Genomic DNA, 44,584 nt, shown 5'->3' with positions numbered 1-44,584 from the left:
AGAAATTTGAGTGGATCTGACTTTAGTACGAGAGGACCGAGTTGGACTGACCTCTAGTGTATCTGTTGTCTCGCCAGGGGCACTGCAGAGTAGCTACGTCGGGAAGGGATAAGCGCTGAAAGCATATAAGCGCGAAACCCACCACAAGATGAGATTTCTTTAAAGGGTCGTGGAAGATCACCACGTTGATAGGCTATAGGTGTAAGTGCAGTAATGTATGTAGCCGAGTAGTACTAATAACCCATAGGCTTATGTACGTACTTCCCCTCCTTGTGAGGGGAAGCAAACTCTTTACTAAACAATATCTAATTCTATAAAACGAATCAATCATTTTACCATATGTTAACTTATACAGTTGAAATAAACTGAAACGATTTAAGGTGATTATTGCAATGGGGCTCACCTCTTACCATTCCGAACAGAGAAGTTAAGCCCATTAGCGCCGATGGTACTGCCAATGGTGGGAGAGTAGGTCGTTGCCTTTCTTTTTTAAAAGCTCTTAGTTGAAAAACTAAGAGCTTTTTTTATACACTAAAGTTTCTATAAATTAATAAAGCTTACTTTATTTATTCTTTTAATTATTCATCAAATTTAAATTCATAAATGCAATATGTATTTTTGTTTAGTAGTTTTTAAAGGAGAATATACTGTCTAATTATTCATACCTTATAAGACTAAGTTTATGTCTTTTTAAAAGCTTCTATAATGGCTTTAATCGCTAGAAATTATAGCATGTTTTATTATTTAGGTGGCTACTATTACTATGTTTGCTTACTTTGTTATCATTTTTGTGTAGAATCTTTACATAATTGTAATAGTGTTTTCTATTATTGTAAATAAATTTCACTTTTTTGTATACTTTTTTAACTTAATTGTAGTGATATTTACTGTTTTTGTAAATGTGTTATACATTTTTGTATTCATAGTTAACTTAATTGTAATTGAACTTACTGTTTTTGTATCATTTGGTACTAGATGTATTTTGCCTTTTTATTGATAGAAGAGTGATGATGTTTGTTAGTACGAATTAAAAATGCAGGATATAAATTCTTTTTTAGCTTATTTATCATTTTAAAAAACAATTCAATTTATTTGTTAGGGCACTTCAAAATTTAGTTGTTATAAAAACGTTTTTTGACTAAAAGAACTTGTAAATACTTAATTTTTATGAAGGTTTCAAAGAATAAAATAGCATTCAAAGTTTTATTTGGGTATACAATTTTAGGAGTTTTAGCTATTATTTCTGGCTTATTAATATTTGCTGAAGTTAAAAGATTTGTTAAGGTTCATGAAGAAAGAGTTTTAGATGATGAAAGAATAATACATACAGGAAGTTTAATAGCTAGTATTTATGAAAATGAGAATTTAGGGAGAGCCGCTATTCAATTAAATTCGAGAAGAAAGTTTAATGAATATGTTGTAGAGAATAAGAAAATATTGTTGAATATTGATTCTTTAAGTCTCTCTATAAAAGATAGCTTGCAAAAAAATATTTTGGATACTATAAGATTAGTGCTAATAAATAAGAGAAAAAATATAAAGAGTTTAAAAAAATTGACACGTTGGAATGCATCTGAAAAATCTATTAACGAAGCAATTAATAAGTTAAGTTCAATTAACTCACTTTTTGATAAAATTTCGATAAAAAATCTTGTTGAAAATTCACAGTTTTTAGATTACAAAACAAGAAATGAATTAGAAGAGTACTTTCGTTTAGTTAATAAATTTAATGACGTTGAGAAGTCAACAAGGAGTAAAGATGAAAAGCAAATAGATTCATTGGTATCCGTTTCAAAAAATATACTTCAAAAAGCTAAAATAGATAATACTAATAAAAAGAGATCTTTGCTATTAAAGGAAAGAGAATTAATAGAAAATGATCTAACAATTTCTAAAAAGTTGAGGGAGATAATAAGTGTTTTAGAAAATAATGTTGTTACTTATACTAATAGAATGCACTTACAACGTAGAAGAATATTGAATAGGAGTAAGAATATTATTTTTTTAGGAAGTGGGTTTAGCTTTATAATTGTTGTTTTCTTTTCATTTATAATACTCAACGATTTTTGGAAGAGTCAGCACTTTCGTGTTGAATTAGAAAATGCAAATGAGAAGACATCATCGCTTTTAAAAAGTAGAGAACAACTAATTTCTATGGTAGGTCATGATTTAAGAACGCCTTTGAGTACTGTTATTGGATATAGTGAATTATTACAAAATGCTACTGTAAATACTAAAGAGAAAAATTATATAACACATATACAAAATGCTTCTGTATATATGAGGAGACTAGTAGGAGATTTATTAGAGCTTTCTAAATTAGAAAATGGAGAAATAAGCATTGAATCTGTACCTTTTGATTTAGAAAAACTTTTAAATGAAGTTGTAGTTAAAGCAAAAGATTTAATAAGTAATAAGCCTATTACTATAGTATTTATACATGATAAAACTATTAATACTAATATTATAAGTGATCCATTTAGGCTAAAACAAATCCTTTATAATTTGGTTACAAATGCTTGTAAGTTTACAGAAAAGGGGACAGTTACATTAAAAAGTAATTTAGTGAATACTAAAGAAGGAAAAAAATTAAAAATAGAGGTAATTGATACAGGTGTTGGTATTAGTGAAAGTGAGCAAAAAAGAGTTTTTAAAGCATTTACACAAGTAGGAACTAATATAGATGGAGAAAAAGGGTTTGGTTTAGGACTAACTATTTCTAACATATTAGCAAGGTTGTTAGGTGGGGCTTTAACTTTAAAAAGTAGTTTAGGAAAAGGGAGTAGTTTTATTTTAAGTATTCCAGTAAATTTATCTAATAGATCTTTGAAAGAAAAGAGAAGATCGAATGTTGAAAGTGTTGCTTATAATTTAAGGGCTATTGTAGTAGAAGATGATATAGTTATGGGAAAGCTTTTAAAACAACTTTTAAATAGCTTAGGAATAGAAGTTTTTCTTTTTAGTAATGCACAAGCTGCTTTAGAAAGTATTAGTGGTATTTTATACGATTTTGTTTTAACAGATATACAACTTCCAAGAATGAACGGAGTACATTTTATGGAAGTTTTAAAAAAAGAAGACTTTTATAATGGACAGCCAGTTATAGCAATGACGGGAAGAGCTAGTTTAGTAAAGAGTGAGTATATTAAAAATGGATTTTCTGAAGTGTTGTTTAAACCATTTCATCCTGATGAATTGGAGCAAATTATTCAGCATTTTTTTTATGAAATAATAAAAATGAAAGGAGAAAAATTAAATGGGTATAAAGCAAAAGGTTTTGATATTTCTTCTTTAGAAACGTTTTTAAACTATGATGAATTAGCTGTGAAAAATACATTGACTTTGTTTTTAAAAGATTCGAAAAATAATTTTTTAAAGTTAGAAAAGGCAAAGAATAATAATGACTTATCTAATTTTAAAGCTATAAATCATAAAATGTTACCTATGTTTAGGCAACTAAATGTAATTAAAATTGTGTTGTTTATGGAGAAGTTTGAAATAGCTAAAAAGGTAAATGACTCTCTTTTTTTAGATTTTAAAAAAGAATTAGACATTTTTATTTTTGAGTTAGAAAGTTATCTTAGTTAAGATTGTATTCTTTTATTTTGTTATATAATGTTTTTCTTGTAATACTTAATAGTTTAGCAGCTTTAGTTTTGTTGTGTCCTACTTCTTGTAAGGCTTTTATAATAAGTGTTTTTTCATTTTCTTTAGTTGAAAACTTATGCGAAGTAGCATTTTGATTAACTGTTCTTTCTAGTTCTTCAGGTAATGTTTTTTTTTCTATAATTTTAGTTTGTGATAGTAAAGCTGCTCTTTTAATGACATTTGATAATTCTCTTAAATTACCAGGCCAGTGGTAAGATTGAAATAAAGCAAGGACTTCTTTTGAAAAACCAATGATAGATTTATTGAGTTGTTGATTGGCTTTATTTAGGAAAAAGTCTGCATATAAGATTAAATCATCAGTTCTTTCTCTTAAGCTAGGTGTTTTTATTGAAAATTCATTTAGTCTATGGAATAAATCTTCTCGGAATTTACCTTTTTCAACAGCTGTTAATAAATTTTCATTGGTAGCAGTGATTAAACGAATGTCTACTATAACTTCTTCACTGCTACCTATAGGTTTTATTTTTCGTTCTTGTAAAGCACGTAAAAGCTGTATTTGATTTTCATAATTTAAATTTCCAATTTCATCCAAAAAAAGTGTGCCACCGTTGGCATTTTCAAAATACCCTATTTTATTATTTGAGGCTCCAGTAAAAGCTCCTTTTTTATGTCCGAAAAATTCACTTGAGGCAATTTCTTTAGGTATAGCACCGCAATCTACCGCTATAAAAGGGTGATTTTTTCTTGTACTTTGTGAATGAATAGTTTGAGCTATAACTTCTTTGCCTGTGCCACTTTCTCCTGTAATAAGTACTGACATATTAGTAGGTGCTACTAAATCAATATATTCGTATAAAGATTTAGATACATCGCTTATACCTTTTACAAAACTAAATCTGTTTTTAAGGTCTTTACTTTTAGAATTCTTTGCAATTTGGGGATTCTTTTTTTCATCTAAAGCATTTTTTATTACTTCTATAACCTCATCAGGGTTAAAAGGTTTAGAAATATAATCAAAAGCACCTTGTTTCATGGCTTTAACAGCTGTTGTTACTTCAGCATAACCTGTCATTAAAACCACAGGGGTATTATTTGTTTTTTTTATTTGTTTTAGAAAGTCTATTCCATTACCGTCTGGTAATCGCAAGTCTGTAAATACTAAACTATAGGTGCTTTTATTAAGTAAATTTGAGGCGCTTTTTATGGTGTAGCCTATATCTACATTATATTGATGGCGTTCAAGAAAATGTTTTAGCATTTCTGAAAAGGTTATATCATCTTCCACTAATAGGATTTTTTTCATGAAGTAATGAGTTTACGTTTTTTATAAGACAAAAGAGCGTTTTTAATCAAAACGCTCTTTTGGGGATAAAATTGAAGGGAAAACTATTTTATTACTTTTTACTTATTTATTTCTTCTTCATTTAACCATTTTCCATTTTTATCAGCATATACAACTTTTAGCTCTTTTTTTATAATAAGTTCAAGTTTGTATTGTTCTTTTTTATTAATAAAAGCTTTACTTATTGATGCTTGAGGATATTCTTTTTGCAAAGCACTTATTACGGCTTCTGGTAATTTATCAAGGGAGATTTCAATGAAATTTTGACTCTGATTAACGTGAACAATTTTATGTATAGGTAATTTGTTAATATTAGTAGCATAATTAGAAACGGTTCCTGCTAAAATTACAGTAGCTAAAATTACTTTTTTCATGATTTATATTATTTATAGTTATTATTCATTGAAGTATTGAAATAAGTATGCCATTGATAATTATATAAATCGACATTGCTTTAATGTATTGGTATTTAGTTGTTTGTGTTTTTGTTGAAGAAATGAGTAGTGTGTAAAAGGCGTGTAAATAAAGAAAGCGAGTGTGTAAATATTACTCATATAGTATCTAGACTTATTAACTTTTTAGCATATTAAAAAATCTAGGTCTATTATTATAAAGTAAAAGTGTAGGTGTATTTTTGAAGTTAGTAACCTAATTTATATAAAGAGTAGTTAAATACATTAGTAGTTGTAAACTTTATGTTATTCTATTTATACTTCAGTATAAACTTCTTCAAAAGGAATTCTAAAACGCTCACCATATACGCCTTCGGGTTTTCTAATACCACAAGAAACAATCATATTTATTTCAGCAGAGAAAGGTAAACCTAAAACACGCTTTACTCGCCATGTGTCAGAGCCTTCCATAGGACAGGTGTCATAACCTTCAGCAGCCATGGATAACATAAAAGTTTGAGCTGCTAATCCACAAGTTTTATGTGCTACTAAGCGCATGTCGCTATTTTTTACCTCTCGGTAAATTGGTTTGAATAAGCCAATAATAAGAATCATTAAATACTTTAGCCAGCCGAAAATTCCTAATACATCAAAGTAAGTAAAGGGGATTAGTTTTCCATAATAGTTTCTGGCTACTTTTTCTCTTGAAGATTGTTTAGATTTTGGATTGTTTTTACCAAAAACTTTATCCATAAAAGCTAAATTAGCTTTAGCTCTTTTTCTCCATAAATCTTTTCGTACTACAAATACTACTAACTGTTGAGCTGTTTTAGCAGCATTTTGATTGAAACACAAAGGAGTTATCTTTTCAATAGTTTTTTTAGAGGTGATATGGTAAAACTCCCATAGTTGCATATTACTACTAGTAGGTGCTAAGCTAGCTTGTTGAATACATTTTTTTACTATAGAAGAATCTATAGGTTTATCAGCATCGTATATTCTTATAGAACGGCGATAGTTTATAGCATCTGAGACTGTTTTTTCTGACATTGTTTTAATCCTTTAGATAAAGTTTTAAGGGAAAAATTACCCGAATTTCATTAAGGTTTTAAGCTGTTTTAATTTTCCTTTATAAGGAGCATACCTTGTAGGTATATCAAGCCAAGTACCTCTATTTACTACTCCTTTTTTATGTGAAAAAGTATCAAAGGTTTGTTTACCATGATAACCACCTATACCACTTTCTCCTACGCCTCCAAAAGGCAATCTATGATTTGCAAAATGAACAGTAGTATCATTTATAGTACCGCCACCAAAAGAATAACGACTGATTATTTTTTTAGCAAAATTATTTTTTTTGGTAAAAACATAAAGAGCAAGCGGTTTATCATATTTAGATAAAATAGTTTCAATATCAGATTCTTGATTGTAAGTAAGTAAAGGAAAGATAGGCCCAAATATTTCTCCTTTCATTACTTCACTATTCAAACTAGGTTCATCAATTAAAGTAGGAGCTATGTAATTATCTTCTTTGTTTGTTTCGCCACCAATAATACAGTTCTCATTAATTAACATTTGTGCTAACCTGTCAAAGTTTTTGGAGTTAACAATACGAGGGAAATCAGTAGATTCTTGTGGGTTTTCACCATAAGCTCTAAAAATTTCCTCTTTAAAGTATGTAATAAACTTGTTTTTAATAGATTTATGAACTACTAAGTAATCTGGAGCTATACAAGTTTGTCCTCCATTTATAAATTTCCCCCATACTAATCGTCTAGCAGCTAATTTGAGGTTTGCTGTTTCTTCAATAATACAAGGACTTTTTCCTCCGAGTTCTAAAGTAACAGGTGTTAAATGTTCAGCAGCAGCTTTGGCAACTATTTTTCCTACAGGAACACTTCCAGTAAAAAAGATATAGTCCCAACGTTGAGCAAGAAGTTCTTGAGCAACAGGAACCCCACCTTCAATAACAGCTATATGTTTGCTATCAAAAACGGTTTCAATTATTTCTTTGATAACAGTACTCGTATTTGGTGTTAGTTCAGAAGGTTTTAAGACAACTGTGTTACCTGCAGCTATGGCACCAATTAGAGGTGATAAAGCTAACTGATATGGATAGTTCCAAGGAGCTATGATTAATACAGTACCATAAGGCTCTTTGTAAATTTTTGCTGATGAAGGAAAATTTAAAATAGAAGGTAAAACACGCTTAGGTTTACTCCAAGAATCAATATTACTAATAGCTAATTTTAATTCAGATAATACAATTGCTGTTTCTGTCATTACAGCCTCATATTCTGATTTTCTAAAATCTTTATATAGCGCATTAATAATATCCTGCTCTCTTTTTATAAGTTCTTTTTGTAGGTGTTTTAAGTTTTTTTTTCTGAATGAAATATCTTTTGTTTGTTGTGTGTTAAAGTAGTTTTTTTGACTTTGAATAAGTTGTGAAATTTGCATTCTATTTATAGTTCTTGTAGTTTTTTATTCATTATTGAAAACCATAGAGGTGGAAGTAATGCAATTAACATCATTCCAGGGTAACCAGTGGGCATTTGTGGACTTTCTGGTAATGATTTTAGTAGTTGATAATGTTTGCTTCCATTGTAATGGTGATCTGAGTGTCTTGATAAGTTAAATAGCATTATTTTTCCAATAACATGATCTGAGTTCCATGAATGTGTTCTTTTTACTCTTTCATATCTACCACGTTCGTTTTTTTTACGTAAGAGTCCGTAATGTTCTATATAATTTACAGTTTCTAGTAATAATATTCCTATAACAGAGGAAATGATAAAAGAAACAAATGAAGAAAACCCGAAAAAGTATAAGATACTACCTAGTAATACTAAATTACATAAGGTGTATATAACCATTCTGTTTTGGTAATGTAGCCAAGTTCTGTTTGTGTTTTTTAATCGTTTATTTTCTAATTGCCAAGCTTGATAGTAGCTTTGGAAATGTGAACGAAACCAAAATAGATAGACAATTTCATTTTTTCTAGCTGTAGCTGCGTCATTTGGGGTTGCAACATTAAAATGGTGTCCTGCATTATGGTAAGGTAAAAAATGAGTGTTCAAGGAGGTAAGCAATAATAGTTCGCCTAAAAATTCATCCAATCTATTGTTACGATGACCTAATTCATGACCAACATTAATTCCTATAACGCCGCACATTAACCCCATGGCAAAAATTTTTCCTAAAGTATTTATAGAGAAAATCTCAGTGTTTTGCATCAAAAATATAAACCAAATTAAAAAAAATAGCTGAATTGGAACAGTAGAATATAAGATATAGGAATATAGCTTATTTCCTTTTTCCTTTATTTCTTCTTCTTTACTAAAATTTCTTTTGTCAGGTTTAAAAAGAAACTCAAATAATGGAACAAAACCAAAAAAAGTTATTAAAGGTAAAAATGTAAGCCACCCTGAATGTGTAAATGATACACACACGGTAATAGGTAAGATTAAAATAGATACGTATTTAAGGGCTTTCATTGGAAGAAATTTCCCTAAATATACGAATTACAGACAAGCATCCCAAATAGGGTCAATAGGAGGTGGTGAGGTGATAGAAATTAACTCCTTACTAACTGGGTGTGTAAATTTAATTTTTCTTGCATGTAAATGAATACTACCATCTTTATTACTTCTATTAAAACCATATTTTAAATCTCCTTTAATAATACAACCAATATGAGATAATTGTGTGCGTATTTGATGGTGCCTTCCTGTTTCTAAATCAATTTCTAATAAGGTGTAATTGTCTAATTTTTTTATGGTTTTATAGTGAAGAACGGCTTGTTTACTACCTTGAATTTCTTTTTTGTGAACAAATGATTTGTTGTTTTTAGGATTCTTTTTCAAGAAATTTATCAAAGTGTCTTGTTTTTTAGGGGGAGTATTTTTTACTATTGCCCAATATGTTTTTTTTATGGTTTTATCTCTAAGCATTTTATTTAAACGTTCTAATGCTTTTGAGGTTCGGGCATAAATCACAATACCAGAAGTAGGACGATCTAAACGATGAACCGTTCCTAAAAATACATTGCCAGGCTTATTATATTTATCTTTAATGTACTCTTTTACAATATCACTTAATGGTTTATCTCCAGTTTTATCACCTTGGGTAATATCGCCTGCTCTTTTATTAATAATTATTAAGTGATTATCTTCATGTAAAACTTGAAGATTTTCTTTTGTTGAGTGCATACCGTTATTTTGAGCAAATAGTAACTTTATTTAAAATTTTCAGCAACATCTTGATTTATTTGCTGAACAAAACTTAAAAACTCATCTCTACCAAAACCTGTTGAAGAAGACGTAATAAAAGAGGTAGGTAATGTTTCCCAAGTATTTAAAAGTTTCTTCTTGTAAGAGGTAATTTGTTTGTTAAGTTTAGAACTACCCAACTTATCAGCTTTCGTGAAAACAATACAAAAAGGAATTTGATTTTCACCCAAGAAGCGCATAAAGTCCAAATCAATTTTTTGAGGATCATGACGGCTGTCAATTAAAACAAAAGTACACACCAATTGTTCGCGCTCTCTAAAGTAGTTTTCAATAAAGTATTGAAAAATAGTTCGTTTCTTTTTGGAAACCTTAGCATATCCATATCCTGGTAAATCTACTAAAAACCATTCATTATTGATTTTAAAGTGGTTAATAAGCTGAGTCTTTCCCGGTTTTCCTGATGTTTTAGCTAAATCTTTACGCTCCATCAACATATTAATTAATGATGATTTCCCAACGTTTGAGCGTCCAATAAATGCATACTCAGGAATCCTGTCTTTTGGACATTTAGTAACATTTGTGTTACTCATCACAAATTCAGCTGATTTAATTTTCATGGAATGAAAGTTTATAAATTACGGTTAGTTAACCATTGTTCTAAAACATTATTAAATTCCTCTGGTGTTTCCATCATCGCAGCATGTCCACATTTATCAATCCAGTATAAATCTGAATCTGGTAACAACTTATGGAAATCTTCAGCAACTTCAGGTGGAGTAACGGTATCCTGTTTTCCCCATATCAAACATGTAGGTTGTTGCATGTTAGGCAAGTCTTTAGCCATATTATGACGTACAGCACTTTTAGCAATAGCTAAAGTTCTTACAAGAGAATTTCTGTCATTAATTACGTCATAAACTTGATCTACAAGTTCATCAGTAGCAATCTCAGGATCATAGAAAACATCACGAGTTTTTGTTCTTACAAACTCTTTATCGCCTCTTCTAGGGTAGTTATTTCCCATAGAGTTTTCATATAAACCAGAGCTACCTGTCAATACTAATGCTGAAATATCTTGAGGATAATGTTTGATATAATATAAAGCTATATGTCCGCCAAGAGAATTACCTAATAATACAACATCTTTTAAACCCTTAAGTTCAATAAACTCATGTAGAAATTTAGCTAGGTTCTTAACGTTTGTTTTTATTAAAGGTAGTGTGTATAAAGGAAGTTCAGGGATAAAAACTTGATATCCTTTTTTTGAGAAATAATCAAAAGTCGCGTCAAAATTACTCAATGCCCCCATGAGCCCGTGTAAAACAATAATTGGTCTGCCTTCTCCAGCTTCTGCGTATGTAAATTTGCCTTCTTTTTTTAAAAATTCAGTCATAAAAAAGTTTGATTTGACTCAACGACAAATGTAGTTTTTTTTTAGCACATTTTCATTTTTATTATTTGCTATATGCTGTTGTAGGTCAATGTGTTTTTAGTCAGTAAGTTAAGTAGAGCGGTAAAACTTATTAACAAAGTGGGGGAAAGTGGTAAAAAGTGGTATTTTTTTTATATTTTTGGTGCAAACTATTAATTTGTTGTGTGATTAACCTAATTGGGACATATGAATGTAAGATGGATGCCAAGGGTAGGCTTATGGTTTCTTCAGCCTACAAGAAGCAGTTGTCTGCTGTTCTTCAAGAGGGGTTTGTGTTGAAAAGGTCTGTTTTTCAGTCTTGCTTAGAGTTATATCCTATGCAGGAATGGAATTTGGTGATGGCGAAAATAAATAAATTGAACCGGTTTGTTAAGAAGAATAATGATTTTATAAGAAGGTTTACTGCTGGGGTGAAGTTGGTAGAGGTTGATGCATCAGGGAGGATATTGGTACCTAAAGACTTATGCCAGTTTGCTGGGTTGAAAAAAGAGATTGTGTTATCGTCTGCAGTAAATATAATAGAGATTTGGGATAAAGAAGAATACGAGAAAATTATTGATGATGCTGTTGTTGATTTTGCGGATTTAGCAGAAGAGGTGATGGGAAATATAGAAGAAGATGAATTATCATAATCCAGTGTTGTTGGAAGAAAGTGTAGATGCGCTTAATATAAAAGAGGATGGAGTGTATGTAGATGTGACCTTTGGTGGTGGCGGACATTCGAGAGAGATTCTCAGTAGGTTGGGAGAGAAAGGGAGATTGTTTGCTTTTGATCAGGATCCTGATGCGCATAGTAATAAGATTGATGATGAAAGGTTTGTGTTGATAGGTGAGAATTTTAGGTTTATATCTAGGTTTTTACGCTTTTATGGTGTGAAGAAGGTGGATGGTGTTTTGGCAGACTTAGGTGTTTCTTCTCATCAATTTGACGCAGCTGAAAGAGGGTTTTCTACAAGGTTTGATGCGGATTTGGATATGAGGATGGATCAAAAGTCTAAGTTAACTGCTTGGGAGGTTGTAAATAAATATGAGGAAAGTCGTTTGGCGGATGTGTTGTATTTATATGGTGAGCTTAGAAATGCAAGAGTGTTGGCAAAAACAATTGTAGCATCAAGAGAAGAAGCAGAGATAAAAACTAGTTTTCAGTTGAAAGAAGTGTTGAGTCGTTTTTTGCCAAAAGCAAAAGAACATAAGATTTTAGCACAAATATTTCAAGCGGTACGCATAGAGGTGAATCAAGAGTTGGAGGTGTTGAAAGAGTTTTTGGAGCAGATGCCAAGTTTGTTAAGTGAAGAAGGTAGGTTAAGTGTGATTTCATATCATTCATTAGAGGATAGATTAGTGAAAAGGTTTATTAGAACAGGTTTGTTTAGTGGTGAGCCAGAAAAGGATTTTTTTGGGAATACCAATGAGCCATTAAAAAAAGTAGGGAAGTTAATAATACCTACAGCTAAAGAGATAAAAGAAAATAATAGGGCTAGAAGTGCTAAATTAAGAGTAGCAACTTTAAAGTAATAAAAGTATGTCAAAGGTTAAGAAAAGTGTATATGATGTTTTACGTGGTAGTTTTCTTACAGATGAGAGTGCTTTTAAAAACTGGAGGATTTTAATATTTGTAGTTGCGCTATTACTTATTATGATTTCTAGTGCTCATCAGGTAGATGCTAAAGTAGTTAAAATAGCAGAGCTTAATAAAGAGAAAAGACGGCTAAGGGCAGAATATGTTGATACGAGTACTACGTTAATGCGGATGAAGTTGGAGAGTAGTATTCGGAAAAAAGTAAAAATAAAAGGGCTTAAACCAGCAAAAAAGCCGCCTAAAAAAATAAAAGTAACCGTTAAATAAAGAATAGAGTAAAAGATGGTAGTAAAAAAAGGCATATTAAATAAACTATATATAGTAGTGATTTTAATGACGCTTTTTTTTGTGGTTATTATTTTTAGAATCTTTAAACTTCAATATATAGAAGGAGAAAAATACAGAAAGTTATCTCTGGAAAAAACGGTTAGAAATGATACTATTTTTGCTAATAGAGGTAATGTTTATGCTTCGGATGGAAATTTATTAGCTACATCAATGTCTAAGTTTACTATTAGGATGGATGTGATGTCAGTAGAATCAGGTGTTTTTGAAAGAGAGATTAGAGCGTTGTCAGAATCATTGTCAGATTTGTTTGGAAAATCGGTTGATTATTATCAAAAAAAATTAAGAAATGCAAGAAAGAGAAAAAACAGGTACTTGTTAATTGCTAGAAGTGTTGGTTATAATGATTATGCCAAAATGAAAACATTTCCAATATTTAATCTAGGTGTTTATAAAGGTGGATTTATAGCAGAACAGCAAACAGTTAGAGTACATCCTATAGGTAAAATAGCAGAAAGAACAATTGGGTATGATGATTATAGAGGAGGAGCTGGTATAGAAGGGGCTTTCGCAAAATATATGCAAGGAGAAAATGGATGGAGATTAAAACAAAAAATAGCGAAAGGGCAATGGAAGCCAATAAATGATGTGAATGAAAAAGAACCAATTGATGGTCATGATATTATAACAACAATTGATGTGAATATTCAAGATATTACACATCATGCTTTATTGAAACAATTAGAATATTTTGAAGCAGATCACGGTTGTGCTGTAGTAATGGAAGTAGAAACCGGTAAAATTAAGGCGATCTCAAATTTAGGAAGAACCTCAAAAGGGAGGTATTATGAGAAGAGGAATTATGCGGTTTGGGAGAGTCATGAGCCAGGCTCAACATTTAAGTTGGCTAGTCTTATGGCGGCTTTAGATGATAAAATGGCAGATACATCTACGGTGGTTGATTGTGAAAGAGGAAAGATATTTATTAATAATAGAAAGGTAGAGGATAGTAGAGCGGGAGGTTATGGGAAAGTGTCTTTGGGAAGAGTCTTTGAGGTGTCGTCTAATGTTGGAATTGTTAAAGTAATAAGAAAGCATTATGACAAAAAACCTCAGAAATTTATAAAGAAATTAAAATCATTTGGATTAGATAAGCAAACAGGGGTTAAAATAAAAGGAGAAGGAAGGCCTTATATTCCTAATCCATCAGAAAAATCATGGAGTCCAATTTCGTTAGAATGGATGGCTTGGGGTTATGGAGTTTCATTAACACCTTTGCAAACTTTAGCTTTTTACAATGCGGTAGCAAATGATGGTAAATTGGTGAGACCATATTTTGTAAAAGAATTAAGAGTAGGTAGTGAAGTGGATAAGAGCTTTGGTACTGAGGTTTTAAAAGAAAGGATAGCTTCACAAACTACCTTGAATAAAGTTCGTAAAGTAATGGAAAATGTGGTGAAAAAAGGAACTGCAAAAAATATTTATTCATCTAATTTTTCAATGGCAGGTAAAACGGGTACTGCTAAAAAATGGATACCTAAGCATAAGGATAGTAAAGGGAAAACTGTTTATGGACATTATTCAAATAAAAAATACGTAGCCTCTTTCGCGGGTTTTTTTCCTGCAGATGAACCAAAATATTCTTGTATTGTGGTAGTTCATGAGCCTAAAAAAGAAAAGGGCTATTATGGAGCGCAGGTAGCAGCACCTATATTTAAAGAAATTGCTCAGAAAATATATACAACTACTCCAATTAATAAGCAGCAAGTTTTAGATACAATTTCTTATGCTAAAATTGATAAGCAATATCAGAACTATTATGAGAAATTAAGGAAATATAAAACGATTATGCCTAAAGTGATAGGGATGAGTGGGATGGATGCGATTGCCTTACTTGAGAATATGGGGTTGAAAGTTGAGTTTATTGGAAAAGGTAAAGTAGTGGAACAATCAGTAGAAAAAGGAATTAAAGTTTCTAAAGGAGCAAAAGTGTATTTAAAACTATCGTAATTGAAAGTATTAAAAGACATATTATATAAGGTTAGTGTAAATTCAATATTAGGAGATACGAATGCTTCTGTAAGTGAAATACATTATGATAGTAGGTTGGTTATTAAAAATAGTCTTTTTGTAGCGCAAAAAGGAGTAACTGTTGATGGACATAATTATATAGAAAAAGCTATTGCTCTAGGTGCTACCGCAATTATTTGTGAAGTATTGCCTGAAGTTAAGCAAGATAATGTGGTTTATATAGAGGTTGATGATTCAGATAAGGCTTTAGCTATTGTAGCAGCAAACTACTATGACAATCCAGCTAATAATTTGAAATTAGTTGGAGTAACCGGTACTAATGGAAAAACCACAATAACCACTTTATTATATAAACTTTTTAAGAATGCAGGTTATAAAGTTGGGTTACTGTCAACTGTAAAAGTAATGGTTGATGAAGATGAATACAAAGCTACACATACAACACCAAACTCATTAGTGATTAATAAGTACTTGTCAAAGATGGTAGCTGTTGGGGTAGAATTTTGTTTTATGGAGGTTAGCTCGCATGGAGTACACCAAAAGAGAACGGAAGGGTTAAACTTTGTAGGAGGTGTGTTTACAAATTTGTCTCATGATCATTTAGATTATCATAACACGTTTGCTGAGTATAGAGATGTGAAAAAAACATTTTTTGACTCTTTGCCTAAAACAGCTTTTGCTTTGGTGAATATAGATGATAAAAATGGACAAATGATGCTTCAGAATACCAAAGCGTCAAAATATACCTATGCATTAAAAACAATAGCAGACTATAAAGCGAAGCTTTTAGAAAAAAGTTTTTCTGGTAGTTTATTAACGGTAAACGGAGTAGAGGTTTGGACAAAACTAATAGGAGGATTTAATGCTTATAATGTATTGGCAATTTATGGAGTTGCTAGTTTGTTGGGGGTTGAAAATATTGAAGTTTTGAGATTGCTTAGTCAATTAGAAAGTGTAAGTGGAAGGTTTCAGTATGAAGTATCAGAAGATGCAGTAACAGCAATTGTAGATTATGCGCATACGCCAGATGCATTGAAAAATGTATTACAGACGATTAATGATATTAGAACAGGAAATGAAAATGTAATAACAGTAGTAGGTTGTGGTGGAGATAGAGATAAAACAAAGCGACCTAAAATGGCACATATAGCCTCACAATTAAGTTCGCAAGCAATTTTTACTTCAGATAACCCAAGAACAGAAAATCCACAACAGATAATAGATGAAATGGAGAAGGGAGTTTCAGGAGAAAACTATAAAAAAACACTGTCTATTTTAGATAGGAGGCAAGCAATAAAAACGGCTTATAAGTTGGCGCAGAAAGGAGATATTATTTTGGTTGCAGGAAAAGGGCATGAAAATTATCAAGAAATAAATGGAGAGCGGATTCATTTTGATGATTTAGAGGAAGTTAAAAGATGTTTTAATCAACTAAAAAAATCATAACGAATGTTGTATTATATTTTTCAATACTTAGAAAGTGAGTTTAATTTAACTGGAGCTAGTGTATTTCAGTTTATAACATTCAGGTCTGGTGCAGCCTTTATATTGTCTTTGTTGATTACCATGATTTTTGGGAAACGAATAATTAATTTTCTTAGAAAACAACAGGTAGGAGAAACGATTAGAGATTTAGGTTTAGAAGGACAAAGTCAAAAGGCAGGAACACCAACAATGGGGGGTGTAATTATAATATTAGGAACGTTGGTTCCGGTATTGTTACTAGCAAAACTGGAGAATATTTACATCATTATTCTTTTAATAACCACTCTTTGGATGGGAGTTATTGGTTTTACAGATGATTATATAAAGGTTTTTAAGAAAGATAAGCAGGGTTTAAAAGGAAAATTCAAGGTTTTGGGTCAAGTTGGTTTAGGGGTAATTGTTGGGGCGATGTTGTATTTTCATCCTGATGTTACCATAAAAGAACAACTTCCTTTAGAAGAACAGGTAGTTTCTGAAAACGGCAGAAGAAAAGTTTTTGGAGAGGCTCATAAATCAACAAAAACAACAGTGCCTTTTTTGAAAGATAACGAGTTGGATTATGCAAAAGCATTGAGTTTTCTTGGCGAAAACTATAGAGACTATGGATGGATAATCTTCATATTTGTAACGGTATTTTTGGTTACGGGAATTTCTAATGGAGCAAATTTAACAGATGGAATAGATGGGTTGGCAGCAGGAACTTCAGCTATAATGGTCGTGGCTTTGGCAATATTTGCATGGGTGTCTGGAAATATAATTTTTGCAGATTATTTAGATGTTATGTATATCCCAAATTCTGGTGAAATGACAGTGTTTATTTTCGCATTTGCAGGAGCGTTAATGGGATTCTTATGGTATAATACGTATCCAGCTCAGGTGTTTATGGGAGATACGGGGAGTTTAACTATAGGAGGAATAATTGCAGTAATTGCTATAGCGATAAGAAAAGAATTGTTATTACCTATTCTAGCAGGAATCTTTGTGGCTGAAAACTTATCAGTAATGATACAGGTATCTTACTTTAAGTATACTAAAAAGAAGTATGGAGAAGGGAGGCGAGTTTTTAAAATGTCTCCATTACATCATCATTATCAAAAAAGTGGTTACCATGAAAGTAAGATAGTGAATAGGTTTTGGATTGTAGGTGTTTTGTTAGCAGTATTGGCTATTGTTACCCTAAAATTGAGGTAAATGAAAAAATTGGTTGTGTTAGGTGGTGGTGAAAGCGGTGTAGGAACAGCGCTTTTAGGAAAGCAAAAAGGATGGCGAGTTTTTGTTTCTGATAAAGGAACAATTACAGAAAAATATAAAAAAGTTCTATTACATAATGAAATAGATTTTGAAGAAAATCAGCATACTGAACAAAAGATTTACAATGCAGATGTAGTGATGAAGAGCCCAGGTATTCCTGATAAAGTAGCTTTAATCCAAAAGTTAAAAGAAAAAGGAGTTCCTGTTATTTCAGAAATTGAGTTTGCTAAATCATATACAAAAGCTAGTGTTGTTGGTATAACAGGTTCAAACGGAAAAACTACCACTACTTTGCTTACGCATCATTTGCTTAATAATGCTGGGATAAATGTAGGGGTAGCAGGAAATATTGGAGATAGTTTTGCGCAGCAAGTAGCGGAGCAAGAGTATACTAATTATGTGTTGGAATTAAGCAGTTTTCAATTAGATGGAATTGAGTCGTTTAATTCTCACATAGCTATAATAACTAACATTACGCCTGATCATTTAGATAGGTATGATTACGATTTTGAGAAATACATTGCGTCAAAATTTCGTATAACAAAAAATCAAACTGATAAAGATTATTTGATATATGATGAAGATGATGAGGTTATATGTAATTGGTTAAATAATAATGATGTAAAAGCTCAATTAATGCCTTTTTCAATAGAGAAAGAGCTGAGAAAAGGAGCTTTTCTAAGAGATGACAAAATAATATTAAAAATAAATACAGAGGAAGTTATAATGAGTGTTGCAGACTTAAAGTTACAGGGAAAACATAACACAAAAAATGCAATGGCTGCTGCAATGGCAGCAAGGTTGTTGAAAGTAAGAAAACAAACAATAGCAGAAAGTTTGTCAGACTTTGAAGGTGTAGAACATCGTTTGGAAAATGTATTGAAAATAAATGGAGTTCAATATATAAATGATAGTAAAGCAACTAATGTTAATGCAGCTTATTATGCATTAGAATGTATGGATAGCCCAACAGTTTGGATTGTTGGTGGAGTGGATAAAGGAAATGATTATGAAGATTTATTGCCGTTAGTTAGAGAAAAGGTAAAAGGTATCGTTTGTTTAGGGTTAGATAATCATAAAATTATAAATACATTTCAGAATGTAGTAGATATTCTAGTAGAAACAGCGGGTGCAGAAGAAGCAGTAAAAGTAGCACATAAAATAGCTAAAAAAGGAGATGCGGTATTGTTATCTCCAGCTTGTGCAAGCTTTGATTTGTTTGAGAGTTATGAAGATAGAGGTGTTAAGTTTAAAGAAGCTGTAAGAAATTTGTAATATAAATGAAATCCATTTTCAAACATATAAAAGGAGATAGGGCAATATGGGCAATAGTAACTGTATTGGCAATATTTTCATTTATGCCAGTATACAGTGCAAGTACAAATTTAGTATATGTAGTTGGGAATGGTTCTACAATAGGACACTTAATAAAACATATTGTATTATTAATAACTGGGTTTGCTATAATTTACGCGGTGCATAAGGTTCCTTATAGGTATTTTAGTGGAGGTTCGGTGTTGATGCTGCCTGTTGTTATTTTACTTTTAATATTTACCATAGCTCAAGGAACTGTTATTGAGGGAGCAAATGCTAGTAGATGGATTAGAATTCCATTTGTAGGGATAGGTTTTCAAACGTCTACATTGGCAGGGTTGGTTTTAATGGTATATGTAGCTAGGTATTTAGCTAAAAATAAAGAAAAAGCGATACAATTTAGAGAAAGTTTATTGCAGTTATGGTTACCGGTAGGTATGGTTTTGGTTTTAATACTACCAGCAAACTTTTCTACCACAGCCATATTTTTTAGCATGATTTTATTGTTAGCTTATATTGGAGGATACCCTCTTAAATATATAGGTTATATTTTGGCAATTGGGTTGTTTTCGTTGCTGTTTTTTATTTTGGTAGCAAAAGCTTTTCCAGACGCAATGCCAAATCGTATTAATACTTGGCAAAATAGATTAGAGAATTTTTCAAAGTCAGATGGAGCAGAGGGTTACCAAGTAGAAAAGGCAAAAATAGCCATAGCTACTGGTGGACCAATAGGTAAAGGGCCAGGAAAGAGTGTGCAAAAAAGTTTTTTACCACAATCTTCTTCTGATTTTATTTATGCAATAATTGTAGAAGAGTATGGTTTAGTTGGAGCTTTTTTAGTGGTTTTTATTTATTTTTTACTATTGTTTAGGATTTTAATAACAGTAAAAAAAGCAAATACCATTTTTGGTACACTTATGGTAATAGGAGTAGGGATTCCTATAGTTTTTCAAGCTATGATTAATATGGCTGTTGCAGTAAATATTTTACCAGTTACAGGGCAAACCTTGCCTTTGATAAGTAGTGGAGGTACCTCTATTTGGATGACTTGTTTTGCAATGGGAATGATTTTAAGTGTAAGTGCATCAAAAGATGAAACTGAAGAAACAATATTAGATGATAATCCTTTAGATATTTTACATGAAACAATCGATTAATGTTATCATAAGCGGAGGAGGAACTGGAGGTCATATTTATCCAGCAATAGCTATAGCAAATGAAATAAAACTTCGTTATCCAGAAGCCACTATTTTATTTGTTGGTGCTAAAGATAAAATGGAAATGGAAAAAGTACCTCAGGCAGGTTATGATATTAAAGGGTTGTGGATTTCTGGAATACAAAGGAAGATTACAGTAAAAAATTTAATGTTTCCGTTTAAGTTATTATCAAGCTTATGGAAAGCAAATTCAATAATTAGAAAATTTAAACCAGATGTAGCTGTAGGGACTGGAGGCTTTGCTAGTGGGCCTACATTAATGATGGCTAATAAAAAAGGAATACCAACACTTATTCAAGAACAAAATTCATATCCAGGGATTACTAATAAATTACTAGCAAAAAAAGCACAAAAGATATGTGTTGCTTATGATAATTTGGAACGATTTTTTCCATTAGAAAAGATAGTTAAAACAGGAAATCCTGTAAGGCAAGATTTATTGTTTATTCATACCAAAGAAGAAGAAGGAAAGCAGTTTTTTAAGTTGGATACTAAAAAGAAAACGATACTTGTTTTAGGAGGAAGTTTAGGAGCAAGAAGAGTCAATCAATTAATAGAAGCTGAACTAGAATTTTTTAAAGAGCAAAATATTCAATTGATATGGCAATGTGGAAAGTTATATGTTGATGAGTATAAGAAGTACTCAGAAGTTGAAAATGTGCAAGTACATCAGTTCTTGAATAGAATGGATTTAGCGTATGCAGCGGCGGACTTTATTGTGTCTAGAGCAGGGGCAAGTTCAGTGTCTGAATTGTGTATAGTTGGTAAACCAACCATTTTTATTCCTTCACCCAATGTAGCTGAAGATCATCAAACAAAAAATGCAAAAGCAATTGTAGATAAGCACGGAGCAATACTAATAAAAGAAAATGAGTTAGATACGTTTTCAGTTGTACTAGAGTCGCTTTTAAAAGATAAAGGTAAACAGGAAAGTTTAAGCGAGAATATAAAAGTGTTAGCATTACCAAATGCAACCAATGATATTGTAAATCAAATAGTAAAGATAGTAGCTAATTAAGTATTATTAAAGATGCTAATTTAGGAATGGAATTAAGGAAAATCGAAAATATTTACTTTGTAGGGATAGGAGGAATAGGAATGAGTGCTATTGCTAGATATTTTGCAGTACATGGAAAAAATGTCGCGGGATATGATAAAGTAGCAACACCTATCACAGATGCGTTGTTGCAAATAGATGTGGCAATTCATTTTGAAGATGCAGTTAAAAATATTCCATTATCATTTTTGAATAAGGAAGTTACGGTTGTTGTTTATACACCAGCAATACCTTCTAGTCATCAAGAACTTTCTTATTTTAAGAGTAATGACTATTTGATTTTAAAAAGATCAGAAATTTTAGGAGAGATAACTAAAGATACTTTTTGTTTAGCAGTAGCTGGAACACATGGAAAAACAACTACATCCTCTATTTTAGGACATATAATGCAATCTCAAGGAGGAACTTCATTTCTAGGAGGGATTGCAGAAAATTATAACTCTAATTTGATTCTAGGAGAAAGTGAGGTTTCAGTAGTTGAAGCAGATGAATTTGATCGATCTTTTTTGAAATTATCGCCGGACATAGCTTGTATTACCTCTATGGATGCAGATCATCTTGATATATATGGCGAAGAAGCTTTTTTAGAAGAATCTTTTAGAGATTTTTCGGCAAAGGTTAATGATGTTTTAATTGTAGCAAAAGGGTTGCCGCTTGATGGAATTACATATGCAATAGAAGAAGATGCGGGGTATGAAGCGTATGATGTGCAAATAGTAAATGGAAGCTATTTGTTTAACGTAAAAACACCAACCAAGAAAATTGAAAATTTAACATTTTCATTACCAGGGAGACATAATCTTATGAATGCTTTAGCGGCCCTAGCAATGGCAGATGTATATGGTGTTTCAGAAGAAACAATAAAAGAACAATTAAAAACATTTAAGGGGGTTAAAAGAAGATTTTCTTATAAAATAAAAACAGAGGATGTTGTGTTAATTGATGACTATGCACATCATCCAACAGAAATTAAAGCGGTTGAAGCTTCTGTTAGAGAATTATATCCAGAAGAAGAGGTATTGGCAGTATTTCAGCCACATTTATTTAGTAGAACTCGTGATTTTATTGACGATTTCGCGAAAGAATTATCAAAGTTTGATGAAGTTGTACTATTGGATATTTATCCAGCAAGAGAGTTGCCTATTGAAGGAGTTACTTCTTCATGGTTATTAAATAAAATGACTATAGAAAACAAGCAGCTGGTTAGTAAGGAAAAGATGCTGGAAAAAATTTTAAAAACAGATAAAAAAATAATAGTGATGCTTGGAGCTGGAGATATAGGTTTAATGATAGAGGAAGCAAAAGAAAAGTTAGTTAGAAAATTTAAAGCGAAGGTGTGAAAAAAGTAATAGTTTACATATCATTTATTGTGTTAATGGCGTTTTTGTTCTTTTTATATGGGTTTGCTTCTAAAAGAAACGGACATAAAAAAGTGAAAAACACAGTAGTGGAGTTTAGAGCTGGTGATAATAACTTTCTGACACACAACGCGGTTGATAAATTGTTAATACAAAATGAGGAATTTGTTAAAAACCAAGCAAAAAGAGTAGTAGATTTACACTCTCTAGAAGCCAATGTTTCAGCAAACCCCTATGTTGAAGAAGCAACCGTTTTTTTAACGATTAACGGAGAGTTGAAAACGCTAATAAAGCAGCGTAAAGCTATAGCCCGAATTGTTGATAAAGGTACCTCTTATTATGTTGATAAGTATGGAGTTAAAATGCCTTTGTCTAGCAATTTTTCAGCTCGAGTGCCATTAGTTTTTGGGGTAGAGGGTACTGAAGAAATCAAAGAACTAACTCAGTTAATAGAAATTATTTTAAGTGATGATTTTTTTACAAAAGAAATTATCGCAATTGAAAGAAATGCTCAAAACGAATATGTTTTTACAGTTCGTACAGGCAGCTATAAGGTGGTTTTTGGAAATTTAGAAAAAGCAAAAATCAAGTTTAAAAAGCTAAAAGCTTTTTATAATAAAGCATTATTAGATGGTTCTATAAAAAAGTATAAAACAATAAATGTAAAGTATCACAATCAAGTTGTGTGCACAAAACAAAATCAAGATGGAAAACAATAAAATAGCAGTTGGATTAGATATTGGTACAACCAAGATTGTTGCCATGATTGGACGCAAAAACGAATATGGAAAACTCGAAGTTTTAGGTATAGGAAAAGCGAAAAGTTTAGGTGTAAAACGAGGCGTGGTAAATAACATTACACAAACTATCCAATCCATTCAACAAGCAGTAGATGAAGCACAGAGTGTTTCGGGACAGCAAATAGAAGATGTTGTAGTTGGGATTGCGGGTCAACATATACGAAGTTTACATCACAGTGATTACATCACAAGAGATAAGGCAGATGAGGTAATTGATGATGAGGATATAGAAAGTTTAATAAGTCAGGTTCATAAATTAGTGATGCTGCCTGGAGAAGAAATTATACATGTATTACCACAAGAATATAAAGTAGACAGTCAACCAGAAATAAAGGAGCCAATAGGAATGTATGGAGGAAGACTTGAAGCTAATTTTCACGTTGTGGTTGGGCAAGTATCTTCTATAAGAAATATTGGTAGGTGTGTGAAAAGTGCAGGTTTAGGACTAGCAGATATAACACTGGAGCCTTTAGCATCAGCATCAGCGGTATTAAGTCAGGAAGAAAAAGAAGCAGGGGTTGCGCTAATTGATATAGGTGGAGGTACCACTGATTTGGCCATTTTTAAAGATGGAATCATAAGGCATACCGCTGTAATTCCTTTTGGAGGAAATGTAATTACAGAGGATATAAAAGAAGGATGCTCTATTATAGAAAAACAAGCTGAACTTCTAAAAGTAAAATTTGGTTCGGCATGGCCTGGAGAGAACAAAGAAACTGAGATTGTTTCTATTCCAGGTTTAAGAGGTAGAGAACCTAAGGAAATAACCTTAAAAAATTTATCTAAAATAATACATGCACGTGTACAAGAAATCATTGAGCACGTGTATTTAGAAATAAAAAATTACGGACACGAAACTCAAAAAGGTAAATTAATTGCAGGGATTGTTTTAACAGGAGGAGGCTCACAATTAAAACATTTAAGACAGTTAGTAGAATATATAACGGGTATGGATGTTAGAATAGGGTATCCTAATGAACATTTAGCAGGTGATTCTGATGATGTTTTATCTAGTCCAGCTTACGCAACAGCAGTCGGGTTGTTAATGGAAGGCTTAGATAAACAGGTCAAAGAAGAAGCTGTTGAAGAAATACCTGAAGAACCAGTTTTTGAAAGAAGAATAGAAGAAGAAGTAAAAGAAGAACCAATTGAAGAAAAAGAAATACCGAAACAAAAATCTAAATCATTTTTTGAAAAGTTTACAGAAAGATTCAAGGAATTTTTAGATAATGCAGAGTAAATATTTAAAGATATAGTATTAGTAGTAGTTAAAAAATAACTCCCATTTTTTCCCCTAAAAAAGGAGTTGAAAACCAAATTAAATTAGAAGAAAAGTTATTATGAGCGCAGAATTTGATAACATTTCATTTGACATGCCTAAAACACAGTCAAACGCCATTAAAGTTATTGGTGTAGGTGGGGGAGGTAGCAATGCAGTAAACCACATGTATAGTAAGCAAATTCACGGAGTAGATTTCGTAATTTGTAATACCGATGCCCAGGCATTAGAAAATAGTCCAATACCTAATAAAATACAATTAGGAGCCCATTTAACATCAGGGTTAGGAGCAGGAGCAAATCCTGAAATTGGAGCACAAGCAGCTGCTGAAAGTATTCAAGAAATTCAGCAAATGTTAAGTACACATACCAAAATGGTATTTATTACTGCAGGTATGGGAGGTGGTACCGGGACTGGTGCAGCACCTATCATTGCAAGAATTGCTAAAGATATGGATATATTAACAGTAGGAATTGTTACTATGCCATTTCAGTTTGAAGGAAGAATGCGCTCAAAACAAGCTCAAAAAGGAATAGATGAGTTAAGAAAGAATGTAGATTCTCTAATCGTAATTAATAATAATAAATTACGAGAAGTATACGGGAATTTAGGTTTTAAAGCAGGTTTTTCAAAAGCCGATGAGGTTTTAGCAACAGCAGCTAAAGGGATAGCAGAGGTAATTACGCATCATTATAAGCAAAATATAGATTTACATGATGCTAAAACAGTGCTTTCTGATAGTGGTACTGCAATTATGGGGTCAGCTAAAGAAACAGGAGCTAATAGAGCTAAAAGCGCAATTGTAAAGGCATTAGATTCTCCATTGTTGAATGATAATAAAATTACTGGGGCTAAAAATGTTTTACTACTCATTGTTTCTGGAGCTAACGAAGTTACCTTAGATGAAATAGGAGAAATCAATGATTATATCCAAGAAGAAGCTGGTTATGATGCCAATATTATTATGGGTATTGGTGAAGATGAAAGTTTAGAAGATGGAATTGCAGTAACAGTAGTAGCTACTGGTTTTGCAGCAGATCAACAAGGCAACATAACAAATACAGAAGTAAAGAAAATTGTTCATACTTTAGAAGATGAACAAAAAGCAACGTATACTTTTGATGAGCAAAAGATAAAAAAGGCTCCAGCTATTGATGAACCTTTAACTACTAAGGTAGAGGAAAAAGTAATTCATGTTTTAAAAGACGAGGTAGAAGAAGAACCAAAGTCAAAGCTAGGTATAATACCTACTACTGAAGCAATAAAAAACATTAATGTTGTTTATGACGAAATAGCTATTGAAAGTATTTCAGAAGATGACTTTATAATAACGAATGTTTCCGAAAAGAAAAAAGAGGTCAAAGAGAAGCCTAAGCAGCAATACATTCAGCAGGATTTACTGTTTGACTTGCCTTTGAATTCATATGAAGAAATTAAGCCAGAAGCAACATTAGTAGAAACAACTGAACAGATAAAAAAGATAGATGTACAAGCAGAAGAAATAAAACCTAAGCCTGTAGTACAAGAGGTAAAAAAACGTTATGTTTTAGATGATTTTAGTGCTGAGCCTACCATTGGTAAAAGTTCTACACCTTCAATAAAACATGAAGAAGATGCAGCTTTAAACTTTGAAGTGAAAACAAAAGTTAAGGAGGAAAAGGCTGAAGATTTATCAAATGAAGAAGCTTCGCCTTTAAGTTTTACAATTTCAGAATTGCAAAAAAGAGCGCAAGAAAGAAGAGAGAAAATGAAAGGGTTTAATTATAAGTTTGCTGATCAAGTAAGTAAAAATATAGATGAAATTGAACGTCAACCTGCTTATAAAAGGCTGGGAGTTGATATAGATGCTAATAGAGATATTAGTAAATCTGATACAGCTTTAAATACGGAAAATGATGGTTTAGAGCGTTCTAATAATTCTTTTTTACATGATAATGTAGATTAATAACAAAAAAATAGATAAATTTAAATTCCCGAGAAATCGGGAATTTTTTACGAAATAAATTTAATTATGAGTGTACAACAAGAAGTAATGAGTAAAATGAAGGAGGCTATGAAGTCAAAAGACACCGTAGCTTTAACAGCTTTAAGAGCATTAAAATCGGCATTTATGTTGGCAAATACTGAAAGTGGAGCTGGAGAAATTTCATCTGAAGAAGAGTTAAAGATTGTACAGAAGCAAGTAAAACAAAGAAAAGACAGTGCTCAGGTTTTTCAAGAACAAGGTAGAGAAGATCTAGCTGAACCAGAATTAGCCGAAGCAGCAGTGTTAGAACAGTTTTTACCTGAGGCTTTAAGTGATGAGGTTATTGAGGAAGTTGTAGTTGCGGTTATAGAAGAAATAAACGCAAATGGAATGAAAGACATGGGGAAAGTAATGGGGATAGTTTCTAAGAAATTAGCAGGACAAGCAGATGGAAAAACAATATCTACAATTGTAAAAGCAAAGCTTTCTTAAAGAAAAATATAATGACCTTGTAGTTCAATTGGATAGAACATCAGATTTCGGCTCTGACGATGAGGGTTCGAGTCCTTCCTGGGTCGCTTTTTTAAACTCTTTAGCCTTTATAGTTAAAGAGTTTTTTAGTTTCTAGTCATTTAATCTTCCCGACAAGGCTAGTGTTCGTTTATTGCTATTGAACAATTTAGTTTTTCTAGGATAATAAAGAACGATTGTATACTTAAGTTTTTTTAGAAAGGTTTCTTATTATAATTAAATTTTTTACCACTTAAAACTTCATTTATAAAAGTAAAAAAGCAACAGATTTTAATTCTATTGCTTTCTTTATTTTAAGGGATATATAAAAAAAGGAGGTGTTAATTATGGGCAAAATTAGATAAACCTAATTACTGATTATGTAACAATAGTTACAAAGTGTAATTTTAAAAGACGGAATGAGTACCGGTAGTTATAGTTTATCTATTAATTCTGTGTAGGTTAATTGTTTTTTTAGTTTTATGTCTTTTTTTAATATTTTCCTTCTTTGTGAAAGATATTCAAAGAAACCAAAGTTTGGAGAGATATAATATATAGAAAAACATACTTCATTATCTATTTTAATGTAATTATTATAAGGGTCAATAATGTATTGACTGTCAAAATCTATTAATCTGTTTTTTTCTAAATATTTATTACGTAATTGTTTTTCAATTTCTCTTTGGTTTCTTAAAGAAGGGAATAAATATTTGAAAAAAACCAACTTGTTTTTAAAGAAGTGTAGTTCTACAACGATTTTATAAGTGCCAATTTTCATCTTATAAAAAAGTATATTACAAAACTTTTGAGCTTTAACGATTGAAAATGAAGCGTGCAAATCCCTTTTAACACTGTTCAAAGTACAACCGAAGTTAATACAAGCAGTGTGGTTTATTTTTTTATCCGTAGTAATTGGGCAACTTTTTTTAGACAACCTGTCAAATAAAGTGATATATGCATTTATATCTCTGTATTTGGTAATAGATCGGTTATAGTAGTTGCTATAATACTTTTTAGTATGTAATAATTCGACTAATTTCTTTTGGATCAGTAGCATATTAATGTTTTTTAATTAATAACTCATCACCCCCGCTGAAATCATATGCCTGACTTAAATATAGTGATTTTTTTTGATTTTTTTAGTTAAAAAATTGATTTATAGTTTGTTTTTAGAGGTCGGATATTTAACATAGACTTTAAATAACTTTTTGTAGCTTTACCATGCTATGAAAAATTTACTTAAATACCCACCATTTTACTTCTTAATATCATTAATAATTGGAATTTTTTTACAGTTTTATTATCAGGTTTGGAAATGTGATTTTGTATATGTAATTAGTATTCAAATAATATTTTTAATTCTACTACTTATAACAAAAAACTTTCAAAATGGTAATGCAGGATTTGTATCTAATTTGTTGTTTTTTGTTAATCTAGGAAGTGTGATTACTTATATTCAAAACCCTCAAAATCATGATAATTATTTTGATAACTTTTCAAAGAATAAAAGGGAAGTTGTTTTAAAAATTAATAAAAAATTAAATAGTAATAAATACTCTAATAATTATAAAGCTGAAGTCGTAAAGGTTGATGGAAAAAAAACTAAAGGATTTCTACTTTTGAGTGTATATAAAAAAGTATTAAAAGACGAGTTTGAAGTTGATGATAATGTAGTAGTATTTCATCCGGATATAAATGGACTGAAAAGAATTAATAATTTGGGGCAATTTGACTATAGAAGTTTTTTAGCTAAAAAATATATTTATCATACACTTTATTTAAATAAGGATGAATTTAAAGTATTAAATTCTGATAAAAGAACATTATTTGGGTTAGCTAGTCTAGTTCGAAGTAGCGTTAAAACTTCATTAGAAAATCAAGGATTTTCAAATGAAGTTTTAGCTATAATGAGTGCTTTATTTTTAGGAGATAAAAATGATATTAATAAACAGTTATTAGAGCAATATAAAAACGCTGGAGCTATTCATTTATTAGCTATTTCAGGATTGCATATTGGAGTTTTATTATTATTGTTTTCATTGGTATTAAAGCCTTTGCTATTTTTTAAGTACGGAAGAATATATAAAGGAGTTTTATTGGTACTTATGCTTTGGAGTTTTGCTTTTATAGCTGGTTTATCAGCTTCAGTAGTAAGAGCAGTAACAATGTTTACATTTATAACTATAGGAGAATCGTTTAAGAGTAGAAAGGTTACAGAACATGTATTGATAAGTTCTATGTTTTTTCTTTTATTAATAAAACCAATGTTCGTCTTTAGTGTAGGGTTTCAATTGAGTTACCTGGCAGTTTTTGGCATTGTTTGGATACAACCAAAAATTTATCAGGTGTTTAGTAGTAGAATTTTAGTTATTGATAAATTATGGAAGTTGATTACGGTATCTATAGCTGCACAAGTAGCTGTTTTACCATTGAGTTTGTATTATTTTCATCAGTTCCCTAGTTTGTTTTTGTTATCTAGTTTGTTTATAATTCCATTTCTGGAAGTTATTTTAGGGCTAGGGTTAGTTGTAATTCTTCTATCAATATTTAACGCTTCACCTTCATTTTTAATTGATAGTTACAGCTTTATAATAACTAAAATGAACGCTATAATAGAGAAAATAGCTTCTCAAGATCAATTTTTAATTACAGGTATTTCTATGTCTTTATTAAAAACAATTCTTTGGTACCTACTTCTAATAATGCTATTTCAATTATTTAAAAAGAGAGTTTTTAAAAATGTAATTTGGGTGTTGTTAATCATGATGTTGATTCAAGGACAATATATTTTAGAAAAATATATAAGAGATCAGAAGCAAGAGTTAATCATTTTTAATAAAAGAAAAGAGACTATTATAGGAGTTAGAAAGGCTCATCAAATAACAATATTTCATTCGTTAGATAGCTTAAAAATTAGAAAAGAAAAAGGGATAAATGGATATGCTAGAAAAGAAGATATAAAAATAGAGATAAAAAATAAACTTCCTTTATTTTATGTAATGAAAGGAGAGAGGTTTGTTGTAATAGATAAAAGTGGAGTTTATGATGAAAAGTTTCTAAACAGAAATAATCCTATTATTTTACTTAGAAACTCTCCAAAAATTAATTTATCAAGATTACTAAATATTACAAAACCTAAACTTATAATAGCTGATGGAAGTAGTTATTATAGCTATGTGGAAAGATGGAGAAAGACTTGTGAAAAAGAAAAAGTACCATTTTGGCATACAGCTCAAAACGGTACTTTTAAATATTAAATTTTAGCTTAAATAGAACTTTTAAAATTCTTTTCAAAATCTTTCCAACTGGACTTTTTATAGTTTTCTTTGTTGAAAAAAGCTAATATTTTTTCAAAACGCTCTTTGGTTAAATACCCAGGAACATTTTGTAATAATTGACGATCTTTATTTAAAAATGCAGTTGAAGGATAACTAAGCCTGCCTTTCATTATAACTGCAGCAAGCTCATGATAACCTCTTCTTCCTTGGGCTTTATAGGTGAAGGTTTTTCCTTGATAGACAATGTCTTTTCTCTCTTCTCCATTTAATTTTACAGGATAGTAATTTTCATTAATATAATTAGAAATAACCTCGTGTTTATAGGTGGTTTTATCCATTTTCTTGCACCAACCACACCAATCTGTATAAATATCTATTAAAATAGGTTTAGGATCTTCTTTACTCTTCTCCATGGCTTCTTCAAAAGTTAACCAATTAACCTCGGTTTGTGCCTGAATACCAAAGGTAGTTGCAAATACAATTGCTAATATTATTAATGTTCTCATACTCATATAGTCTCAATAACTATTCCAAATTTACAAAAAAAACCTGTTAATGTTTTTAAATTAACAGGTTATCTTATTTTATAAACTTTTTTATTAGAGTTATTTTACTCCGTGCATAAGTTTTTTAATAACAGGGTTCAATGCTAGAATAGCTAAACCAGCAATGGTTGGAACAATTGTAAAAATTAAAAAGAAAGTAGATAAACTGTACTGGTGTGTAATATTTTCTATTTGACCACCAATTACCGCGGCTAATTTATTACCTATAGCAATGGCTAAATACCACATTCCAAACATAAGTGCAATCATTCTAGCTGGAACTAGTTTCGAAACATATGAAAGTCCAACTGGAGATAAACAAAGTTCTCCTAAAGTATGGAATAAATAAGCCAAAATTAGCCAAATCATACTTACTTTAACACCTTCGGTAATTCCGTAAGCTCCAAAAGCTAGCAAGCCAAAACCTATAGCCATTATAATAAGCCCTAAAGCATATTTTCCTGTAGCAGAAGGATTGTATTTACTTTCCCACCATTTAGAAAAGAAGGAAGCAAAAGCAATAATAAAGAATGAATTTAATATTGAGAACCAAGAAGCAGTGATTTCAGAAATGTCAGAAGAAAACTCTCTCATTAACATCCATCCAGCAATTCCCCACATAATTAGAAAACAAATTACTAATACAATATTTGAACCAGGTATTTTATTGAATGTTTTTTTCCAAAGTAAGAATAAAACATAAGTAATAATACCTAAAGGAATAACAGTTAAAAGTGTGTTGGTTATATTGAATAATAAGGCAGAATTACCAGTTAATACTCTATCTACGTTATCTCTAGCAAAAATGATTAAAGATGAAGCTCCTTGTTCAAAGCACATCCAGAAAAAAACCGTAAAAAAAGCAAAAATGATAAAAGCAATCATTTTGTCTCGAACCACTTTAGTATAACGACTAATCCTACTAATTACCAGATATAAAAATACACCAAGAGCAAATAGAACAGCTACATATTGTCCTTCTAATTCACCTATTTTTAAAGCAGCGAACATATCTATTCCTCCAATTTTAGATAAAGGATCATTAAAAGCATATCCAATACCAAGAATAGCAGATATAGCAATTAATATTTTATCTATTTGAGTAAATGGATTTAATGGTTCTTCATTTCCATCGATACTTTCTTTAGGAGATTCTTCATTAATGTTTTGAGGAATTTCAACTTCAACAACTTTAGATGGTTTAGCACCAATACTACCAAATAAATCACCAGCTAACCAAAACTGAATAGTACCTAGTAGCATAAAAATTCCAGCTAAACCAAATCCGTATGCCCATCCAACTTTTTCAGCTAAATATCCACAAAGTAACATTCCGAAGAAAGCACCAGAGTTAACTCCCATATAAAAAATAGTATAAGCACCATCTTTCTTTTCTGGATTTTCTTTATACATTTCTGAAATAGTGGAGGTAATGTTAGGTTTAAAAAAACCAGTACCTATTACTAATAAAGCAAGTCCTCCATATAAAGAAAACTCTGTTTCTAATGCCATAGAAGCATGTCCTAAGGTCATAATTAAAGATCCAATAACTATAGCCCACCTATATCCTGTAATTTTATCTGCGATAATACCACCCAAAATAGGCGTCACGTATAATAGCATAGCATAGGTTCCAAATAATGCATTTGCATTTTCGGCAGACCATTCCCAACCAGGGTTTGCTCCAATAGCTGCTGTAGTTAAAAAGTTTACCAATAATACACGCATTCCATAAAAGGAAAAACGTTCCCACATTTCTGTAAAGAATAATACGAACAATCCTGCTGGATGCCCAAGAACTTTGTCTTTAAAGAGGTTTTTAATGTCTGTACTCATTTGTTATGTAGTTTATAAACAAAACAAAACCTCACATTAAATTTTAGTATGTGAGGCATGTTTGTATAGTGTATATTAATTATCTGCTAATTCAAATCCTTCTGCTTCTTCGTTTGAGGTACCTTTAATATTTTCGGCTCCATGAGTTAGTCGTTTTAATGGTTTTAAAATCAATAAAATTAAAATACCAAATAATGTGCAAAAAACCGCTATTCCTGTGAAAACTTGAAATTCACCAGCTCCTTCTGATAGTTCTCCTACAAAACCAGCAACTTTGTTACCTAACCCTGTAGCAGCAAAATAAGCTCCCATCATGAATGAAGCATATTTTAATGGAGCTAGTTTTGTGATAAAAGATAAAGCTACTGGAGAAGCACATAATTCTCCAATTGTATGAAATAGATATGCTAATACAAGCCATATCATAGCAGATTTTTCCACTACCTCATTTCCGTTCATTACCACTTCAGTACTTGCTTTACTCATAAAGAAAAAGCCTAAAGCCATAATAATTACACCAATAGCCATTTTGAATAAAGAAGAAGATTCTTTACCTTTTCTTCCCCAGTTATACCAAAAGCCACCAATTAATCCACCAAAAATAATTATGAAAAAAGCATTTATAGATTGGAAAACAGCAGCAGGAACTTCATTTCCTATAAGAGGTAAGGAGAAAGAAAGCATTCTATTTGTTTTTTGTTCAGTATATAAACTCATTAAACCTCCAGCTTGTTCAAAAGCTCCCCAGAAAACTATAATTATTAAAAATGATAAAAACATTACTGTCATTCTATCCTTTTCAACTGGAGTTAAAGGTTTTTTCATTAGTTCTTTATCTGGTGAATCTGTTTTACCTAAAAATTCACCTACACCTTCTAAGTATTTTAACCCATACATGTATACGATTTGACCTAAAGCCATTCCTATTCCAGCTAAGCCAAATCCATAATGCCAGCCATATTTAGCAGCGACTGCACCAACGATTAAAGCGCCTAAAAAGGCACCTAAATTTATACCTATATAAAATATATAAAAACCTTTATCTCTTCTGTCATCTCCCTGTTTGTATAAACCACCAACCATAGTAGAAATATTAGGTTTTAGAAAACCAACACCTATTACAATTAGTACTAAACCAGAGAAAAAAGCCCATTGAGCATCTATGGCTAAAATTCCATGTCCAGCACATAATAGCAAACCTCCTAGCATAACAGCTTTCTTTTGACCAATAAACTTATCTGCTATCCATCCTCCAGGAATTGAAGTTAAATAAACAAACATGGTGTATGTTCCATAAAAGGATAATGTTTCAGCGTTTGTCCATCCATATCCAGATTGCGGATCTCCTAGGATTACTGGAGCAGCTAAAAATAATGTTAAAATAGCTCTCATACCGTAATATGAAAATCGTTCCCACATTTCTACGAAAAATAAAACATATAGTCCTTTTGGATGCCCCCAAAGCTCACCGTGGTTTACTTCTTTTACTGTATTCATTTTACTATGATTTAGTTATAGATTGTTTTGTATGAAGTTTGTCATTTTAGTATACAGGTGTAAACGAGTGTTACCACCATAAATACCATGGTTTTTGTCAGGATAGAAAGCCCAATCGAATTGCTTATTAGCTTGAATTAAAGCTTCAGCCATTCTTGTAGCATTTTGTACATGTACATTATCATCACCTGTACCATGTACTAATAGATATTTTCCTTTTAACAATTCAGGGTAGTTTAAAGGTGAATTATCATCATAGCCATTAGGATTTTCTTCTGGAGTACGCATATAGCGTTCGGTATAAATAGTGTCGTAAAAACGCCAAGTAGTAACAGGTGCTACAGCAATTGCAGTAGAAAACACATCATTTCCTTTTAATAAACAATTAGTACTCATATGACCACCAAAAGACCATCCCCAAATACCAATTCTCTTAGCATCTACATAATTACGTTTAGCCAATTCTTTTGCTACAGCAATTTGATCTTCAGTTTCGTGTTTAACTAAATTTAAATAGGTGATTTTTTTAAAGTCTCTACCCTTAAAACCAGTTCCTCTACCATCAACGCAAACTATAATATAACCTTTTTGAGCTAACATTTGATGCCAGTAATCATTTGAACTGTTCCAACTATTGGCAACACTTTGTGAGCCTGGACCAGAGTATTGATACATTAAAACAGGATATTTTTTTGAAGTATCAAAATTAGCTGGCTTAATCATAAACATATTTAAGTCATTACCATTAATGTTAATGGTAGAAAATTCCTTTTTACTTAAGTTATAATTAGTAATCGTAGCTTTTAGAGCTTTGTTGTCTTTTATAGTTTTTAATACTTTTCCTTTGCTATTTCTTAAGGTATACAATGGAGGTGTATTTGCATCAGAAAATGTATTGATAAAATAATGCATGTTCTTACTAAAAGAACCTCTATTTGTTCCCTTTGAATTACTTAAAGTTTTTTTGTTTTTCCCGTCTAAAGAAATGCTATAAACACCTCTATTAATAGAACCATTTTCTACAGATTGGTAATAAATTTCTTTTTTCTCAGAATCAAAACCATAGTAAGAGGTAACATCCCAGTTTCCTTTCGTAATTTGGTTAATTAATTCTCCTTTATTATTGTAGTGATAGATGTGATTATACCCATCTTTTTCGCTAGTCCATATAAAGCTATTATCATTTAAAAAAGTTAAATCATCAGTAACATCAACATAAGCTACGTCTTTTTCATTTAAAACCAAATTACTATCATATGTGTTGGCATTAACAAAATACATTTTTAAATCATTTTGATGACGATTTAATGTTCTTACAGCTAATAAATTTCCTTCATTAGTCCAGTTAATTCTTGGAATATATTCGTAATCTCCAACCCTTATTTCCGCAGTTTTATTAGTGTCAAAAGAAAAAATGTTTAAAGTTACTTTAGCATTATCTTCTCCTGCTTTTGGATATTTAAAAACATGTTGAGATGGATATTTATCAGTACCATATACATCCATAGAGAATGTTTTTACGTTGCTTTCATCAAAACGTAAAAAAGCCAAGTGTTTACTGTCTTTACTCCATTCAAAAGCTCTTACAAAAGCAAATTCTTCCTCATAAACCCAATCGGTAATACCGTTTATAATTTTGTTTTTTTCACCATTACTAGTTATTTGATAAACGGCATAGTTTACAAGATTTTTAATAAATAAATTATTGTTTTTAGCATAGGCTATTTTTTTACTGTCAGGAGAAAAAGTAGGTTCTTGAATATCTTCGCCTATTAACTCTAACGATTTCGAAGCAATATCGTAAACATAATAGGTACCTAAAAAAGAACGACGAAAAATTGGTTTAAACTGGGTGCCTAATATCAATTTGGTTTCGTCGTTATTGAAAGTGTATGATTGAAAAGAAGATAATTCTTTTAAATCTTTGCTATTTACAATAGTAGCAACTTTTTCTAAAGTTTCGTAACTATACTTATCTACAGTAGTGCCTCCGTTGTTGTAATTGAGTAAAGAATAAAAATCGCCATTCATAGAGTTTAAAGAATTCATGTAATCTGCTCTGAACGTACCTTTTTTCCATATATCTTCTAAAGAAATGTCTTTTTTTTGAGCTTGCATTAAGGATGCAAATCCAATAAAAAATAGTAACATTTTTTTCATATGTAGTTGTTGTTTAAGTGAAAAGTTTGCCAAGTTTACGGAAAATTCGTTAATTTTTAGGTTAAAAAGCTTACAAATATTGAGACGAATTTACCTACAATGAAGGAAGGTTGCTTTTTAAAGTGTTGATATATAGTTAAAAGCGAGTGTTGCTGTATGTTTTTCATAACGAAACATTAATTGGCTGAATAGAGGTTGAGGTTATTAAATACTAAATTAGAAAACGTTTTTTAGACTAATTCCTTAGTTTGTTAATTAATTCTAAGTTTCCTGTATCTTTGACACCGTTAAAACAATATTAAGGATGCCTAAAGTAATTGCTGGATTTTCTAAATTAACAAAGCAAGAAAAAATTGATTGGTTAGCAGAGAATTTTTTTAATAATCAAGAAGAGATTATTAATACTATAAAACAATATTGGAATGTTGATGAAGCACTGCAACAATTGCATGATGATTTTATAGAAAATACCATTACTAACTTTTATATGCCTTACGGTATAGCCCCTAACTTTATTATTAACGGTAAAGAAATGGTAATTCCAATGGTTGTAGAAGAAAGTTCTGTAGTAGCAGCAGCCTCATTAGTAGCTAAGTTTTGGAGTACAAGAGGAGGATTTAAGACCAAAGTTAGGGCTACTACTAAAATAGGTCAAGTACATTTTATGTATGAAGGAAGCAAGCAGGAGTTGGCAAAATATTTTGAAGAACAAAAGCCTAAACTTCTTGAGGCTACCGCCTCTATAACAAGGAATATGGAAAAGAGAGGTGGTGGAATTTTAGATGTTCAGTTAGTTGATAAGACTCAGGATTTAGAAAATTATTATCAGATACATGTAACTTTTGAAACCAAAGATTCTATGGGAGCTAATTTTATTAACTCTTGTTTAGAAGCAATGGCAAACGAGTTTAAGCGTGATGACATAGAGATAGTAATGAGTATCTTATCAAATTATGTTCCTGAGTGTTTAGTTAGAGCAGAAGTTTCATGTAAAGTAGAAGATTTAGGAGGAGATAATCCAAGAGAGTTTGCAAAGAAGTTTGAACAAGCTGTTAAAATAGCAGAAATTGAACCTTATAGGGCTGTAACACATAATAAAGGTATTATGAATGGAATTGATGCTGTTGTTTTAGCGACTGGTAATGATTTTAGGGCAATTGAAGCTGGTGCACATGCTTATGCATCTAAAGAAGGGAAGTATAAAAGCTTAACACATTGTGAGGTAAAAGATGATGTTTTTAAGTTTTGGATTGAAATTCCTTTAGCAGTAGGAACTGTAGGTGGTTTAACAGCATTACATCCTATGGCTAAGTTGTCTTTGGATATGATGGGAAGACCTTCAGCTCCTGAGTTAATGGAAATTATGGCTACAGCAGGATTGGCACAAAATTTTGCAGCATTGAGAGCTTTGACAACGAAAGGAATTCAACATGGTCATATGAAAATGCACCTTATGAATATCTTAAATCAATTAGGAGCCTCTTCTGAAGAAAAAAACACAATAGCTAAAAAGTTTGAAAATAAAACAGTTTCTCATAGTGCAGTAGTAGAAGCTTTTAATGAGTTAAAAAAATAAATTGAATCGATTTTATAGTAACGGAAAATTATTATTAACAGGAGAATATCTTGTTTTAGATGGAGTAAAAGCTTTAGCAGTTCCAACAAAGTTTGGTCAAGATTTAATAATTGAGCCTATTAATGAACCTGAACTTATTTGGGGAAGTTTTACCAATGAAGGCGTTTGTTGGTTTGAGGCTGCATTTAGTTTGCCTAAATTACGATTAACTTCGGCTACATTTAATTCAGATAAAGAAGGAGGTGCTGAATTTATAGCAGAAACATTACAAAATATTTTACAAGAAGCTAGAACTTTAAATCCTGAGTTTTTGAAAGCTGATAAAGGGTATATAGTGAGAACTAATTTATCCTTTCCTCAAAATTGGGGGTTAGGGAGTTCTTCAACCTTAATAAATAACATAGCTTCTTGGGCAAAAGTTAATCCTTTTACTTTGCTATGGAATGCTTTTTCTGGAAGCGGTTACGATATTGCTTGTGCTAAACATAACATGCCAATATTGTATAAGGTTAATAATTCTCAACCACAGATAGAGGAAATAAATTATTATCCTGATTATACAAATCAATTATTTTTTGTGCATCTAAATCAAAAACAAAATAGTAGAGAAGGAATAGCACAGTACAAAAAAAATAAAGAAAATATAAGGCAGTTACTTCCAGAAATAGAAGTGCTTACAAATGAGTTTTTACAAGCTGATTCAATTAATACATTAGATAAAGTTATTGAAGAGCATGAAAAATTAATAAGTAAAGTTATTAAGCAAGAGACGGTAAAAAAGAAATTGTTTCCAGATTACAATGGAGCTATAAAAAGCTTAGGAGCCTGGGGAGGAGATTTTGTATTGATAACAGGAAATGAAACTTCGATAAAATATTTTAAAGAAAAAGGATTTACTACAATATTACCTTATAGCGAAATGATACTATGAAGAACGTAATTATTATAGGTGGAGGAGCAGCGGGTTTTTTTACAGCTATAAATGCAAAAGAACAAAACCCTGATTTGAGTATAACTATTTTGGAAAAAGGGAAAGATGTATTACAAAAGGTGAAAATTTCAGGAGGAGGAAGATGTAATGTAACACATGCATGTTTTGAGCCTAAAGAGTTAGTTAAGTTTTACCCTAGAGGAGAAAAAGAATTATTAGGGCCTTTTCATCAATTTATGACAGGAGATACTTTTGAATGGTTTGAAGAAAGAGGAGTGCCTTTGAAAATAGAAGAAGATAATAGGGTGTTCCCAGAAGCTAACACTTCACAAGCAATTATAGATTGTTTTGCTAAAAGAGTAAATGATTTAGGAATAAAAGTGTTGAAAAATCATGGAGTGGTTGACTTTTTTAAAGAAGGTAGCACATGGAAAGTGAAAACAAAGGAAAAGCTTTTTAAAGCTGATTATTTGGTAATAGCAGCAGGCAGTAGCAAAAAAGTTTGGGAAATGATAGAAAAATCTAGTCATCAAATTGTGCAACCTGTTCCTTCATTATTTACTTTCAATATAAAAGATCCTAGAATTTTTGATTTAGGAGGAGTTTCAGTTTCTAATGCAATAGTTAAGATAGCGAAGACAAAACTTGAGAATTCCGGGCCTTTATTAATAACTCATTGGGGAATAAGTGGTCCAGCTGTTTTAAAATTATCAGCTCATGGGGCTAGAGTTTTAGCGGATAAAAATTATCAATATAATGTGTTGGTAAACTGGTTAGGGCAAGAAACTGAAGAGGTATTAGAGCAATTACAAGAACTGAAAAGGAATCAAAGTAAAAAACAAGTCATTGTAAAGTCTCCATTTTCAGATATACCTCGTAGGTTGTGGGAACGATTAATTATAGCTTCAGACGTAAAACCCAATCAAAATTGGGCAGATCTTAGTAATAAACAATTACAAAAAATGGCTAACCAGCTTACCCAAGGTTTGTTTAATGCTAATGGAAGGACTACTTTTAAGGAAGAATTTGTTACTGCTGGAGGTGTTAGCCTGAAAGAAATAGATTTTAAACGTTTTGAAAGTAAACTTAATAAAAACTTGTTTTTTGTGGGTGAAGTTTTAAATATTGACGCAGTAACAGGAGGATTTAATTTTCAAAATGCTTGGACAGGCGGTTATATATGTGCAAAATATATAGCAGCTAACACTAATAACTCATAACAGAACCAAAGTATAATAACTGAAAAGTTTTTACATCCAGTAATAGATAATTCATAGCCATCATAATTCCATAATTTGATTTATCGTGAAATAGATAATCAAAATAATTTAATTTATTTTGCTCGCTGTCAAAGAAATCTCCTTCTGTCTTAAACCTTGTCTCGTAAAAATTTTCTAATTGAGATAATTTATGAACGTTAATTTTTAAGGCATGATTGTATAAACTATCGATTTTTCTTTTTAATTTTTTCCCTTTATAGGATAGTGCATTGTCATAACTAAAAAGAAGTTCTTTATAATGTTCACTTTCTAGCAAATCATACAAAACACGTTCTGTATTAACTTTACTTTGTAGCTCCACTATGTATTTTGATAAGTTATTAGATAGCCTATTTAGTTCACTAATCCTCACCTTTGTCTTTTGGAACATTAGAGGTTTCTTTTCGGCTTGTTTTTCAAAAAAGAGAGTTCTTCCTTCAATAATTTCATTATTAATACGGATGGCATCAGCTAATGATTTATGGGCGGAAAAACTTGAGTGACTTTGTTGTGCAGTAGTGTTGTAAATGGCAATCAGGGAAATAAAAAGAAAAATACGGACACCATTCATAAATATAAACTTTTAGGTAATATACTTTTTTTAAATTAAAAAAGATAGATTAATTCGTTAAAATTTTATTGATAAGTTACGTTAAGCTTTTAATTAGCTAACTCTCCTCTATGTGGTTTTAAAGCATCTCTAAAAATTTTCATATTAGATTCATCCACAGTTATGTATGCAATAGTATGAAAATCGTTTAAAGTTTTATGATTAACCTCGTGATATGAAAGGTTGTCAGTTTTAGCAAACTCATGTAGGTGTATACAATGATGTTTAGCTGTTTCAAGTCCATCAGGACCTTTAAAGTCCCAAATAAGTTTAATTTTTCTATTCAAAATTCGTAGTAGTATTTTATAAGTACAAAAATACCCAATTCAATTTTGAATTGGGTAAAAAAAGCATTTAATAAAACAGATTAGACAATAATTCTGTTTTAAGGTTTACAAATAAGAAATCGAAAATTAAGAGCAATATCAATAGTAATCGCTGAGAATTCTTAAATGTAAGTTTTAAAATTCATTGATTTGTAAAATCAATAAACACGGAAAAGAGATTGTTTTTAACTACTTGTTTTTAGGTGAGTAGTTTGTTTGTTATGAAAAAAATGGGTGTAAAAAACTTTAGAGAGTATAATTTTAAGTTGTTACTTTTTAAAGGTTAACCCAACCAATCCTAATCGAGCAATTAAAAATACAACCATACCAAAAGAAGGTGATAATAAAGCTATTTTTAATCCTCCAGCTAATACTCCAGTAGAAATATCATTAGCCATAGACATTGCGTCAAAAGCCCCTATTAATCCTAGCATCATTCCTAAAAAGCCCCAAACTAAAGAAAACAAGCTTATATGGTGAATCAATTTTTTATTTGTATCATTAGTATCTCCGCTAATGAATGTTTTAATAATAAAAAAGAGACATAAAAAAAGCATTAGTAAGGTAGGATACATAAAAATAGGACCGCCATCATTTAATAAGTTTGAGAATAATAATTTCATAATTTTAAGTTTTTAAATTTGATATTCCAAAACTACTAGGGTTTTAGCTTACTTTTATTTTTTTGCGATAACTCTACAGATTTATAAGATAGATAACGAAATTACATGTTTTTATAATAAAAAGTATAGTCTCTCTTATAAAAGAAGTATTGCTTAATATCGTTTTTTGAATACAATGCAAGCTTTTTAGTTGTTTTTACTAGGTAAATCTATAGAGATGAGTATCCCTATAATAGAAAAATGGTAAATCCCTTTCTTTTTTTGAATTTCGTCGCAAAAAAGTAGGATTCTATATAAAAAAGTAGATATTGCATTATTATGATAAAATTACTCTCGTTACTAAAAATCATAACAGAAACTGCTATTCATATGTTTTTTTGGGTAGGAGTTTATTTCTTTTACACTTATTTCTTAGGATACGGAAGCAGTAATACGAGTTACGTTAATAGGTTTTCAATATACTTGATGCCAATAACAATTGTAATCAGTTACTTTTTTTATTTCTTTTTAATCCCAAAATATTTGTTGGGAAAGAAACATGGGTTGTTTGTATTGTATACAGTGTATACATTTATAATTTCTTTTTCGTTAATCGTGTTTTCCATTTTATATGGACTAGTTTTTTCAAATCATTTAATAGATGGAGCACCGCCTTTGACTAAAGGGTTGATTTTTGTGATCTTAGGTGTTTATTTTATAGTTTTTATTGTAATTATGTTAGGTTTGATAAGAAACCACTATAAATCAGCATTAAATAATGAAGATATAAAGAATAAGTTTTTAGAAACTCAGCTAAGGTTAAAAGAGCAAGAGTTGAAGTTTTTAAAAATGCAAATTCATCCTCATTTTTTATTTAATACATTAAATACATTGTATGGTTTTGCTTTAAAAAAAGCAGATGAAGCTCCAGACATGATTTTAAAATTATCTAATTTGTTAGACTATATTTTATATCAAGTAGAAAAGCCTTTAGTTTTGTTGTCAGCAGAAATTGAACATATAGAAGATTATATGGCATTGGAAAAAATGCGATTTCAAAATAATTTAGAAGTAAGCTTTAAAAAGGAAGGAGTGAACAAGGAGGTGCAAATTGCTCCAATGATGTTGTTGCCCTTTGTAGAAAATGCATTTAAACATGGAGTACAATTAAATGGAATTTTAAAAGTAGGTATTTATTTAATAATGGAAGAAGGAAAAATAAAGTTTAAAATTTCTAATTCTTATAAAAAAGAATTGGTTAAGAGCAAAGGAATAGGTTTAGAAAATATAAGAAAGCGATTAGAAATGCTTTATGAAAAAGACTTTAAGCTAATAATAAGGAGAAATGAAGATGTTTTTGATGTACAACTTGAAATTCCAATAAAAAATGAATGATAAGATAACTTGTATTATAGTTGATGACGAACCTATGGCAAGGGAGATATTAACTACCTTTATAGGTAAAATCCCTAATCTTTTATTGCTGCAAAGTTGTTCAAATGCTATGGAGGCACTAACTGTTTTAAATGATACTGCAATTGATTTACTTTTTTTAGATATAAATATGCCTGAGGTTTCAGGGTTGTCGCTAGCAAAATCTTTACAAAAGAAAACAAAAATTATTTTTACTACTGCCTATAGAGATTATGCTGTTGATGGATTTGATTTAAATGTGGTGGATTATTTATTAAAACCAATTGCTTTTGACCGTTTTTTGCAAGCTGTAAATAAATTCTACGAAATATCTAATACAAAAGAAACTAGCGTAGAAGTAGAAGGACAACTAAGTAAACCTGACTTTATATTTGTTAGATCAGAAAGGAAAATGCAAAAAGTTAACTTTAAAGATATTGTATATGTAGAAAGTTTAAGTGATTATGTTAAAATACATACACAACAAAAAACAATTGTAATAAGAGAAACAATATCTAATATAGAAAATAAACTACCAAATAATAGTTTTTTAAGAATTCATAGGTCATATATTGTCAGTTTACAGTTTATAAGTTTCTACACGAATGAGTTTGTAGAAGTTAATAATAAATCATTGCCAATAAGTAGAGGGTATAAAGAAGATATAATTTCAAAACTAAGTCATTTTAGTTGAAAATCAAGAGGTAAAATAATATAACTCATTATTATTGAAACTTTATTAAAACCACTGTTTAGTTGGTTTTTTTTTATTTAAAGTAGTTTTAAGATATATAATTATCACATAACTATACCATATTAACATTAATTAGTAAATGGCGTTTTATTTTAATTTATTTGGAATATCTAATTTAAATTTTTTAACATGAGAATAAAGTTATTATGGTTGTTTTTTCTTGTAGCGCAAGTGACATTTGCGCAAGAAAAAATAATTTCTGGAGTTGTATCCGATGAGTCAGGACCACTCCCAGGAGTTAGTGTAATTATCAAAGGAACTGTTAAGGGAGCTGAAACAGACTTTGATGGAAATTATAGTGTAAAAGCTAAAACAGGAGATGTACTAGTTTATAGCTTCGTGGGTAAAGAGACAGTTGAACAAGTAGTAGGTTCAGCAAGTGTAATTAATGTAACACTAACAGACTCTTCAGATGTCTTACAAGAAGTAGTTGTAACAGCATTAGGTATTTCTAGAGATAAGAAGTCATTAGGTTATGCAGTAACAAAAGTTGATGGAGATGCTTTGAATACAGTTAAGACTACAAATGTTACAAGTAGTCTTAGTGGTAGAGTAGCTGGGGTTAACATTACTTCATCTGGAAACTTAGGTGGTTCTACAAATATTATTATTCGTGGAGGAGCTTCTATTACAGGAAGTAATCAAGCACTTTATGTAG

Annotated in this window: 38 protein-coding genes, 1 tRNA gene and 2 rRNA genes (2 of these 41 cut by a window edge); 25 read left to right on the top strand and 16 right to left on the bottom strand. The window is 30.8% G+C overall.

Annotated features, from left to right (window positions below):
• From ABNT65_RS11895 to ABNT65_RS11885, 3 genes are all read left to right on the top strand, one after another.
• Nucleotides 1-257 (top strand): 23S ribosomal RNA (locus ABNT65_RS11895); it begins 2,611 nt to the left of the window's first position.
• A 119-nt stretch (nucleotides 258-376) separates the two neighbouring features.
• Nucleotides 377-485: ribosomal RNA gene (gene rrf, locus ABNT65_RS11890) — 5S ribosomal RNA — on the top strand.
• Nucleotides 486-1,167: 682 nt separating this feature from the next.
• Nucleotides 1,168-3,588 (top strand): hybrid sensor histidine kinase/response regulator, encoded by a 2,421-nt coding sequence (locus ABNT65_RS11885; RefSeq protein ID WP_348745932.1) that lies wholly within the window; start codon nucleotides 1,168-1,170, stop codon nucleotides 3,586-3,588.
• On the opposite strand, the gene ABNT65_RS11880 is transcribed toward ABNT65_RS11885, so the two are convergent.
• From ABNT65_RS11880 to ABNT65_RS11845, 8 genes are all read right to left on the bottom strand, one after another.
• Nucleotides 3,581-4,912, bottom strand: coding sequence for a sigma-54 dependent transcriptional regulator (locus ABNT65_RS11880; RefSeq protein WP_348738242.1), 1,332 nt, complete (start codon nucleotides 4,910-4,912; stop codon nucleotides 3,581-3,583). The two genes, ABNT65_RS11885 and ABNT65_RS11880, sit on opposite strands and share 8 nt — an antisense overlap.
• A gap of 98 nt (nucleotides 4,913-5,010) precedes the next feature.
• Nucleotides 5,011-5,325: a hypothetical protein gene (locus ABNT65_RS11875; protein WP_348738241.1), complete on the bottom strand. Its 315-nt coding sequence runs from the start codon at nucleotides 5,323-5,325 to the stop codon at nucleotides 5,011-5,013.
• 333 nt (nucleotides 5,326-5,658) lie between these two features.
• A complete protein-coding gene (locus ABNT65_RS11870; RefSeq protein ID WP_348707106.1) occupies nucleotides 5,659-6,393 on the bottom strand; it encodes a nitroreductase family protein in 735 nt (244 codons plus the stop codon).
• 36 nt (nucleotides 6,394-6,429) lie between these two features.
• Entirely contained in the window at nucleotides 6,430-7,803 is a 1,374-nt protein-coding gene (locus ABNT65_RS11865) for an aldehyde dehydrogenase (protein WP_348745931.1), read from the bottom strand.
• Nucleotides 7,804-7,808: 5 nt separating this feature from the next.
• Nucleotides 7,809-8,840, bottom strand: a complete 1,032-nt coding sequence (locus ABNT65_RS11860; protein ID WP_348745930.1) for an alkane 1-monooxygenase — start codon at nucleotides 8,838-8,840, stop codon at nucleotides 7,809-7,811.
• Between the two features lie 27 nt (nucleotides 8,841-8,867).
• The gene (locus ABNT65_RS11855; RefSeq protein ID WP_348745929.1) at nucleotides 8,868-9,554 is read right to left on the bottom strand and encodes an RluA family pseudouridine synthase; all 687 of its coding nucleotides are present in this window, start codon (nucleotides 9,552-9,554) and stop codon (nucleotides 8,868-8,870) included.
• Nucleotides 9,555-9,580: 26 nt separating this feature from the next.
• A complete protein-coding gene (gene yihA, locus ABNT65_RS11850; protein WP_348707102.1) occupies nucleotides 9,581-10,192 on the bottom strand; it encodes a ribosome biogenesis GTP-binding protein YihA/YsxC in 612 nt (203 codons plus the stop codon).
• An 11-nt stretch (nucleotides 10,193-10,203) separates the two neighbouring features.
• Nucleotides 10,204-10,968 carry an alpha/beta hydrolase gene (locus tag ABNT65_RS11845; RefSeq protein WP_348707101.1) on the bottom strand — a complete coding sequence of 255 codons (765 nt, stop codon included), beginning with the start codon at nucleotides 10,966-10,968 and terminating at the stop codon, nucleotides 10,204-10,206.
• 203 nt (nucleotides 10,969-11,171) lie between these two features.
• On the opposite strand from ABNT65_RS11845, the gene mraZ reads away from it, so the two are divergent.
• The 15 genes from mraZ to ABNT65_RS11770 all read left to right on the top strand — a co-directional run bounded on the left by mraZ (nucleotide 11,172) and on the right by ABNT65_RS11770 (nucleotide 27,207).
• Entirely contained in the window at nucleotides 11,172-11,639 is a 468-nt protein-coding gene (gene mraZ / locus ABNT65_RS11840) for a division/cell wall cluster transcriptional repressor MraZ (RefSeq protein WP_348745928.1), read from the top strand.
• Entirely contained in the window at nucleotides 11,626-12,522 is an 897-nt protein-coding gene (gene rsmH / locus ABNT65_RS11835; RefSeq protein ID WP_348738234.1) for a 16S rRNA (cytosine(1402)-N(4))-methyltransferase RsmH, read from the top strand. Before mraZ ends, rsmH begins: the two co-directional genes overlap by 14 nt.
• A 7-nt stretch (nucleotides 12,523-12,529) precedes the next feature.
• Nucleotides 12,530-12,853: an FtsL-like putative cell division protein gene (locus ABNT65_RS11830; protein WP_348745927.1), complete on the top strand. Its 324-nt coding sequence runs from the start codon at nucleotides 12,530-12,532 to the stop codon at nucleotides 12,851-12,853.
• A 15-nt stretch (nucleotides 12,854-12,868) separates the two neighbouring features.
• Complete coding sequence (locus ABNT65_RS11825; protein ID WP_348738232.1) at nucleotides 12,869-14,881, top strand: penicillin-binding protein; 2,013 nt, start codon at nucleotides 12,869-12,871, stop codon at nucleotides 14,879-14,881.
• Nucleotides 14,882-16,348, top strand: coding sequence for a UDP-N-acetylmuramoyl-L-alanyl-D-glutamate--2,6-diaminopimelate ligase (locus tag ABNT65_RS11820; protein WP_348745926.1), 1,467 nt, complete (start codon nucleotides 14,882-14,884; stop codon nucleotides 16,346-16,348).
• A 3-nt stretch (nucleotides 16,349-16,351) separates the two neighbouring features.
• Nucleotides 16,352-17,578, top strand: a complete 1,227-nt coding sequence (gene mraY, locus ABNT65_RS11815; protein WP_348738229.1) for a phospho-N-acetylmuramoyl-pentapeptide-transferase — start codon at nucleotides 16,352-16,354, stop codon at nucleotides 17,576-17,578.
• Nucleotides 17,579-18,913: a UDP-N-acetylmuramoyl-L-alanine--D-glutamate ligase gene (gene murD / locus ABNT65_RS11810; protein WP_348745925.1), complete on the top strand. Its 1,335-nt coding sequence runs from the start codon at nucleotides 17,579-17,581 to the stop codon at nucleotides 18,911-18,913.
• Nucleotides 18,914-18,918: 5 nt separating this feature from the next.
• Nucleotides 18,919-20,109, top strand: a complete 1,191-nt coding sequence (locus tag ABNT65_RS11805; protein ID WP_348707093.1) for an FtsW/RodA/SpoVE family cell cycle protein — start codon at nucleotides 18,919-18,921, stop codon at nucleotides 20,107-20,109.
• Nucleotides 20,093-21,187: an undecaprenyldiphospho-muramoylpentapeptide beta-N-acetylglucosaminyltransferase gene (gene murG, locus ABNT65_RS11800; RefSeq protein ID WP_348738226.1), complete on the top strand. Its 1,095-nt coding sequence runs from the start codon at nucleotides 20,093-20,095 to the stop codon at nucleotides 21,185-21,187. Before ABNT65_RS11805 ends, murG begins: the two co-directional genes overlap by 17 nt.
• 26 nt (nucleotides 21,188-21,213) lie before the next feature.
• Nucleotides 21,214-22,566: a UDP-N-acetylmuramate--L-alanine ligase gene (gene murC / locus ABNT65_RS11795; protein WP_348745924.1), complete on the top strand. Its 1,353-nt coding sequence runs from the start codon at nucleotides 21,214-21,216 to the stop codon at nucleotides 22,564-22,566.
• Entirely contained in the window at nucleotides 22,563-23,303 is a 741-nt protein-coding gene (locus ABNT65_RS11790) for a cell division protein FtsQ (RefSeq protein WP_348707090.1), read from the top strand. Before murC ends, ABNT65_RS11790 begins: the two co-directional genes overlap by 4 nt.
• On the top strand, nucleotides 23,290-24,624 hold the full coding sequence (gene ftsA / locus ABNT65_RS11785; RefSeq protein ID WP_348707089.1) for a cell division protein FtsA: 1,335 nt from the start codon (nucleotides 23,290-23,292) through the stop codon (nucleotides 24,622-24,624). Before ABNT65_RS11790 ends, ftsA begins: the two co-directional genes overlap by 14 nt.
• A 100-nt stretch (nucleotides 24,625-24,724) precedes the next feature.
• Entirely contained in the window at nucleotides 24,725-26,608 is a 1,884-nt protein-coding gene (ftsZ, locus tag ABNT65_RS11780) for a cell division protein FtsZ (protein WP_348745923.1), read from the top strand.
• A gap of 66 nt (nucleotides 26,609-26,674) precedes the next feature.
• Nucleotides 26,675-27,121 carry a GatB/YqeY domain-containing protein gene (locus ABNT65_RS11775; protein WP_348745922.1) on the top strand — a complete coding sequence of 149 codons (447 nt, stop codon included), beginning with the start codon at nucleotides 26,675-26,677 and terminating at the stop codon, nucleotides 27,119-27,121.
• A gap of 13 nt (nucleotides 27,122-27,134) precedes the next feature.
• Nucleotides 27,135-27,207, top strand: a tRNA-Arg gene (locus ABNT65_RS11770).
• A 365-nt stretch (nucleotides 27,208-27,572) separates the two neighbouring features.
• Here ABNT65_RS11770 and ABNT65_RS11765 read toward each other — a convergent pair.
• Nucleotides 27,573-27,917: a hypothetical protein gene (locus ABNT65_RS11765; RefSeq protein WP_348745921.1), complete on the bottom strand. Its 345-nt coding sequence runs from the start codon at nucleotides 27,915-27,917 to the stop codon at nucleotides 27,573-27,575.
• A gap of 448 nt (nucleotides 27,918-28,365) precedes the next feature.
• Between ABNT65_RS11765 and ABNT65_RS11760 the strand changes: the two genes are divergently transcribed.
• On the top strand, nucleotides 28,366-30,396 hold the full coding sequence (locus ABNT65_RS11760; RefSeq protein WP_348745920.1) for a ComEC/Rec2 family competence protein: 2,031 nt from the start codon (nucleotides 28,366-28,368) through the stop codon (nucleotides 30,394-30,396).
• An 8-nt stretch (nucleotides 30,397-30,404) separates the two neighbouring features.
• Here the strand turns inward: ABNT65_RS11760 and ABNT65_RS11755 are convergent, their stop codons facing one another.
• The 4 genes from ABNT65_RS11755 to ABNT65_RS11740 form a co-directional block, all read right to left on the bottom strand.
• Entirely contained in the window at nucleotides 30,405-30,923 is a 519-nt protein-coding gene (locus ABNT65_RS11755; protein WP_348706994.1) for a thioredoxin family protein, read from the bottom strand.
• Nucleotides 30,924-31,022: 99 nt separating this feature from the next.
• A complete protein-coding gene (locus ABNT65_RS11750) occupies nucleotides 31,023-32,798 on the bottom strand; it encodes a peptide MFS transporter (protein WP_348706993.1) in 1,776 nt (591 codons plus the stop codon).
• Between the two features lie 75 nt (nucleotides 32,799-32,873).
• Nucleotides 32,874-34,295 (bottom strand): peptide MFS transporter, encoded by a 1,422-nt coding sequence (locus tag ABNT65_RS11745; protein WP_348706992.1) that lies wholly within the window; start codon nucleotides 34,293-34,295, stop codon nucleotides 32,874-32,876.
• Between the two features lie 15 nt (nucleotides 34,296-34,310).
• Entirely contained in the window at nucleotides 34,311-36,455 is a 2,145-nt protein-coding gene (locus tag ABNT65_RS11740) for a S9 family peptidase (protein WP_348706991.1), read from the bottom strand.
• Between the two features lie 304 nt (nucleotides 36,456-36,759).
• Between ABNT65_RS11740 and ABNT65_RS11735 the strand changes: the two genes are divergently transcribed.
• From ABNT65_RS11735 to ABNT65_RS11725, 3 genes are read left to right on the top strand one after another with little or no spacing between them, the layout of a single operon-like run.
• Nucleotides 36,760-38,031, top strand: coding sequence for a hydroxymethylglutaryl-CoA reductase, degradative (locus tag ABNT65_RS11735; RefSeq protein WP_348706990.1), 1,272 nt, complete (start codon nucleotides 36,760-36,762; stop codon nucleotides 38,029-38,031).
• Nucleotide 38,032: 1 nt separating this feature from the next.
• On the top strand, nucleotides 38,033-38,962 hold the full coding sequence (locus ABNT65_RS11730; protein ID WP_348745919.1) for a GYDIA family GHMP kinase: 930 nt from the start codon (nucleotides 38,033-38,035) through the stop codon (nucleotides 38,960-38,962).
• The gene (locus ABNT65_RS11725; protein WP_348706988.1) at nucleotides 38,959-40,182 is read left to right on the top strand and encodes an NAD(P)/FAD-dependent oxidoreductase; all 1,224 of its coding nucleotides are present in this window, start codon (nucleotides 38,959-38,961) and stop codon (nucleotides 40,180-40,182) included. The genes ABNT65_RS11730 and ABNT65_RS11725 overlap by 4 nt, the downstream gene beginning before the upstream one ends.
• Here the strand turns inward: ABNT65_RS11725 and ABNT65_RS11720 are convergent.
• The 3 genes from ABNT65_RS11720 to ABNT65_RS11710 all read right to left on the bottom strand — a co-directional run bounded on the left by ABNT65_RS11720 (nucleotide 40,169) and on the right by ABNT65_RS11710 (nucleotide 41,780).
• Entirely contained in the window at nucleotides 40,169-40,792 is a 624-nt protein-coding gene (locus tag ABNT65_RS11720; protein ID WP_348706987.1) for a hypothetical protein, read from the bottom strand. The genes ABNT65_RS11725 and ABNT65_RS11720 overlap by 14 nt on opposite strands.
• Nucleotides 40,793-40,881: 89 nt before the next feature.
• Nucleotides 40,882-41,118: a hypothetical protein gene (locus ABNT65_RS11715; protein ID WP_348706986.1), complete on the bottom strand. Its 237-nt coding sequence runs from the start codon at nucleotides 41,116-41,118 to the stop codon at nucleotides 40,882-40,884.
• Between the two features lie 308 nt (nucleotides 41,119-41,426).
• Entirely contained in the window at nucleotides 41,427-41,780 is a 354-nt protein-coding gene (locus ABNT65_RS11710; RefSeq protein WP_348706985.1) for a MotA/TolQ/ExbB proton channel family protein, read from the bottom strand.
• A 318-nt stretch (nucleotides 41,781-42,098) separates the two neighbouring features.
• Between ABNT65_RS11710 and ABNT65_RS11705 the strand changes: the two genes are divergently transcribed.
• The 3 genes from ABNT65_RS11705 to ABNT65_RS11695 all read left to right on the top strand — a co-directional run.
• On the top strand, nucleotides 42,099-43,154 hold the full coding sequence (locus ABNT65_RS11705) for a sensor histidine kinase (RefSeq protein WP_348706984.1): 1,056 nt from the start codon (nucleotides 42,099-42,101) through the stop codon (nucleotides 43,152-43,154).
• A complete protein-coding gene (locus ABNT65_RS11700) occupies nucleotides 43,147-43,866 on the top strand; it encodes a LytTR family DNA-binding domain-containing protein (protein WP_348738210.1) in 720 nt (239 codons plus the stop codon). Before ABNT65_RS11705 ends, ABNT65_RS11700 begins: the two co-directional genes overlap by 8 nt.
• Before the next feature lie 189 nt (nucleotides 43,867-44,055).
• Nucleotides 44,056-44,584 carry the 5' portion of a SusC/RagA family TonB-linked outer membrane protein gene (locus tag ABNT65_RS11695; protein ID WP_348706982.1) on the top strand. The gene runs 2,639 nt beyond the window's last position, so 529 of the gene's 3,168 nt are visible here — the first part of the coding sequence; the start codon lies at nucleotides 44,056-44,058; the stop codon falls past the right edge of the window.

This window comes from Tenacibaculum sp. 190524A02b, assembly GCF_964036645.1.
GTDB lineage: Bacteria > Bacteroidota > Bacteroidia > Flavobacteriales > Flavobacteriaceae > Polaribacter > Polaribacter vairaonense.
Note: the sequence above shows the minus strand (reverse complement) of the source record. Positions and strands in the feature narration are given on the sequence as shown.

Coding starts and splice junctions, on each gene's coding strand:
- ABNT65_RS11885 (WP_348745932.1), top strand. CDS start 1,168: ATGAAGGTTTCAAAGAATAAAATAGCATTCAAAGTTTTATTTGGGTAT.
- ABNT65_RS11880 (WP_348738242.1), bottom strand. CDS start 4,912: ATGAAAAAAATCCTATTAGTGGAAGATGATATAACCTTTTCAGAAATG.
- ABNT65_RS11875 (WP_348738241.1), bottom strand. CDS start 5,325: ATGAAAAAAGTAATTTTAGCTACTGTAATTTTAGCAGGAACCGTTTCT.
- ABNT65_RS11870 (WP_348707106.1), bottom strand. CDS start 6,393: ATGTCAGAAAAAACAGTCTCAGATGCTATAAACTATCGCCGTTCTATA.
- ABNT65_RS11865 (WP_348745931.1), bottom strand. CDS start 7,803: ATGCAAATTTCACAACTTATTCAAAGTCAAAAAAACTACTTTAACACA.
- ABNT65_RS11860 (WP_348745930.1), bottom strand. CDS start 8,840: ATGAAAGCCCTTAAATACGTATCTATTTTAATCTTACCTATTACCGTG.
- ABNT65_RS11855 (WP_348745929.1), bottom strand. CDS start 9,554: ATGCACTCAACAAAAGAAAATCTTCAAGTTTTACATGAAGATAATCAC.
- yihA (WP_348707102.1), bottom strand. CDS start 10,192: ATGAAAATTAAATCAGCTGAATTTGTGATGAGTAACACAAATGTTACT.
- ABNT65_RS11845 (WP_348707101.1), bottom strand. CDS start 10,968: ATGACTGAATTTTTAAAAAAAGAAGGCAAATTTACATACGCAGAAGCT.
- rsmH (WP_348738234.1), top strand. CDS start 11,626: ATGAATTATCATAATCCAGTGTTGTTGGAAGAAAGTGTAGATGCGCTT.
- ABNT65_RS11830 (WP_348745927.1), top strand. CDS start 12,530: ATGTCAAAGGTTAAGAAAAGTGTATATGATGTTTTACGTGGTAGTTTT.
- ABNT65_RS11825 (WP_348738232.1), top strand. CDS start 12,869: ATGGTAGTAAAAAAAGGCATATTAAATAAACTATATATAGTAGTGATT.
- mraY (WP_348738229.1), top strand. CDS start 16,352: ATGTTGTATTATATTTTTCAATACTTAGAAAGTGAGTTTAATTTAACT.
- murD (WP_348745925.1), top strand. CDS start 17,579: ATGAAAAAATTGGTTGTGTTAGGTGGTGGTGAAAGCGGTGTAGGAACA.
- ABNT65_RS11805 (WP_348707093.1), top strand. CDS start 18,919: ATGAAATCCATTTTCAAACATATAAAAGGAGATAGGGCAATATGGGCA.
- murG (WP_348738226.1), top strand. CDS start 20,093: ATGAAACAATCGATTAATGTTATCATAAGCGGAGGAGGAACTGGAGGT.
- murC (WP_348745924.1), top strand. CDS start 21,214: ATGGAATTAAGGAAAATCGAAAATATTTACTTTGTAGGGATAGGAGGA.
- ftsA (WP_348707089.1), top strand. CDS start 23,290: ATGGAAAACAATAAAATAGCAGTTGGATTAGATATTGGTACAACCAAG.
- ftsZ (WP_348745923.1), top strand. CDS start 24,725: ATGAGCGCAGAATTTGATAACATTTCATTTGACATGCCTAAAACACAG.
- ABNT65_RS11775 (WP_348745922.1), top strand. CDS start 26,675: ATGAGTGTACAACAAGAAGTAATGAGTAAAATGAAGGAGGCTATGAAG.
- ABNT65_RS11765 (WP_348745921.1), bottom strand. CDS start 27,917: ATGAAAATTGGCACTTATAAAATCGTTGTAGAACTACACTTCTTTAAA.
- ABNT65_RS11760 (WP_348745920.1), top strand. CDS start 28,366: ATGAAAAATTTACTTAAATACCCACCATTTTACTTCTTAATATCATTA.
- ABNT65_RS11755 (WP_348706994.1), bottom strand. CDS start 30,923: ATGAGAACATTAATAATATTAGCAATTGTATTTGCAACTACCTTTGGT.
- ABNT65_RS11750 (WP_348706993.1), bottom strand. CDS start 32,798: ATGAGTACAGACATTAAAAACCTCTTTAAAGACAAAGTTCTTGGGCAT.
- ABNT65_RS11745 (WP_348706992.1), bottom strand. CDS start 34,295: ATGAATACAGTAAAAGAAGTAAACCACGGTGAGCTTTGGGGGCATCCA.
- ABNT65_RS11740 (WP_348706991.1), bottom strand. CDS start 36,455: ATGAAAAAAATGTTACTATTTTTTATTGGATTTGCATCCTTAATGCAA.
- ABNT65_RS11735 (WP_348706990.1), top strand. CDS start 36,760: ATGCCTAAAGTAATTGCTGGATTTTCTAAATTAACAAAGCAAGAAAAA.
- ABNT65_RS11725 (WP_348706988.1), top strand. CDS start 38,959: ATGAAGAACGTAATTATTATAGGTGGAGGAGCAGCGGGTTTTTTTACA.
- ABNT65_RS11720 (WP_348706987.1), bottom strand. CDS start 40,792: ATGAATGGTGTCCGTATTTTTCTTTTTATTTCCCTGATTGCCATTTAC.
- ABNT65_RS11710 (WP_348706985.1), bottom strand. CDS start 41,780: ATGAAATTATTATTCTCAAACTTATTAAATGATGGCGGTCCTATTTTT.
- ABNT65_RS11705 (WP_348706984.1), top strand. CDS start 42,099: ATGATAAAATTACTCTCGTTACTAAAAATCATAACAGAAACTGCTATT.
- ABNT65_RS11700 (WP_348738210.1), top strand. CDS start 43,147: ATGAATGATAAGATAACTTGTATTATAGTTGATGACGAACCTATGGCA.